General features: G+C 61.3%; 53 protein-coding genes, 4 tRNA genes and 2 pseudogenes (2 of these 59 cut by a window edge). 42 read left to right on the forward strand and 17 right to left on the reverse strand.

Annotation, left to right across the window (positions count from 1 at the left end; translation table 11 throughout):
* The 3 genes and pseudogenes from BLU85_RS17735 to BLU85_RS31755 form a co-directional block, all read left to right on the forward strand.
* Window positions 1–1,183, forward strand: the 3' portion of a protein-coding gene (locus BLU85_RS17735) for an aminotransferase-like domain-containing protein (RefSeq protein WP_092201841.1). Its footprint begins 206 nt before the window's first position; 1,183 of the gene's 1,389 nt are visible here — the last part of the coding sequence; the start codon falls outside the window, past its left edge; it ends in the stop codon at window positions 1,181–1,183.
* Between the two features lie 992 nt (window positions 1,184–2,175).
* Window positions 2,176–2,352 (forward strand): annotated as a pseudogene (locus tag BLU85_RS31750) (HAMP domain-containing protein); the annotation flags it as partial.
* A gap of 204 nt (window positions 2,353–2,556) precedes the next feature.
* Window positions 2,557–3,261, forward strand: coding sequence for a methyl-accepting chemotaxis protein (locus BLU85_RS31755; protein WP_371914243.1), 705 nt, complete (start codon window positions 2,557–2,559; stop codon window positions 3,259–3,261).
* 226 nt (window positions 3,262–3,487) lie between these two features.
* Here the strand turns inward: BLU85_RS31755 and BLU85_RS17745 are convergent, their stop codons facing one another.
* Entirely contained in the window at window positions 3,488–4,246 is a 759-nt protein-coding gene (locus BLU85_RS17745; RefSeq protein WP_072406400.1) for a hypothetical protein, read from the reverse strand.
* 371 nt (window positions 4,247–4,617) lie between these two features.
* On the opposite strand from BLU85_RS17745, the gene BLU85_RS17750 reads away from it, so the two are divergent.
* The 5 genes from BLU85_RS17750 (at window position 4,618) to BLU85_RS17770 (ending at window position 5,915) form a co-directional block, all read left to right on the forward strand.
* A tRNA-Glu gene (locus BLU85_RS17750) sits at window positions 4,618–4,693 on the forward strand.
* Window positions 4,694–4,695: 2 nt separating this feature from the next.
* Window positions 4,696–4,771 (forward strand) — tRNA-Gly (locus tag BLU85_RS17755).
* A gap of 105 nt (window positions 4,772–4,876) precedes the next feature.
* Window positions 4,877–4,952: transfer RNA gene (locus tag BLU85_RS17760), tRNA-Glu, on the forward strand.
* A 3-nt stretch (window positions 4,953–4,955) separates the two neighbouring features.
* Window positions 4,956–5,031 (forward strand) — tRNA-Gly (locus tag BLU85_RS17765).
* A gap of 251 nt (window positions 5,032–5,282) precedes the next feature.
* Window positions 5,283–5,915 (forward strand): LysE family translocator, encoded by a 633-nt coding sequence (locus BLU85_RS17770; RefSeq protein WP_092201845.1) that lies wholly within the window; start codon window positions 5,283–5,285, stop codon window positions 5,913–5,915.
* A gap of 26 nt (window positions 5,916–5,941) precedes the next feature.
* Here BLU85_RS17770 and BLU85_RS17775 read toward each other — a convergent pair whose 3' ends face one another.
* The 4 genes from BLU85_RS17775 to BLU85_RS17790 all read right to left on the reverse strand — a co-directional run bounded on the left by BLU85_RS17775 (window position 5,942) and on the right by BLU85_RS17790 (window position 10,702).
* Entirely contained in the window at window positions 5,942–7,198 is a 1,257-nt protein-coding gene (locus tag BLU85_RS17775; protein ID WP_092201847.1) for an aminotransferase-like domain-containing protein, read from the reverse strand.
* Between the two features lie 60 nt (window positions 7,199–7,258).
* Window positions 7,259–8,404: a trans-sulfuration enzyme family protein gene (locus BLU85_RS17780; protein ID WP_092201849.1), complete on the reverse strand. Its 1,146-nt coding sequence runs from the start codon at window positions 8,402–8,404 to the stop codon at window positions 7,259–7,261.
* Complete coding sequence (amrS, locus tag BLU85_RS17785) at window positions 8,401–9,885, reverse strand: AmmeMemoRadiSam system radical SAM enzyme (RefSeq protein WP_092168422.1); 1,485 nt, start codon at window positions 9,883–9,885, stop codon at window positions 8,401–8,403. The genes BLU85_RS17780 and amrS overlap by 4 nt, the downstream gene beginning before the upstream one ends.
* A gap of 103 nt (window positions 9,886–9,988) precedes the next feature.
* On the reverse strand, window positions 9,989–10,702 hold the full coding sequence (locus BLU85_RS17790) for a YczE/YyaS/YitT family protein (RefSeq protein WP_060741194.1): 714 nt from the start codon (window positions 10,700–10,702) through the stop codon (window positions 9,989–9,991).
* A 193-nt stretch (window positions 10,703–10,895) separates the two neighbouring features.
* Between BLU85_RS17790 and BLU85_RS17795 the strand changes: the two genes are divergently transcribed.
* Window positions 10,896–11,327 (forward strand): Lrp/AsnC family transcriptional regulator, encoded by a 432-nt coding sequence (locus BLU85_RS17795; RefSeq protein ID WP_060741195.1) that lies wholly within the window; start codon window positions 10,896–10,898, stop codon window positions 11,325–11,327.
* Window positions 11,328–11,456: 129 nt separating this feature from the next.
* On the opposite strand, the gene BLU85_RS17800 is transcribed toward BLU85_RS17795, so the two are convergent.
* On the reverse strand, window positions 11,457–12,326 hold the full coding sequence (locus BLU85_RS17800; protein ID WP_092201851.1) for a response regulator transcription factor: 870 nt from the start codon (window positions 12,324–12,326) through the stop codon (window positions 11,457–11,459).
* 298 nt (window positions 12,327–12,624) lie between these two features.
* On the opposite strand from BLU85_RS17800, the gene BLU85_RS17805 reads away from it, so the two are divergent.
* From BLU85_RS17805 to BLU85_RS17860, 12 genes are all read left to right on the forward strand, one after another.
* Window positions 12,625–12,819 carry a Flp family type IVb pilin gene (locus BLU85_RS17805; protein ID WP_008070254.1) on the forward strand — a complete coding sequence of 65 codons (195 nt, stop codon included), beginning with the start codon at window positions 12,625–12,627 and terminating at the stop codon, window positions 12,817–12,819.
* A gap of 156 nt (window positions 12,820–12,975) precedes the next feature.
* Window positions 12,976–13,170, forward strand: a complete 195-nt coding sequence (locus BLU85_RS17810) for a Flp family type IVb pilin (RefSeq protein WP_092201853.1) — start codon at window positions 12,976–12,978, stop codon at window positions 13,168–13,170.
* A 26-nt stretch (window positions 13,171–13,196) separates the two neighbouring features.
* Window positions 13,197–13,727: an A24 family peptidase gene (locus BLU85_RS17815; RefSeq protein ID WP_092201855.1), complete on the forward strand. Its 531-nt coding sequence runs from the start codon at window positions 13,197–13,199 to the stop codon at window positions 13,725–13,727.
* Between the two features lie 2 nt (window positions 13,728–13,729).
* Window positions 13,730–15,058, forward strand: a complete 1,329-nt coding sequence (locus BLU85_RS17820) for a P-loop NTPase family protein (RefSeq protein WP_092201857.1) — start codon at window positions 13,730–13,732, stop codon at window positions 15,056–15,058.
* 15 nt (window positions 15,059–15,073) lie between these two features.
* On the forward strand, window positions 15,074–15,886 hold the full coding sequence (gene cpaB / locus BLU85_RS17825; protein WP_092201859.1) for a Flp pilus assembly protein CpaB: 813 nt from the start codon (window positions 15,074–15,076) through the stop codon (window positions 15,884–15,886).
* Window positions 15,887–15,957: 71 nt separating this feature from the next.
* Window positions 15,958–17,274, forward strand: coding sequence for a TadE/TadG family type IV pilus assembly protein (locus BLU85_RS17830; protein WP_092201860.1), 1,317 nt, complete (start codon window positions 15,958–15,960; stop codon window positions 17,272–17,274).
* 8 nt (window positions 17,275–17,282) lie between these two features.
* Complete coding sequence (locus tag BLU85_RS17835; protein WP_092201862.1) at window positions 17,283–17,762, forward strand: TadE/TadG family type IV pilus assembly protein; 480 nt, start codon at window positions 17,283–17,285, stop codon at window positions 17,760–17,762.
* Complete coding sequence (locus BLU85_RS17840) at window positions 17,762–18,256, forward strand: TadE family protein (RefSeq protein WP_092201864.1); 495 nt, start codon at window positions 17,762–17,764, stop codon at window positions 18,254–18,256. Before BLU85_RS17835 ends, BLU85_RS17840 begins: the two co-directional genes overlap by 1 nt.
* Window positions 18,250–19,470, forward strand: coding sequence for an AAA family ATPase (locus tag BLU85_RS17845; RefSeq protein WP_092201866.1), 1,221 nt, complete (start codon window positions 18,250–18,252; stop codon window positions 19,468–19,470). Before BLU85_RS17840 ends, BLU85_RS17845 begins: the two co-directional genes overlap by 7 nt.
* A gap of 3 nt (window positions 19,471–19,473) precedes the next feature.
* Entirely contained in the window at window positions 19,474–20,916 is a 1,443-nt protein-coding gene (locus BLU85_RS17850) for a TadA family conjugal transfer-associated ATPase (protein WP_092201868.1), read from the forward strand.
* Window positions 20,913–21,899 (forward strand): type II secretion system F family protein, encoded by a 987-nt coding sequence (locus tag BLU85_RS17855; protein WP_092201870.1) that lies wholly within the window; start codon window positions 20,913–20,915, stop codon window positions 21,897–21,899. Before BLU85_RS17850 ends, BLU85_RS17855 begins: the two co-directional genes overlap by 4 nt.
* A gap of 27 nt (window positions 21,900–21,926) precedes the next feature.
* Complete coding sequence (locus BLU85_RS17860) at window positions 21,927–22,892, forward strand: type II secretion system F family protein (RefSeq protein ID WP_092201872.1); 966 nt, start codon at window positions 21,927–21,929, stop codon at window positions 22,890–22,892.
* Between the two features lie 404 nt (window positions 22,893–23,296).
* Here BLU85_RS17860 and BLU85_RS17865 read toward each other — a convergent pair whose 3' ends face one another.
* From BLU85_RS17865 to BLU85_RS17890, 6 genes and pseudogenes are all read right to left on the reverse strand, one after another.
* Window positions 23,297–23,566 carry a DUF3613 domain-containing protein gene (locus BLU85_RS17865; RefSeq protein WP_060741209.1) on the reverse strand — a complete coding sequence of 90 codons (270 nt, stop codon included), beginning with the start codon at window positions 23,564–23,566 and terminating at the stop codon, window positions 23,297–23,299.
* Between the two features lie 22 nt (window positions 23,567–23,588).
* Entirely contained in the window at window positions 23,589–24,302 is a 714-nt protein-coding gene (locus BLU85_RS17870; RefSeq protein WP_092201957.1) for a tetratricopeptide repeat protein, read from the reverse strand.
* A gap of 56 nt (window positions 24,303–24,358) precedes the next feature.
* Entirely contained in the window at window positions 24,359–25,582 is a 1,224-nt protein-coding gene (locus tag BLU85_RS17875) for a type II and III secretion system protein family protein (RefSeq protein ID WP_092201874.1), read from the reverse strand.
* Between the two features lie 409 nt (window positions 25,583–25,991).
* Window positions 25,992–26,630 carry a LysE family translocator gene (locus tag BLU85_RS17880; protein WP_092201876.1) on the reverse strand — a complete coding sequence of 213 codons (639 nt, stop codon included), beginning with the start codon at window positions 26,628–26,630 and terminating at the stop codon, window positions 25,992–25,994.
* 1 nt (window position 26,631) lies between these two features.
* Window positions 26,632–27,402, reverse strand: a complete 771-nt coding sequence (locus BLU85_RS17885) for a 2OG-Fe(II) oxygenase (RefSeq protein ID WP_092201878.1) — start codon at window positions 27,400–27,402, stop codon at window positions 26,632–26,634.
* 66 nt (window positions 27,403–27,468) lie between these two features.
* Window positions 27,469–28,094 (reverse strand): annotated as a pseudogene (locus tag BLU85_RS17890) (alanyl-tRNA editing protein).
* A gap of 90 nt (window positions 28,095–28,184) precedes the next feature.
* Between BLU85_RS17890 and BLU85_RS17895 the strand changes: the two are divergent.
* Window positions 28,185–29,183, forward strand: a complete 999-nt coding sequence (locus BLU85_RS17895) for a LysR family transcriptional regulator (protein WP_092201880.1) — start codon at window positions 28,185–28,187, stop codon at window positions 29,181–29,183.
* 168 nt (window positions 29,184–29,351) lie between these two features.
* Here BLU85_RS17895 and BLU85_RS17900 read toward each other — a convergent pair whose 3' ends face one another.
* Window positions 29,352–29,759, reverse strand: a complete 408-nt coding sequence (locus BLU85_RS17900; protein WP_003204309.1) for a PA2817 family protein — start codon at window positions 29,757–29,759, stop codon at window positions 29,352–29,354.
* A 116-nt stretch (window positions 29,760–29,875) separates the two neighbouring features.
* Window positions 29,876–32,323, reverse strand: coding sequence for an acyl-CoA dehydrogenase (locus tag BLU85_RS17905; protein ID WP_092201882.1), 2,448 nt, complete (start codon window positions 32,321–32,323; stop codon window positions 29,876–29,878).
* Between the two features lie 386 nt (window positions 32,324–32,709).
* On the opposite strand from BLU85_RS17905, the gene BLU85_RS17910 reads away from it, so the two are divergent.
* The 4 genes from BLU85_RS17910 to BLU85_RS17925 all read left to right on the forward strand — a co-directional run bounded on the left by BLU85_RS17910 (window position 32,710) and on the right by BLU85_RS17925 (window position 35,887).
* Complete coding sequence (locus BLU85_RS17910) at window positions 32,710–33,369, forward strand: transglutaminase-like domain-containing protein (protein ID WP_092201884.1); 660 nt, start codon at window positions 32,710–32,712, stop codon at window positions 33,367–33,369.
* A gap of 44 nt (window positions 33,370–33,413) precedes the next feature.
* Entirely contained in the window at window positions 33,414–34,037 is a 624-nt protein-coding gene (locus BLU85_RS17915; protein WP_092201959.1) for a glutathione S-transferase family protein, read from the forward strand.
* A 135-nt stretch (window positions 34,038–34,172) separates the two neighbouring features.
* Window positions 34,173–35,105 (forward strand): ABC transporter ATP-binding protein, encoded by a 933-nt coding sequence (locus tag BLU85_RS17920; RefSeq protein WP_092201886.1) that lies wholly within the window; start codon window positions 34,173–34,175, stop codon window positions 35,103–35,105.
* 2 nt (window positions 35,106–35,107) lie between these two features.
* Window positions 35,108–35,887 carry an ABC transporter permease gene (locus BLU85_RS17925; RefSeq protein ID WP_170847601.1) on the forward strand — a complete coding sequence of 260 codons (780 nt, stop codon included), beginning with the start codon at window positions 35,108–35,110 and terminating at the stop codon, window positions 35,885–35,887.
* 194 nt (window positions 35,888–36,081) lie between these two features.
* On the opposite strand, the gene BLU85_RS17930 is transcribed toward BLU85_RS17925, so the two are convergent.
* Window positions 36,082–36,597, reverse strand: a complete 516-nt coding sequence (locus BLU85_RS17930) for a DUF2062 domain-containing protein (RefSeq protein ID WP_046063671.1) — start codon at window positions 36,595–36,597, stop codon at window positions 36,082–36,084.
* Window positions 36,598–36,742: 145 nt separating this feature from the next.
* Between BLU85_RS17930 and BLU85_RS17935 the strand changes: the two genes are divergently transcribed.
* From BLU85_RS17935 to BLU85_RS17990, 12 genes are all read left to right on the forward strand, one after another.
* Entirely contained in the window at window positions 36,743–38,989 is a 2,247-nt protein-coding gene (locus tag BLU85_RS17935) for a DNA internalization-related competence protein ComEC/Rec2 (protein ID WP_092201890.1), read from the forward strand.
* 95 nt (window positions 38,990–39,084) lie between these two features.
* Window positions 39,085–39,720 (forward strand): MotA/TolQ/ExbB proton channel family protein, encoded by a 636-nt coding sequence (locus BLU85_RS17940; protein ID WP_162491247.1) that lies wholly within the window; start codon window positions 39,085–39,087, stop codon window positions 39,718–39,720.
* Complete coding sequence (locus tag BLU85_RS17945) at window positions 39,717–40,145, forward strand: ExbD/TolR family protein (RefSeq protein ID WP_053123850.1); 429 nt, start codon at window positions 39,717–39,719, stop codon at window positions 40,143–40,145. The genes BLU85_RS17940 and BLU85_RS17945 overlap by 4 nt, the downstream gene beginning before the upstream one ends.
* Window positions 40,145–41,155 carry a tetraacyldisaccharide 4'-kinase gene (gene lpxK, locus BLU85_RS17950; RefSeq protein ID WP_092201892.1) on the forward strand — a complete coding sequence of 337 codons (1,011 nt, stop codon included), beginning with the start codon at window positions 40,145–40,147 and terminating at the stop codon, window positions 41,153–41,155. Before BLU85_RS17945 ends, lpxK begins: the two co-directional genes overlap by 1 nt.
* 23 nt (window positions 41,156–41,178) lie before the next feature.
* Complete coding sequence (locus BLU85_RS17955) at window positions 41,179–41,364, forward strand: Trm112 family protein (protein ID WP_003179363.1); 186 nt, start codon at window positions 41,179–41,181, stop codon at window positions 41,362–41,364.
* Window positions 41,361–42,125: a 3-deoxy-manno-octulosonate cytidylyltransferase gene (kdsB, locus tag BLU85_RS17960; RefSeq protein ID WP_092201894.1), complete on the forward strand. Its 765-nt coding sequence runs from the start codon at window positions 41,361–41,363 to the stop codon at window positions 42,123–42,125. The genes BLU85_RS17955 and kdsB overlap by 4 nt, the downstream gene beginning before the upstream one ends.
* Entirely contained in the window at window positions 42,125–42,589 is a 465-nt protein-coding gene (locus BLU85_RS17965) for a low molecular weight protein-tyrosine-phosphatase (RefSeq protein ID WP_060741219.1), read from the forward strand. Before kdsB ends, BLU85_RS17965 begins: the two co-directional genes overlap by 1 nt.
* Window positions 42,586–43,605, forward strand: coding sequence for a UDP-N-acetylmuramate dehydrogenase (gene murB, locus BLU85_RS17970; protein ID WP_092201896.1), 1,020 nt, complete (start codon window positions 42,586–42,588; stop codon window positions 43,603–43,605). The genes BLU85_RS17965 and murB overlap by 4 nt, the downstream gene beginning before the upstream one ends.
* 266 nt (window positions 43,606–43,871) lie before the next feature.
* The gene (locus BLU85_RS17975; protein ID WP_060741221.1) at window positions 43,872–44,342 is read left to right on the forward strand and encodes a (2Fe-2S)-binding protein; all 471 of its coding nucleotides are present in this window, start codon (window positions 43,872–43,874) and stop codon (window positions 44,340–44,342) included.
* Window positions 44,339–46,654, forward strand: coding sequence for a xanthine dehydrogenase family protein molybdopterin-binding subunit (locus tag BLU85_RS17980; RefSeq protein WP_092201898.1), 2,316 nt, complete (start codon window positions 44,339–44,341; stop codon window positions 46,652–46,654). The genes BLU85_RS17975 and BLU85_RS17980 overlap by 4 nt, the downstream gene beginning before the upstream one ends.
* Window positions 46,654–47,625, forward strand: coding sequence for an XdhC family protein (locus BLU85_RS17985; RefSeq protein ID WP_092201900.1), 972 nt, complete (start codon window positions 46,654–46,656; stop codon window positions 47,623–47,625). The genes BLU85_RS17980 and BLU85_RS17985 overlap by 1 nt, the downstream gene beginning before the upstream one ends.
* 20 nt (window positions 47,626–47,645) lie before the next feature.
* The gene (locus tag BLU85_RS17990; protein ID WP_092201902.1) at window positions 47,646–48,236 is read left to right on the forward strand and encodes a nucleotidyltransferase family protein; all 591 of its coding nucleotides are present in this window, start codon (window positions 47,646–47,648) and stop codon (window positions 48,234–48,236) included.
* A gap of 225 nt (window positions 48,237–48,461) precedes the next feature.
* Here BLU85_RS17990 and rne read toward each other — a convergent pair whose 3' ends face one another.
* Window positions 48,462–51,650 carry a ribonuclease E gene (gene rne / locus BLU85_RS17995; protein ID WP_371914242.1) on the reverse strand — a complete coding sequence of 1,063 codons (3,189 nt, stop codon included), beginning with the start codon at window positions 51,648–51,650 and terminating at the stop codon, window positions 48,462–48,464.
* Window positions 51,651–52,349: 699 nt separating this feature from the next.
* Between rne and rluC the strand changes: the two genes are divergently transcribed.
* Genes rluC through BLU85_RS18010 form a run of 3 tightly spaced genes read left to right on the forward strand, consistent with a single transcriptional unit; the run spans window position 52,350 to window position 54,968 of the window.
* Window positions 52,350–53,306 (forward strand): 23S rRNA pseudouridine(955/2504/2580) synthase RluC, encoded by a 957-nt coding sequence (gene rluC, locus BLU85_RS18000; RefSeq protein WP_060743156.1) that lies wholly within the window; start codon window positions 52,350–52,352, stop codon window positions 53,304–53,306.
* Entirely contained in the window at window positions 53,296–53,958 is a 663-nt protein-coding gene (locus BLU85_RS18005) for an HAD-IA family hydrolase (protein ID WP_092201906.1), read from the forward strand. Before rluC ends, BLU85_RS18005 begins: the two co-directional genes overlap by 11 nt.
* 20 nt (window positions 53,959–53,978) lie before the next feature.
* A complete protein-coding gene (locus BLU85_RS18010; RefSeq protein ID WP_092201908.1) occupies window positions 53,979–54,968 on the forward strand; it encodes a S49 family peptidase in 990 nt (329 codons plus the stop codon).
* Between the two features lie 88 nt (window positions 54,969–55,056).
* Here BLU85_RS18010 and BLU85_RS18015 read toward each other — a convergent pair whose 3' ends face one another.
* Window positions 55,057–55,635 (reverse strand): Maf family protein, encoded by a 579-nt coding sequence (locus BLU85_RS18015; protein WP_092201910.1) that lies wholly within the window; start codon window positions 55,633–55,635, stop codon window positions 55,057–55,059.
* Between the two features lie 105 nt (window positions 55,636–55,740).
* Here BLU85_RS18015 and BLU85_RS18020 point away from each other — a divergent pair, with 105 nt between their 5' ends.
* Window positions 55,741–55,883, forward strand: the beginning of a protein-coding gene (locus tag BLU85_RS18020) for a YceD family protein (protein ID WP_003204262.1). 385 nt of this gene lie beyond the right edge of the window; the window shows 143 of its 528 coding nt (coding positions 1–143); the start codon lies at window positions 55,741–55,743; the stop codon falls past the right edge of the window.

Below are 55,883 nucleotides of genomic sequence, written 5' to 3' on the forward strand. Positions count from 1 at the left end.
GCATGGCTCCAGCTTTTTTGTCGCGCCAGCCGCCACATCCGGGCACGCGTGCATCGACCCGGATCGGCGGCAGGATAGGCCCGCCGAGGGCGGTGATTCCCCGTCCGGGGCGTTGAAGCTGGGGTGTGGCGGGTTGCCCGAGAGCTGGCGTGAAAGCGATGACCTGGGTTATGCGATCCGGCAGGTCACTCGCACCGACATGGCGGGGTTGTTCAACTACAGCACGTCGCTGGGGCTGCCCGCCCTGCGTGAGCAACTGTCCAGGCGCCTGAAGCAATTCAATATCGAGGCCGATAAAGACCTGATCCTGACCACCACCGGGGCGACCCATGGGCTGGACCTGATCGTGCGGACACTGTTGCAGCCAGGCGCCTGCGTGGTGGTGGAGAGCCCTGGCTATTCAAGCCTGTTCGACCTGCTCAGGTTGCACAAGATCGATATGATCGAGCTGCCCAGGACCCCGCGCGGTCCGGACGTCGATGTGTTGCAAGACTTGTTGGCGACCCACCGGCCCAGTGCGCTGTTCGTCAACAGTGCCTGTCACAACCCGACCGGCAGCAACCTGGCCCCGGCCGTGGCCCAACGGTTGTTGCAACTGACGAAGCAACACGCCGTGCTGGTGATCGAAGACGACGCCTATGGCGACTTCCAGAACTCGGCACGGACCCGGTTGGCAGCGCTGGATGCCGACGTGGTCTACGTGGGCAGTTTCTCGAAGACCCTGAGCAGTTCGTTGCGCGTCGGTTTCGTGGTGGCCGGGCCGTCCATCATCGCGCGCCTGAGCGAGGTCAAGGGCATCACCAGCATGGGTGGGTCGCGGTTCTGTGAGTCGGTGCTGGCCAATCTCCTGGCCAATGGGGCCTATCGCAAACTGGTCCAGCGCCAGCGCCAGCGTTTGGGCGTCGATACGGCGGCGTTGTTGCAGGTATTGGAGGATGCCGACTGGGAGGTCTTTGGCAAACCGGCCGGCGGGCTTTTCATTTGGGCAAGACCGCCAATCAGTGACTACGCTGGATTACAGCGTCTGGCCAAGCGGTTCGGCGTATTGTTGTCTTCGCCCACGGCCTTCAGCCCTTCGGGCGCCGACAGCGACTGGCTACGGATCAACGTAGCCTATGCCCGTGATCCCCGGGCGCTGGGTTTTTTCCGGGCCGCGGCTCTGGATCGACCTCAAGTGTCCTGAAAACGACGCGGCTGTAGCTTTTTGCCATTATTCCGACGCCAGCATCTTGTGTTGCAGGGCGTCTCGTTGCGAATCTGCAATCAACACACACTGGCAGAGGACTGAGCGCAATGATTTCGGCCGTGCAAGGACGTTTTGCCAACCTGGGTATGGCAAAAAAACTGGGTATCGGATTTGTCCTGGTGCTGCTGTTGACCGCTGTGGTCGCGGCCATCGGCGTCTGGTCCCTGCAGACCATCAGCTATCGCTTCGATGGCCTGAAGCAGATGTCGTCCCTCAACAGCGGGTTGCTCAAGGTCCGGCTGCTGGAGCAGGAGTACGCCTCGCGCTCCGACCCCAAGACGGCCGATGCCCTGCGCCAGGGTGTCGACGGGCTGCTGGCCCTGGCGAACGAGCTCAAGGCGCAGTCGCCTGCCAACGTGCCGGTGATGAACGACGTTGAACAGGCGCTGGGCGCGTATCGCAAGGCATTCGACGAGTTTGTCGGGTTGAGCCAGAGCAAGGACCTGGCGCTGGAAATGGCCAGTTGGTCGGTGTCCAGCGTGGCCAACAATCTCGACGTATTGCAGGCCGGGCTGGCGGATGACGGTACCTATGCCTTGAAGGACTCCGAAGGCAAGGAAGGGGCCGAGTTCATCGAGCAGGCCAACCAGATCAGCGAAGTGTCGCGGTTGATGTTGCAGGCCATGAACGAAGCGCGGGTCCGTTTGGACCAGAGCCGCAAAGGCAATGTCGAGGGCGCCGGAGAAGGTAGCATCGAACAGGCCGAGCAGGCCATGAAACTGGCTGAAGCGCTCAAGACTACGGTCAAGGACCCCGGTTACCAGACCGTGCTTAATGAAGTGGCCGGGCATATCGCTGGGTTCAATGAGCAACTGGCCGAGTACACCGGCCTGTTGGCGAAGGAAAAAGTCGTCTACCAGCAACTGCACGAGCGTGCCGACCAAGTGGTGGCGCGGGTCGACCAGGCCTTCGGTGCCGAAGACCAGGCCATGCAGACCGAACTGAAGAAGAATTCGCTGCTGATCATTGGTTCGTCGGCCTTGGCGTTGCTGGTGGGATTGATCGCGGCGTGGGTCATCACCCGGCTGATCGTGACGCCGCTGCGCAGTGTCATTCGTGTTGCCCAGCGGATCGCGGCGGGTGACTTGAGCGCCACGGTGGAAGTGACGCGCCGGGACGAGATTGGCCAGTTGATGCAGGCGATGCAACAGATGGGCGCAGGGCTGAGCAGTATCGTCAGCGGCTTGCAGGCCGGGATCGAGCAGTTGGCCAATTCGGCGCAGTCGCTGTCGGCTGTGACCGAGCAGACCAACCTGGAAGTCAGCAGCCAGAAAGAGGAAACCGAGCAGGTCGCCACGGCCATGAACCAGATGACGGCCACCGTGCACGATGTGGCGCGCAATGCCGAAGAAGCGGCACAAGCGGCCCAGACGGCCGACGACAAGGTCGAAAGCGGCCAGCAGGTGGTGCGCCAGAGCATGGTGCGCATCGAACAACTGGCCGATTCGGCCACGTCGGCCAGTTCCAGCATCGAAAGTCTCAGCGCCGAGATCCAGAACATCGGCACGGTGCTGAGTGTGATCAAGAGCGTGGCCGAGCAAACCAACCTGTTGGCCCTCAACGCCGCTATCGAGGCGGCCCGTGCCGGGGAGCAGGGCAGGGGCTTCGCGGTCGTGGCCGATGAGGTGCGGGCCCTGGCCAGGCGCACGCAACAGTCCACCGAGGAAATCGAGCGACTGGTGAGCGCCTTGCGTTCAGCGGCCCAGGCTTCTGTGCAGCAGATCCAGAGCAGTGGCGAGCTGGTGAAGATGGCGGTCAGCGACGCGCTGCAGACCGAGAGCGCGTTGGGCAGCATTGCGGCGGCGGTGTCGTTGATCCAGCAGATGAACCAACAGATCGCCGCGGCAGCCGAGCAGCAGAGCTCGGTGGCCGAAGAGATCAACCGCAGTGTCACCAGCATTCGCGCCAGTGCTGATCAATCGTCCCTGGCGATGCGCGGCAATGCCGCTTCCAGCATCGAGCTGGCGCAGTTGGGGGTTGAGTTGAAAGGAATGGTGGGGCATTTCAAGTTGTGACGCAGTAACGAGAGCTTGTTACGAGAGGGCATCCGTTGGGTGCCGCGCCCTCATGGGGCGGTATGAACTTGTGAGCCGTAGGAACCGTAGGAGCTGTCGAGTGCAACGAGGCTGCGATCTTTCCCCTAACGCTTGAGTCTCAAGCGAAAGATCAAAAGATCGCAGCCTCGTTGCACTCGACAGCTCCTACAAGCTCGTACTTTCGCCACGATGAGGCTGCGTTGCCTCAGTCGTAGACTTTCTTCTTCTTCCACTCGTCGTTTATTTCGTCGTCCTTCAAGCCTTCGGTCAACTGGTTGACCTCGCCCTCGACCGGCTGGGTGCTGGCCAGGACCTGGGCATTGGCGCGGGCCAGGAGTTTCTCCAGGTAGGCCAGTTGTTCGGCGTAGACCTGTGGTTCCTGTTGCTTGCGCAGGTACTGCACGCCGCGCTCGAAGGCCAGGCGAGCCTGACCGGGTTGTTCTTGCTGCAAAGCCTGCTGGCCGAGGTTGTTGAAGAACTCGATGTGCAGCAGCACCAGGATGTGCCGCACTTCACGGATCCAGCGCTTGGCTTCGTTGGGCGGCAGGAAACCGTCCTGGGCGGCGCGGGTGATCTGGCCATGCAAGGCCTCGAGCAGAAAGCGAACGTCCTTGGCCTTGGCTTCGGTCTGGATCGGTGCCGGTGGATTGCTCACCGGGATCGACTCCCCCTGGGCAGCCAGTGCGCTCAGTTCATCCAGGCGTGCCTTGACCGCGGAATTGGTTTTTTCCAGGTTCAGCAGGCGCTGGCAGACATTCATCTCGAGGCGCGTCATCAACAACTTCAGGGCAGGGGTCATCAACTGCCCGGGGAATGTTTCGGTGAGCTCGCCACAGCGACGCATGCGGTCGTTGAGTTCTACCTTGGTGCGGGCCTTTTCCAGCTTGTTGTTTTCCACCACGTGGTTCATGTAGCCAATGGCGATCAACAGGGCGATCCCGGCTACGACGAGCAGGGTGATCATGAGTGGTGTCACCGGTAAGACCTCTTTATTAGGGTACGCATGTCATGAGTGTAGTGGCTTGGCTTTTAAGCGCATAGGCCCGAGCGACGTGATTAGACGGGCGTCGTGCTGTTTATAGGATGCATGATCGGGTAAGAGCACATTGCCATCATTTGTCGGGCGCGACTATAGCGTCTCGGCGGGCGACAGAATATAGGCGTCAGAGACCGGACGAGCAAAATGCGCGGATCGCCCCCAAACCGGGCGAAGTCATTGATTTAAATAAATTTATATCTGGGGGTTGACGACCCTTCAATCCATCCATAGAATGCGCGCCACTTACAGCGTAAAGCACTCAGCCAAACGCTCTAGGCAGTGAATGTTGTACGTGTGTCCCCTTCGTCTAGTGGCCTAGGACACCGCCCTTTCACGGCGGTAACAGGGGTTCGAGTCCCCTAGGGGACGCCAATGCGGGAATAGCTCAGTTGGTAGAGCACGACCTTGCCAAGGTCGGGGTCGCGAGTTCGAGTCTCGTTTCCCGCTCCAATTTTAAACAGTGTTGCTTTCGGGCAGTGCTGAGTGAAGCCAGAGCCGACATCTTCGGATGCGGATTTGGGCACTGAAATACACACCATGTGTTTCAGTTAGCGTGTCCCCTTCGTCTAGTGGCCTAGGACACCGCCCTTTCACGGCGGTAACAGGGGTTCGAGTCCCCTAGGGGACGCCATTTGCGGGAATAGCTCAGTTGGTAGAGCACGACCTTGCCAAGGTCGGGGTCGCGAGTTCGAGTCTCGTTTCCCGCTCCAAATTCAAAAAAACGCCGCTCATACGAGCGGCGTTTTTTTTATGCGCGTGAAAAGACCATTCAAGATGCATGGATCTTTAACCAGCGATTTTCGTTGTCTGAGGGGGCTTGCTGCGCTTTACCTTAATAATGAAGGTGAAGCGAAAGTACTTCATGCAAAACTTAAGGTAAAACGCTCAGGAAGATTAATAGTTCATTCCTAAAAAAAAGCACTTCTCCTAACCTTCCAGTACCCATTCTGGAGGTGCGCTTATGTTGATTTTTGTTAAATCGATGGTCATTGGGCTATGCATTGCAGCCCCTGTGGGGCCTATTGGGCTGTTGTGCATACAGCGAAGCCTCATGCTGGGTTGGAGAGCCGGTTTCGCAACGGGATTGGGGGCCGCCACTGCCGATTCGATCTACGGATTCATCGGGGCCCTCGGGGTCACGGCCATCATCGCGACGCTGATCAGCTTCAAACCTTGGTTGTGTATTTTTGGTGGACTGTTCCTCGCCTACATTGGCTATCAGACAATACGATCGAAGGGGGGCGCGACCGCTATGGCAGGTGAGCGTGCCAACATGTTCAAAGCCTACTCGACCACGCTGTTCCTGACCCTGTCGAACCCCATGACCATCTTGTCGTTTATCGCGATATTTGCCGCGTTGAGCGATGGTATGGCCAGCGACCAAGGCGGCCAGCACGCCTTGCTGCCGATGGTGACCGGTATATTCCTGGGCTCGGCTGCCTGGTGGCTGGGCTTGAGCGGGTTCTCCTCCCTTTTCAAGGCGCGGATTGCCGAATCGAAGCTAAGGCTGATCAACTATTTTTCGGGGGCGACCATCACCATTCTGGGGGCCTACCAGGTCGCCGCTGGGGTCATGCTGGCCACGGCAACCTGATGGAGAGCAATGCATGAAAAGAGCTCCTACTGCAGCCTGGACTCGACATACGCCCTGAAGCGGCTTATTGCTTGGGTGACGTCTGGGGCGGTGGCATTGCTGAATGAAAGCCTGACCTGATTAGCCGCCTCATTCGTCAGCGAAAATAAAGTGGTGGGGAATACGATCACCTTGAACTGTTGGGCGCACTCGCGCATTTCACAATACCCAAAGGCGAAAGGCAGTTGCAGATTGATGAAGAAGCCGCCTGCCGGCCGATTCCAGCTGACCGTTCTTTGGGCGCCGGCCTTGAGTGGGAATTCACGCTCGAGGCATTCAAGCATGTGGTCTCTTTTCTGCGTATAGGACAACACCCTGGGTTGGTTCAGCTCTTTCAGCGAGTAGTTGTTCTCGATCAGCAAGCCGGCGGCGACCGCTTGGCACAGGGCAGGGGTGTTGACGGTAATCAGGCTTTTGGCCTTGCACAATCGGGCGCTGAATGACATGACGCCGGCGCCCTCCGGCGCGACCACATAACCCATGCGCAAGCCCGGAAAAATCGATTTGGCAAAGGAACCCAGCAAGAACACTCGACTGCTGTCGATGGACTTCATGGACGCAATGGCATCGCCTTCGTACCTGAAGTAACGGTAGGCCGTGTCTTCAAGGACGAAAAAATTCTTTTCACTGGCCAAGGAAAGCATGGCTGTCCTGGCGTGATAGGAGAGGCTGTCGGCGGTCGGGTTGCTAAAGTCCGGAACGGCATACAGTGCTTTGATTTTTTCCCCCCTGGATTCAAGTTCTTCAATGATTCTGCGCAGGGCGATCGGGTTGAGAAAAGCCGCCATGGGGACGGGGACTATTTTTATGCCCAGCAGTTTTGCGATGCCCGTGATCCCGGAAAACACCGGGTCGGGCACTAATAAAATCCCGCCGCCTTCAAAAATGGACAGGAGCGTCAAGGTACAGGCTTCCTGAAACCCCAGGCACACCACGATGCTTTCAGGGTTGGAGACGGTTATCCCTTCATCCACCTGCAGATAGGTGGCGATTGTTTCATTGATGATTCCCGAGGTTTTTCCATATTGGCAAAGCAGCGTCGCCAGTGACTGCCCAGTACCGGCAACGTGACGTTTGTATTGGGCCAGGCCCCTGTCGATGAGCGACGGGTCGCACTGCTGGTCATCGGGTCGACCGGAGGCCAGTGAAATGGCCTCCGGGTTTTCCTGGGCGATGGAGTTCAGAAGGTGGATGACGTTCAGGAGGGGGTCTTCGAATATCGTGTTCTCGAATGCGCTGGACACTTTCGCTTCTCCATAAAAAAAGCAACGAGCCACTGAAGGCTCGTTGCTTGTGATGACACGCTAGGCAGGATCGAGTGAGCTTTGCTGATCGATCCTGCTTTCCATGGTTTCGAATGCCTGGAGCAGGTCCTCCTTGAGGTCTTCCAGATCCTCCAGGCCAAAGCACAATCGAACCAGGCCTTTCTCGATGCCCATGTCCGCTTTTTCCTGGTCCGTCATCGAGGCGTGGCTGCCACTGAAGGGCTGGGCGACCATCGAGGTCACGCAGGCCATTCCGGTGCCCGTGCCAAACCATTTGAGCGCGCGGGTGAACGTTTTGTAAAAGGGCACCAGATCGGGCCGAATATCAACGAACACAATGCCGCCATAACCGGTCAATTGCCGGCCATCGATGCGTGGGTAATAGACATGCTCGATAAACGGCAGCTCGCGCAGATAGTTGAGCATGCTTGCTGTCGTCTGGCTGTGTTTTTCCATGCGCAGGTTGAACGTCTGCATGCTTCTGCGCAGTAACCAGGCGCTATTGGGAGTCAGTATCGTGCCTGAATAAAAGCGGCCCTCGAGGAGACGGTTGTAAATCGTCTCATTGTCGACCAGCACCAGGCCGCCCATGACATCACTGTGTCCAGAGAAGTATTTGGTGGCGCTGTACAGGGAAATGTCGGCGCCAAAATTCAACGGCTTCTGGAATATCGGCGTGGCCCAGGTATTGTCAACGACCACCAGCGCCTGCGGGTTGTGTTGCTTGACGGCCCTGCTGACCGCATGGATATCAATGTCTTTCAGGAAGGGATTGGTCGGTGTTTCGAAAATGACCATGTCGACGTTCGCCGGCAAGGCCTTCAGGCCCTCTGCCGTGGTGAGATCCAGAATCGTCAGGTGTGCGCCGATACGTGCCGCATAGCGCTGGAACAATTTATAGGAGCAGCCATAGATGTATTTGTTGATGACCAGCGAAGCACCCGGTTTCAACAGTTCCAACACCATATAGATCGCGCTCATCCCGGTGCTGTAGGCCAGGGCATACTCACTGCCCTCCAGGGACGCGACGACCTGTTCCAATTCCGTCACGTTGGGATTGGCTTTCCTCGAGTAGAAGAAGGCCGAGTCGGCGTTGAAAGCGCTGCACTGATAAATAGGCGTTACCGAAGGATGGGCGTCCCGGTCATCCACCTTGATATGAAGTATTTCAGTAGACACTTTCATGCTTGGCTGACCAGTTTGATGACCTGTTCATACATGTTTTGCTTGCCCTCGTAACCCACGGTCGGGGTGATGTCATTTTGCGAAATACCAATTTCTTCAATCGACTCTGTCGGGAAGTGGGCCCTGTCGAACACTTCATGAAGGTTCGAATTCACGCCGTTGGGGAGCCAGACCTCCGGGCCTGTTTCATCGATGCGAGCCTTGGCAACGATGAATCGATAGCTTTCATGGGGGCGCAAGGTCAGTGATTTCCAATCGCTGTTGTGCCCGTCCGTATAGTTGCGTCGCAGGTAGACGGTCTGTTCGAAGTCTTCGGTATTCAGCACTTGGGCGTGCAGCGACACAATGTCTCCGTGCCACTCGAACTTTCGCTTCTCGTAGGCGCTCAACGCGTCCTCGCGCAACTCGACAGGGGCATTCGCCTGGTGTTCGCCCAGCAATTTGAAATGCGCATCATGTCCGCACTGAGAGCAGCATCCTTTGCTGTCCAACCCGATGATTTCGGCGTTCAAGCCATAACGGGTGACGAGCAGGGCGTTACAGTGGTTGCAACTGGTATTGGTCCCTTCGACGTCATTCACGTTACCCAGGTAGACGTGCTCAACGCCCATGCTCCGAGCAACGTCCCGAGCCTTCAGGAGCCTGTCCACAGGCGTACGGATGCTGTTGCTCATCTTGTAGTCGGGGTGAAACCGGACGAAGTGCAGCGGTACGTTCGGGCCCAGTTCATCCAGGACCCACTGGCTGATTTTCCTGGCCGTTTCCTCGTCGTCGCTGATGTCGGTCACCATCAAGGTGCTGACCTCGACATATTTGCCGGCGTCATAGACTTTCTTGATACCCGCCAGGACGGGCTCCACCCAGCCGGTGGTGACCTTGCGGTAGTATTCCGGGGAGATGGATTTCAGCGAAATCGAGAAAATATCGATGACCGGCAATAACTCATCAATGGCCTCTTCGCTGATGAAGAATGCCGATTTATAAAGGTTGATCAGGCCCGCTTCCTTGGCCAGCTTCGCTGTGTCGAGGATGAATTCGTGCCAGACAACGGGATCGTTATACGTCCAGGAAATGACGCGTATGCCGTGTTTGAGTGCGGTTTCCACCACCTGCTCGGGGGTGTAGTAGTAAACGTCCTTGTCGGTGACGTACTTGGCCTGCGATGTCTTCCAGTTATGACAGTAACCGCAGTTGAGCATGCAGCCGATATTACCCAGGGACAAGATTCTCTCCCCGGGGGCAAAGTGGAAAACGGCTTCGGTTTCAATTGTCTCCTCAGTGCTGTGGACGCCTTTACCGTAGTTCAATGTAACGAGCCTGCCCCCACGGTTTCCGCGCACTTTGCAAAAACCTAGCTTGCCTTCCTGGATCACACAGTTGCGCGGGGAAAGATGACACTTCACAGCGCCCCCGGGGAGTATTTCTTCCAGTTTTGCCGGGCTGCTTTCCAAGGTCCAGTTTTTATTTTTTGTAGTGTCCATCTTTCACTCCTCATCACGGAAGTTATCATCATTGGCATCGGTTTAAAAAAATCGAGGCGAAACGATCCTGCCGCCCTGCAGGGCAGTCATAGTTGTAGATTTATTAGTAAGCGGATGAAGCGCTCATCAATCCATAGTTTTTAAGTGCAAAGCGCTTGGCATTCATGTTCATGAACGGTTGAATAAGTGGGCCGATCACCAGCAGAAATGCAATCGTGCCGATACCGAAGGGCCCGCCTAAAAGCCAACCGCTGGAAAAGATGCCGATTTCAATAATCATTTTGGCTTTGGTGAACGACCAGTTCCATTTGGATACCATGGTCAATACCACCAGGTCCATGATCCTGATGCCGATACCGCTCATGATGATCAAGGCGGAGGAGTAGGCACACAGCATCAGCCCCGAGGCCAATAGCGCGTACTCATTCATTCTGACGATCAAGTACTCTCCGAGCCCCAGCCACGACCAGAGATCGATCAGCAGCCCAGTCAACGTCGTTGTAATGAAGGGACTTATCGGTGGGTATTTTTTGTTCCAGAGCACCCACCATGTCAGGAAAAACAGCGATACGATCGCCGAGCAAACGCCCATGCCCAGCATGAGTATTTTATCGATCGAGATGATCAGGACATCTAAAGGGTCAGTACCCAGTTGACTAATGATGAAGCACTTGGCGCCCAACGAAAAGAAACCGACACCCATCAGGTACATCAGTAACTGATCTTTCTTGAAATGCCGGAGACTTAGGACTTGCGTGCCAATGTGTTGAACGAGCGGGTGAGGTTTTTTTTCACACTTTTTCTTTTCATCTTCCATGCGAACACCATCCCTGGAGAGAATATTATGAGTGCGTCACGCTAAAGAACAGGGCCGTTGATTGCCCGGATTCTTTTCAGGCTTTTCAGGCTGGAAATAGACTAGCGCCATGCTTTATTTTGGTGCATGCTTTTTTTAATGAAAAACGCGGGCTTTTCATTAAAATTTATACTTTTAACCGGGGAAAACGCACATGGATCGTATAGACGTCAAAATCCTGGGTAAGGTACAGGACTGTGGTCGGATTTCCATCACAGAGCTTTCCAAGCACGCGGGGCTTTCTATTCCTGCCACCAATGACAGGTTGCGCAAACTGGAAGACTCCGGGGTCATCAAAGGCTATTGCGCTCAGTTAGATCCAACCAAGCTGGGATATGGCATATCGGCGGTCGTTGGCATCACCACCCTCAAGCCGGCGAAAGCCAAATTGATAGCGACACTCACCGACATACCCGAAGTCGTCGAGTGCCTGCACATCACGGGGAATGACTCCTATCTGATCCGCATTTACGCCAGGTCCATGGCTGAGATCGAGGACATTATTGCGAAAATCAACGCGTACGGTGAGACGCGGACCAGCATTGTCCTGTCCATTCCTATCGAGAGAAGAAAACTCGCCCCGTGAGTCAGGGCGCCTGTCGGGCAGGGGCGGGGAGTCGATCGACGAGGTCGCTCCCCGGCCATGGGCGTCCGGTCTAGCCCTGGCACGGGTGGGAATGCTTATGGAAAGATGGCGATAACGGTACAAAACCTTTTACCCCTCGAGGCTGTGCACCAGGTTTTCAATCGCTTCCAGGGCGGCTTCATCCGGTGGCTCCGGTGCCGGATGTGCGTTGCGCATCTGGTACGCGAGACGGTATTCACTGGGCGTGCAACTGGCGTATTGCTTGAAGGCGCGAGCGAAGTAGGAAGGGTCCTTGAAGCCGGCCTCGTAGCCGATGCTGGTGATGGGCATCTGGCTGTTATCGAGCAGCTCCTTGGCGAAGCTCATGCGTTTGTTCAGCACGTAGTCGGTGAAACCGAGGCCATTGGCTTCCTTGAACACCCGGCTGAAACGAAACGTCGTCATGCCGCAACGCTTGGCCAGGTCGCGCTGATCGATGCTGTCGCGAAAATGCTGGTCGATGTACAGCATGATGTGGCTGAGGGCCTGGTGCTTCTGGTGCCCGGAGGTCAGGCGAATGCTGTCCGGCAGGGTCGGGGAGTGGTCGATCTGCGAGGTCTTTGCTCGGCCATTGGCATTGCGGCGCAGCTCGCACAGTTGCACCACGGCCGTGAGGTAGCGCTTTCTCTCGGCGGCGGACAAGGGCAGCACCATGTATTCCCAGACGCTGGAGCGCATGGCCCACACCGCCAGCTCTTCGGAGTGCTGCACGGTGAACATAGTGATGGGCGTGCCAGGAGCGGTTCGCTTGATCTCCAACAGGCGTCGCAGGCCCGGCGTGTCCGGGCGATCGAAATGGATGCAGATCATGTCGACCTGTTCCGCGCTGGGCAGCATGGCGTTTTTTGCCAGTGTGCAGTCGCACGTGTCCTGGAACAGGGAGACGAGTTCCGGGGTGGACCGATCATGGGTCAGATCGACCCATAACAGCGTTGGCTTTGCAGTCGGATTGGACGCCATAGGACGACTACCCACAGGTGCTTGCTGCCCTTTAGCTAGCAGTATTGCCACTGTGCCATCATTTCGCCGAATAAATTTTTATAAAAGTCCGATCGTTTAGCGCCATCCGTCGTCATGGGACGCCCGTTCGCGTTGCCCAGGCTGGATTTCCCGCCCCGGCGCCTTTCCTGTCCGGCGCAAAAAAATCCTAGCGATGTGCAAAATCCTCCTAACGGCGATGACCACCTGCTGACTAGGGTTGCATCAGGCAGTTCGCAATGTACTGCCCTTGATAAAACAACCCGATGAGGTGTGCGAAATGACTCTTCAAACAATCAAGGCTTCGGTGCTGAAGTTCGCCAAAGATGAAGATGGCCTGACCATTGTGGAATACGCCGTGGCCGGTGGGTTGATCACCGTGTTGGTGGCCGCCGCGTTCGTGCTTCTGGGCGGTGCCGTGAACACCAAGATCCGTGCGCTGTGCCAGGCGGTCAACGGCAACGTTGCCTGCTGACAGCGGCAACTTGCAGTGAAGGGGGCACGGTCACTTTCAAGGAAAACCGCTTGCGACTCTTTTGCAGTGAGTACAACGAATCAATCAAATGGACTTCGCGCTGTCCCCTCCCATCAAGTTGGTAACAGTACTTCTGACCCGCGTGAGGTTCATGAAATGACTCTCCAGACAATAAGCACTTCGATCAGCAAGTTCGCCCGAGATGAAGACGGCCTGACCATCGTTGAATACGCGGTGGCGGGTGGCTTGATCACGGTGTTGGTAGCGGCGGCCTTCGTCCTTCTGGGCGGCGCCGTGGACACCAAGATCCGGGCGCTGTGCCAGGTCGTCAATAGCAACGTCGCCTGCTAACGAAAATCACCCCAGGGAGACACATCATGTCCATGGAACTGCTGGTGTCGACGGTCCTGCTGCTGGGACTGCTGGGTGTGGCGGTGGTGAGCGATCTGCTTCGCCACCGCATCCCCAACACATTGGTCCTGTTGGGCCTTGCCCTGGGATTGGCCGGCCAGGTGTATACCGGCGGGATCGGTGGCCTGGGCGACAGCCTGTCGGGCATGCTGATCTGTTTCGCGCTGTTCCTGCCCATGTACGCCGTCGGGGGCATGGCCGCCGGCGACGTCAAGCTGATGACCATGGTCGGCAGCTTCCTGCCTTTTCATTACGCACTGTGGGCGGCGCTGTTCAGCCTGATCGCCGGCGGTGTGTGCGGTTTCCTGATCGTCCTGGCCCGCGGCCAACTGCTCCAGACCCTGGGACGCTACTGGTTGATTGTACGAGCCCAGGCCTATCTGGCGCCGACTGCGGATGAAGCGGCGGGCAAACCCTTTCCCTATTCGATCGCGATCCTGATCGGCACTTTGAACAGCGTTTACTGGCAATTGGTTGCCGGCGGCTGGGGAGTCTAGTCATGCACGTCATCAACGATAGCGATGCCTACCCCAGCGAACGGGAAGCGGTGCAACGCCTGGCACCCCAGCCATGCACCATTCGCGACACAGGCCTGACCGACAGTTTCCTGGGGGAGCTGGTGTGCAAGCATCTGCACGACGCCGGTGTGCTGGACATGTCGCGGCTGGTCGAGCGCCTGGCCCTGACCGGCGCGGTGTTGGAGGAAGTCCTGGCGTTCCTGCGCAAGGACGGTCGTGTCGAAGTGCTGGGCCAATTGGGGCAAACCAGTGGACAGACGCTGCGTTATGGCCTCACCGAGCGCGGCCGCAGTTCGGCCCGTGATGCCCTGGCCCGCAGTGGCTACATCGGCGCGGCACCGTTCCCGGTGAGCACGTATCGCTCGCTGATCAAGATCCAGACCATCCACCACGGCCGCATCACCGCCAAGGACATGGGCCAGGCCTTGGCCGGCCTGGTGCTGAGCCAAGGCATGCTCGACCAGTTGGGCGTCGCCCTGAATTCCGGGCGGGCGATCATGATCTACGGGCCGGCGGGCACGGGTAAGACCTATGTCAGCAGCCGATTGATCCGGCTGTTCGCCGAGGCCATCTGGGTGCCCCATGCCATCGTCATCAACGAGTCGGTGATCGAGATCTACGACCCGCAGGTGCACCAGCGCCTGGACGACAATGGCCAAGCGAATAACTTGATGCTCAATGAAGGCATCGACCGCCGGCTGCTGTGCTGCAAACGCCCGATCGTCATCACCGGCGGCGAGTTGAGCATGGAGCAGTTGGACGTGCGCTACGACCCGTTCACCCGGCAATACCAGGCGGCGCTGCAGCTCAAGGCCAGCAACGGCCTGTTCATCATCGATGACATGGGACGCCAGCGCATGGCCCCTGCGGAGTTGCTCAATCGCTGGATCGTGCCCATGGAGGAGAAGCGCGATTTCATCAATCTGGGCGGCGGTCGGCATTGCGAGCTGCCGTTCGACCTGGTGCTGGTGTTTTCCACCAACCTCAATCCCCTCGAACTGGCCGACGAGGCCTTCCTGCGGCGCATTGGCTACAAAGTGCAGTTCGGCTACCTCAAGCCCGAGGATTACGAACGCATCTGGCGCCAGGAGTGCGAGCGCCTGGGCATCCCGTATGACCCGCTGTTGGTGCGCCATGTCCTGCAGCGGTTGTATGCAAGCGAAGGCATGCCGCTGGTGCCTTGCCATCCCCGTGACCTGTTGAACATGGCGCTCGATCGCCAGCGTTACCTGGGCGGCTCCGGCCCCCTGTTGCCGCAAGAGCTGGAATGGGCCTGGCACAACTACTTCGTTCAGCTCGACTTCCTTTGATCTGGAGATACCGACATGAGCTCTCGTACGCTTCCGCTGATAGGCGTTTCCCTGGTAATGGGCCTTGGTGCCGCATGGATGGCTGACGCCTGGCTGAGCGCACGACTCAACGCGTCCCCCGATGATCATCTGCGAAGCGTGGTGGTCGCCACGGTGGAAATCCCCTTCGGGCAAATGGTCGAGGCCCAGCAAGTCACCACGGTGCGCATGCCCATGGACACGATCCCGGACGACGCTTTCGATGCCAGCGAACAGGCCGTGGGCAAGATCGCCACCTTCGACATCCTGCGTGGCGACATCGTGCGAGGCGCGCGTCTGAGTGAGCACTTGGGCGGCAGCACCCTGGCTTCGCTGATCGCGCCGGACAAACGCGCCATTTCGGTCCGTGTGGATGATGTGGTCGGCGTAGGTGGCTTTCTCTTGCCGGGCAACCGGGTCGATGTATTGGCGACCAAGACCACCAGCGCCGGCAGCAACAGCGCCACGTCCCGGACCATCCTGGAAAACCTGCGGGTGCTGGCGGTGGACCAGACGGCGGGCACCGACAAGACCCAGCCGGTGGTGGTGCGGGCCGTGACCCTGGAAATGTCGGCCACTGAAGCCGAAGCGCTGGTCACAGCGCAAACCGAAGGCAAGCTGCAATTGGCCTTGCGTAACCCATTGAACCTGGAGAAGAAGGCCGTGGCCGTTGCGCCGCCAGTCCCTGCACCGGTCATGGCGATGGCCGCCCCGGTGCCAAAACCTGTGGTACAGCGCAGTGCCAAGCCGCAAGGCGGGGCGATCACGCTGATCCGCGGCGTTGAAAGCAGCGTGATCAATGTCCGCTGAATGACGCCTCCATGCCAGGCCCGTCCGGGCCGTGGCGATGCCGATCCCCAGACGTTGTAGATGAGGGCTCGATGATGAATGCCAATATCCGGCGCCAGGGAGGGGCGGTGAGTGTACTGATGGTGATCGCGCTGGTAGCGATTTCCATGATGGCGGCCTTGGCCCTGGATGGCGGGCACATGCTGCTGAACAAGACGCGCCTGCAAAATGCGGTGGATGCCGCGGCCTTGGGCGGGGCCAAGACCCTGAGCCAGGTGAGTGGCGGCATCAACATGGCCAGCAGCACCCGCGCGGCGGCCCTGGACACGCTGAACAGAAATGCCAACGCCTCAGGCAACACCGAGCTGGCCACCGCGGTCGCCGGCAACCCGGGCGCGTTTGCCGTGGTGGAACTGTCCAGCAGCGTCTACGGCCCGTTCTCCTATCCCGGGCCTGCCGATGCCAAATACGTGCGGGTGTCGGTGTCCAGTTATCAATTGAACGGGTTTTTCTGGAGTTTCGTGCAAACGATGGGCAGCGCCGGCTTGGGCAACAAGCGCGTGGCGGCGATTGCGACGGCAGGTCCCAGCCCCACCTCGCCTTGTGACCTGGCGCCGTTGATGGTGTGTGGCGATCCCACTCAATACAACCCTGGCGCCGGAAACTTCTGGGGGTATCGATTTGGCGACCTGGAGGTCTTGAAAACGGCGGCGGGAAACACATCGCCCATTGGGCCGGGCAATTTCCAATTGCTGGATTTCGGCTCGGGCGGCAGTGCGGTCCGGGAGGACCTGGCCGGCGGTGGCTCGGTTTGCCGCAGTGTCGGGAGCAACGTCCAGACGGCGCCGGGCAATAAAGCCGGCCCTACTTCCCAAGGCTTGAACACGCGCTTCGGTATCTACAACGGTCCGGTCAGTTCTTCGGACTACCCACCGGACCTGGTCACGGCGTCGAGCACCCCGGCGATGACCTACAACGATGCGCTCTCCCAGGCGCAATACAAAGGCAAAGCCGTCACTTCGAGCAACGGCGATCTGTCGGCGGGCGGCGAGGCGATACAGGACTACAACGACTGGCGGGCCAAGGTCGCCGCCTGTGTGGCGGGGGGCGCCAGCGGCTGCCAAAGCAACGGGGTTTTCGAGCGCCGGATGCTGAAGATCGTGATTGGCAATTGCACCGGCAAGCAGGGCGGTTCCACCTCGATTCCGGTCCTGGGGTTCGGCTGCTATTTCGTTGTGCAGCCGGTGGATGGCGGGGGCTCGGACTCGCTGGTCTTCGGCCAGTTCGTCAAGGAGTGCGAGGGCGATAACGTACCCGGCCCCACGCCGTCCAGCGATGCCGGCCCGCAGATCATCCAACTCTACAAAACCTATCTCAACGGCAGCGGCACTCCGAGCACCGACTCGTAGGAGGCGTCATGGGACTTTCTCAGTTCAAACCCGCGCAAGCCCAACAAGGCGTGGCGCTGGTGGAGTTCACCCTGGTGCTGCCGTTGTTGCTGTTGTTGCTGCTGGCCTTCGGCGAGTTCGGCCGCATGCTCTACCAGTACAACGTGCTGTTGCAGGCCAGCCGCGATGCCGACCGCTTCGTCGCCAGCCAGGCCTGGAACTCCACCCTTGGCACCGTTGCCTTGGGCAGCACGCTCCTGACCCAGACGAAAAACGTCGCGGTGTATGGCGTGCCCAGCGCGACGGGAACCGCCGCGGTGTCAGGCTTGACCACGGCGAATGTGCAGGTCGCCGCCGACGGCAGCGATCATGTGCGCGTCACCATTACCTACACCTTCTGCCCGGTGATTGGCGCGGGCAACTGCACGGGTTCGATCCCCGGTTTTTTCGGCAATGCCATTCCACTGGGCATCCAGTTGGTGGCGACCACTGTCATGAGGGCGCTGTGATGAATCACAAGCACATGCGCGGCACTTACATCGTGGAGTTTTCCTTCGTGGGCTTGCTGGTGTTCATCCTGCTGTTCGGCGTGGTGGAAATGGGCCGGCTGTACTTCACGGTCAATGCGCTGGATGAAGCGGCGCGCCGTGGCGCGCGGCTGGCGGCGGTGTGCAATGTCAGCGATCCGGTGGTCTTGCGCCGGGCCATCTTCAACGCCGCGACGGACGCCGGCACCAGCCAACTGATCGGCAACCTGGCGACCTCGAACCTGGCGCTGACCTACCTGGATGTCAACGGTGCCGTGGTAGCGAACCCTACCGACACGTCCGGTGCCACCGGCTTTCGAGCCATTCGCTATGTCCGGCTGAGCGTGCAGAACTTTGTTTTCAACCTGTTCATTCCCGGCTTGGGCGTGCCCATTACCTTGCCCACGTTCAGGGCAACCTTGCCACGCGAAAGCCTTGGGCGTCATTCCGATTCCGGGGAGATCACACCATGCTGAACACCAGGGAAAATCCGCTTTCGACCACCGCTGGCAGAGCCGGGCTGCGGATACTGATCAGCAGTCGCGATGCTACGTCCCTGCGCGACCTGCAATGCGTCTGCCAGCGCATGCCTGGCCTTGAGGTGAGCACGCGCCTGGTCAGCAACGGCCATGTCGATCCGCTCTACGGCCTGGACCGCATGCCCGACCTGCTGCTGTTGCGCGTCAGCCATCTGTGGCGCGAAGAACTGTCGGCGTTGCTGCAACGGCCCGCCCATGAACGTCCGCCGATGCTGGTGTGCGGTCCCTTGGGCGAGCAGGAGGGCATGCGCCTGGCGATGCAGGCCGGTGCCCGGGATGTGCTGCCCGAACCCGTCGCCGATACGGAGTTGGTGGCGGCGCTGAATCGCCTGGTGGCGGAAGTCCGTCTCGGCAACGGCAACGAAGGGAAGCTGGTCGCGGTGATCAGTGCCAAGGGCGGCTCGGGCGGAACCCTGGTGGCGTGCAACCTGGCCCAGCAGCTCAGCGCCCGGGCAGGCAATACGCTGTTGCTGGACATGGACCTGCAATTTGGCAGCGTGACCCATTACCTGGACGTGGCCCAGTCCCACAGCCATCTGGAAGTGCTGCAGCAGATCGATGAGATGGACAGTGTCGCGCTGCGGGGTTTTTGCAGCCACTTCAGCCCGACCCTGCACGTCCTGGGAGGCCGGGCCGGTGAGTTGTGCCTGCCCCAGGATGCCCAACCCGAACAGCTCGACGCCCTGCTGCAACTGGCCCGCGCCAGTTATGACTGGGTGGTGGTGGACCTGCCGCGGCAGATCGATCACCTCACCGGTTCGGTACTGGAACAGGTGGACCGGGTGTACGTGGTGGTGCAACAGAGCGTCAGCCACCTGCGCGATGCCAGCGCCCTGGTGCGGATCCTTCGCGAAGACCTGGGCGTGCGCGGGGAGCAGTTGCAGATCGTGATCAACCGCTATGACAAAAACGCCGCCGTCAGCCTCAAGGACATCGGCGAGGCCCTGCGCTGCGTGAACCTGTCGAAATTGCCCAATGACTTCAACCTGGTCAGCCAGAGTCAGAACACTGGCGTGCCGTTGGGGCTGCATGCGCCGAAGGCGGCCATCACCGTTGCCTTGCGCGATTTGACCGAAGACCTGGTCGGTCACCAGATGGCCACGGACAAGGGCCTGCTTAAACGTGCCTTCAACCGTTTTTTCGGGGGATGACCCATGATCAGCGACTTTCGTAACCGCTTGCGCAAACAGCCCGCCAAACCTGGCGCCACCGCAGGCGCCCAGCCCGGCGACGGCTTGCCGGACCCGACGGATGCCTTGATGGCCTGGGAGCAGGCCATCCCCGACGTGCTGTATGAAACCCGCAGCCAGGTCACCCCGGTGGAGGCCGAATGGCGGGAAAAGATCTACCAGCAACTGCTCAAGGTCATGGACCTGTCGTTGCTCGATGCCCTCGAACAAGTCGAGGCCACGCGGCAGATCCGCGATATCTGCCAGCGCCTGCTCGAGGAACATTCGGCGCCAGTGAGTACCGTCAGCCGGCAATTGATCATCAAGCAGATCACCGACGAAGTGCTCGGTCTCGGGCCGCTGGAACCGCTGTTGGCCGACCATAGCGTGTCCGACATCCTGGTCAACGGGTTTGCCTCGGTCTATGTCGAGCGCTTCGGCAAGCTGCAACGCACCGACGTGCGGTTTCGCGACGACCAGCATTTGCTGAACATCATCGACCGCATCGTGTCCAGCCTGGGACGCCGTATCGACGAGTCTTCGCCGTTGGTGGACGCCCGGCTCAAGGACGGTTCGCGGGTCAACGCGATCATCCCACCCCTGGCCATCGACGGTCCGAGCATGTCGATCCGGCGCTTCGCCGTGGACCTGCTCAACACCGACAGCCTGATCCAGGTCGGCACCATGACCCCGGCCATTGCCTTGCTGCTCAAGGCTATTGTGCGCGGGCGCCTGAACGTGCTGATCTCCGGCGGGACCGGCAGCGGCAAGACCACCATGCTCAACGTGCTTTCCAGTTTCATCCCCCACAACGAGCGCATCGTCACCATCGAGGATTCGGCCGAGCTGCAACTGCAACAGCCCCACGTGGTACGCCTGGAAACCCGGCCGTCGAACATCGAGGGGCGTGGCGAGGTGAGCCAGCGGGAATTGGTGCGAAACAGCCTGCGCATGCGCCCGGACCGGATTGTCATCGGTGAGGTGCGTGGTGCCGAGGCGATGGACATGCTCACGGCGATGAACACCGGCCACGACGGTTCGCTGACCACCATTCACGCCAACACCGCACGGGATGCGCTGGGGCGAATCGAGAACATGGTGTCGATGACCGGGGCGACATTTCCGATCAAGGCCATGCGTCAACAAATTGCCTCGGCCATCGATGTGGTGATCCAACTGGAGCGTCAAGAAGACGGCAAGCGACGCGTGGTGAGCATGCAGGAGATCAACGGGATGGAAGGGGAGGTCATTACCATGACCGAAATTTTCTCCTTCGTGCGCCAGGGCATCGGCGAGCACGGCGAGGTGCTGGGGGAATATCGGCCCAGCGGCATGATCCCGGCCTTCCGCGATGTGCTGGCCAAGCGCGGCATCGAGTTGCCGCTGACCTTGTTTCGCCCTGAGTGGATGGAGGGCCGCACGTCATGAACAAGATCCCCAGCGAGTTCATCCTGATTTTCCTTGGCATGGTGTTCATCGCCGTGTTCCTGCTGTCCCAGGGCGTGGTGGTGCCGGTGTTCGGCGAAGCCGGCAAGATGCGCAAGCGTATTCGCGGGCGCCTGCATGTGCTGGAGAAGGCCAACCACTTGCCCAACATGCAAACCGTGTTGCGGCAAAAATACCTGACGCGCCTGTCACCCCTGGAAGCCCGCCTGGAACAACTGCCGTTCATGGCCAACCTGACGCAACTGATCGAGCAGGCCGGCCATGAATACCGGGCTTATCGGGTCATGCTGCTCGGTCTGGTCCTGGGGGCGGCGGCCGGAGCCTTGGTGCTGATGGTCTCGCCGGTCTGGTGGATGGCGCTGCTGGCGGCGTTTGCACTGACCTGGGCGCCGGTGTTGAAAATCCTGCGTGACCGCAACAAGCGCTTCGCCGCGTTCGAGGAAGGTTTGCCGGATGCGCTGGACGCCATGTGCCGGGCCTTGCGCGCCGGGCACCCATTCAATGAAACCCTGCGTCTGGTCGCCGAGGAGCACAAGGGGCCGGTCGCCCAGGAATTCGGCATGACGTTTTCCGACATCAACTATGGCAACGACGTGCGCCGGGCCATGCTCGGGCTGCTGGAGCGGATGCCGAGCATGACGGTGATGATGCTGGTGACCTCGATCCTCATCCACCGCGAGACCGGCGGCAACCTGACCGAAGTGCTGGAGCGCCTGAGTCGGCTGATTCGCGGGCGTTTCCGGTTCCAGCGCAAGATCAAGACGTTGTCGGCGGAGGGGCGCATGTCGGCGTGGGTGCTGGTGGCGATCCCGTTCGTGCTGGCGATCGCCATCGTGCTCACCAGCCCCAGCTACATGCCCGTGCTGATCAATGACCCCATAGGGCACAAGCTGATCATCGGCGCGTTCTGCGCCATGTTGATCGGGATTTTCTGGATAAGAAAGATCATCCGGATCCAGGTTTAAGCGCTGTTGCGCCGAGAGGTTTCAGTCATGGACTTTTTGCTCGGATTGTTGAGTCGGTTGACCGGTAACGAAGAACTGGCACGGCTGTTGTTCATCGCTGCGGTTGGTCTCAGCACGGTGCTGGCGGTCGTCGCGCTCCTGCTATTGATGCTGGGCCTGCAGGATCCGGTGCAGCGGCGTCTGGCGCTGATCAAGCGCGGTTACGCTGGCAGCACGGTGGGGCAGGAGGCGCCCAGTAACCTGCAACTGCTGTTGGAGCGGGTAGGCCAGCGTTTTGCTTCCACCGACCAGGCCCACACGTCCGCCACCCAGACCTTGCTGACCCACGCCGGTTATCGGTCTGCCTCGGCGGTGCAGATGTATTGGGCCGTGCGCTTGATGTTGCCGTTGTCGATGGTCGGCGTAGCGTTGTTGCTGCTGCCGATGATCAAGGTTTCAGTGGCCATCGGCCTGCTGGCGGTGACCCTGGTGGCGGGCATCGGCTGGTTGCTGCCGGCGATCTACGTCGGCAAACGCAAGCAGGCGCGTCAAGGCCGGTTGCGCGCGGCGTTCCCGGATGCACTGGACCTGATGGTGGTCTGTGTCGAGTCGGGCCTGGCCCTGCCCACGACGATTGAACGGGTGGCTGAAGAGATGTCGGTCAGCCAGGTTGAGCTGGCCGAGGAACTGGCGTTGGTCAATGCGCAGATCCGGGCGGGCATCACCAGTACCGAGGCGCTCAAGCAACTGGCCGTGCGCACCGGCCTGGAGGATATCCAGGGCCTGGTCAGCCTGCTGGCGCAAAGTATCCGTTTCGGCACCAGCGTGGCCGATACCCTGCGGATCTACGCCGATGAGTTTCGCGACCGGCGTACCCAGGCGGCGGAAGAAATGGGCGCCAAGATCGGCACCAAGCTGATCTTCCCACTGATCTTCTGCCTGTGGCCGAGCTTCTTCCTGGTCGCCATCGGCCCGGCCATGATCGGCGTATTCAGGGCCTTCGGGAATATGTAGGCCACCCATGCCCTGCCGCAAGTCCAATGTGGGAGCGAGCCTGCTCGCGATAGTGGTTTGACAGTCAACGACGGTGTTGAATGTCGGTCCGCCATCGCGAGCAAGCTCGCTCCCACAAATGATCCTGGGGGGCATGAGTCTTGTGTTCAGCACAGTCCACAAGTGGGTGTCCATGAGTCTTGTGTTCACCACCGGTCCATTGTGGGAGCGAGCTTGCTCGCGATAGCGGTGGGTCAGTCAATGAAGGTGTTGGCTGTCAGCCTGCCATCGCGAGCAAGCTCCCACAGGTTTACTCCTGTGTTCTGTCGACCGCTCAAACCAAGAGACCACAGTCTCCGGGAGTGCCTGCATTCGATCCGATGCAGGCACTCCCGGAGACTGTGGTCTTTCGTTTGCCGCGTGTTTCATTTGCTGCTGGTGATCTCCCCACCCGAGTCCTGGTCAAAGAACTCCGGGATCGGATAGTTGAAGCTGTTGAGCCAACGCTGCATGGCCATCTCGCGTTCGGCGGCCGAGGCGGTTTGCAGGTTGGTGGAGGCCACCACGCCGCGAATCTGCAGTTGCATCCAGCTCTCGGTGCCTTGCTGTGCGGCCGAGGAGGGGCCTGGCTCAATGGCCCAGGCGGCGGTGGACAGGCTCACCATGCACACGATCATCAATTGTTTGGTCATCATTTCTTGAACTCCTCGTAACGCTCTACTTGACCGCGCCGGTTGAAGCATCGACGACCTCGGTCAGGCGGTTGGCGGGTGACGTCGCTGCCTGAGTGGCCGAACCCCTGATTTTTTCCGCACGGGCTTGGGCATCTGCCACTTGCTGGGGGCTGAGCTTGGCCATGTTCGCGAGCTCGGCGGCCTGCTTCCAGTTGTCCTGGTAAATCAGCAGGGTCACCATGTTGAACGCGGCCAGGGTGTCGGACTGCTGGAGCTCCATGGCGGTCATGAACTCGAAGCGGGCTTCTGAAATGCGCCGTTGATTGAGGTAGACAACCCCCAGGTCATTGCGGATCTTGCCTTCGGTCGGGGCCATTTTCGCGGCGTGTTCGAGGTACTGCGTCGCGGCCGCATTGTCATTCTTGGCCGCCGCCAACTGACCCAGGCCATGTTCACCGTCAGCGGCCAGGCATGTCCCCAGCAGGCTTTTGTACAGCGGTTCGGCCTCGTTGCGGCCCATCAGGCGCAGGACCCGAGCCTTGCGCAGGCGGACCTGGACCAAGTCTTCGGGCAAGCGTTCGAGGTTCGCCAGGCTGGCGTATAAACGGCCCTCGTTGGCCATGTCTTCGGCCATGTTCAAGGCCAGTTCCTGGTCGGCTCCGGGCCTGGCGCAATCGGCCGTGCGTGAAGCCACCACGCCGCTGCTGGCACAACCGGCAAGCATCAAGGTCGCCGCTAATGCGATCACTGTTTTCATGGGATACCCCTTGGCGAACCGTTGGCCGTCACATGCGTTGCACACCAGGCGCCGGTTCATTGGGAAAGCCCGCTGCGGTTGTCGAACTCGCCATGTTCGAAGAAGTACATGTGGGAGAAATTCGGGTCGTAATTGCGCAGTTGCTCACCCGGCAAGGTCGGCAGTTGCGCGTCGGCCGCCAACGGTTGGACCAGGTGCGGCGTGACGATCATCAGCAGCTCGCGCTCTTCGCGGTTGATGGAGTTGTCACGAAAGAACGCGCCGAGAATCGGCACGTCGCCCAGCCCTGGAAACTTGTTCACCTGGGAGCTGTTACGGGTGCTGATCAGGCCACTGATGACGAAACTTTCGCCATCGGCCAGGGCGATGCTGGTATCGGTACGGCGCACGGTGAGGGCTGGCACCAATGTCCCTGCGATGTTCACCGCGTTGGTGAAATCCAGCTCACTGACTTCCGGTGCCACTTTCAAGGCGATGCGATTCTTGCCGATGACGGTGGGGGTCAGGGTCAGGCGAATACCGAATTCCTTGTACTCGATGGACACATTGTCGCTGCCGGCACTGGGTACTGGGATCGGCACTTCGCCGCCAGCCAGGAAACTCGCGCTCTGCCCGCTGAGGGCCACCAGGCTCGGCCGCGCCAGGGTATAGGCAAAGCCGCTGCCTTCCAGGGCGTTGATCATCAACAGGGTCTTACCGGTGGCGAAAGACAGGTTGAACATGTCGTTATTGACCGGTAATGAAGGCCGGACAACACCGCCGATGGTGGGCAAGGTCCTCGGCGAGCCGAACAGGAAATTGCCACGGCTGCCGAAAATCGACGTCGAGGCTTCCTTGAGCTTGGTCCGGCTGACTTCAACGAAACGGATGTCGGTCTGTACCTGAGCGAGCAGCATCGGGTCTTCGGAAGGTATGCTCGCGGCGCTCGTCAGCGCCTCAGTGGCGCGGCCTTTGACAAAGACCATGCTCTGGCGCGGTATTTTCGAACAGTCGGTCCAGACCATCAGGCTGGTGGCGCCGGGCGCCAGGCCCGTGAGGATGAAGGCATCGCTGCCACTGGGTTGCACATCGGCAATTTTCGGGTCGCCGACAGCCAATTTCGTCACGGGTGCGAGGATACGCAGTTCGCTCTGGAGCCCTTGGCCGACCTCGAAGGTCGCTGGCAAATTGTCCAGTTGCGAACAATTTGCCGCTGCGGCCTGAGCCGCGTCCAGGCCAAGGCCCATCCAGAACAGACCATGGATGAAATGTTTTAAAACGGGGGCGGTGCGCTGGGTCATGAAGTGATCCTCAATAAGAGGCCATCCCTAGGCTTACCATTGCCTCGGATCACTTAAGAGGCCCGGGCTACCCCTTTCCAACTCGCCAGACCTTTCATGAATGCCGGCTTCAGGCCTCGTCGCTACCAGCAAACGGGCGCATTACACCGGCCCGACTGAACGACAGGCAGCTTGCGAACAACTCTTCTGAGTCCCGGAACATCCGGGAATTGTCGAGGCAGTGACAGTATCGATCAGGTCGCTTGAGGCACTTTTTACCGGCCCCGTCCTCGCTTCTGTTTCACGTTAGTTCAAGCATGGCAAAGCGCCACGCTCCAGGACAAAAAAATGACTAAAAGCTGACGGAAGGAAAAACCAATCAAACGCGCGTCAATAATATGTCTTTTTGTGCGGTTTTCGGTTGACGAGTTCACATGGAAAGGATCAGCCGTCCGGCAAAAAGAATCAGCACCACCCCCATGGTCCGCTCGAACCAGTGGCCCATGCGCATGAAGACTTCCCGCACCTTGGCGCTGGAAAAAAACAGCGCCACGACCACAAACCACAACGCATTCACCATGCACATCCAGAGCCCATACAACGCCTGGATCTGCAGCGGTGTCGTCGCACTGATCAAGGTGGTGAAGATCGCCAGGAAAAACAGCGTGGCCTTGGGGTTGGTGGCGTTGGTCAGGAAACCGGTGACAAAGGCCTTGAAGGGCGTTTGCCCGGTAGCGGCCTGTTCGTTGTTCTGTTCTTTTTCAAGGGAGGACTTGGGTTGGCTGCGCAGCAGGCTGATGCCCAAGTAGAGAATGTAGGCGCCGCCCACGACCTTGGCGGCGGTCAGTAACCACGCAGTGGTGTGCATCAGCGCGCCGACGCCGAGCAAGGTGTAGAGGACATGCACCGAGATGCCGGCACCGATGCCCAGTGCAGTGCAGATACCGACCCATCGGCCGAAGCGAACGCTCTGGCGAATCGTCACGGCGAAATCGGGACCGGGCGCGACCACCGCCAGAAAGTGCAGGGTGGCCAGGGTCAGGAATTCACCAAGGTAGTTGGATAGCATTTCAGCTCCAAAAGGTCAGGGGCGAGGAGTCGCCGCGATAACCGACAAAAAAAGAAAGGCTCAGGCGTGGGGCGGCCACACCGGGGCTGACCGAATGCATGCATTGCGAATTGAACATGATGAAGTCGCCGGGTTGCGGTCGTACTTCCAGGGTCGGGCGGCCGAGTAAGGCGGGGTCGATGCCGTAGCTGTCGCCGCGCATTTCATCGAACAGGTCTGGCGAGACATGCTTATCCCACATTTGCAGCGCGCCACCTTCAGAGGGCATGTTGAGGTAGACGTTGCAGGCGAGCTGGGCTTGCAGGCTGTGGGCCTGAAAACTGTCGGGTGCATCCTTGGCGAAAATATCGTGATGGGCCAGGAAGCACACGCCGGGTTTCACCACGCGAGACAGGCCTACGTACATCTTCCGGCCATAAAGGCTTTCCAGGTGTGCTCCCGCCGGCCAGGTTTCGTCGAGCATGCAGCGCAACGTGTCGACCGGCGAGGAGTAGGGGGCACAGCGGTTGCGCAGCTCGACGATATTGCGACCGGCCTGGCTGAAGTAGTCCTCGATCAGTGGCGGCTGATTCTCGGCTTCGTAGAAGGCCATGCCGATGCGCCCGATGCTGGGGGCGTTGATATAACCTTCGAAACCGGGGGCAAGGATCTTGTTGCCAATTTCAATGGCCAACGATTGCGACAGGAAGTTTTTCAAGCGCACGGCGAGCACTTCGCCATCTATCAGTTTCTTGATGCACCACTGATCGAGGTGCTCGACATCAAGCATCATGAGACAGGTCCGTCTGAATAGGGGGTGGGGCCTGCGAGCGGTTCCTGGTCGCAAGGGTGGCGGGTATCAGGCCACGTGGTAATGCACCGACAACGTGCCTTTCTTTTGCGAAAGCGAGGCGATGGTGACGGCTCCCAGTTCCTGCAGCCGTCGCACATGGGTGCCGCCGCAGCCGTAAGCCGTCAGCTCACCGAAACCGACTTCCCGGGTGCCTTGGCGAAGTGCGATCAGGCGAGGCAAGTCCTCGGCGATCCATGCATCGATGCCCTGCTGGATGATCGATGTGTCCAGCTCCTCGGGATGTTCCCCAGGCTGGAACTGCACGCGGCTTTCGCCGGGCCAGTGGTGGGCCTTGATCGGCTTCCAGCCACGGCTTTCGGCGAAATGGCCGATCAGGTGCCCGGCCGAATGCAGGCGTGAATTCAGCCGCCGCCGCTGCTCATCCACGCGGATCGCGGCCATGCCCGGGGTCACTGGGCGGTCGACGTAATGAATGATCTGTTGTCCGTCCTGAACGACGCGCAGTACTTGGCTGTCGCCGATCCATCCGGTGTCGCAGGGCTGGCCGCCGCCCTGGGGGTGGAACAGGGTGGCGCGCAGCACCACGGTGAATTCGTTTTCCTGGGGCTGCAGTCCAGGACTTCCACATTGGCCTTGAGGTCATCGCTATGGAAAAAAAGGCGAAGCGTCATGGTCCATACCCACATCAGAAATTGTGACGGGATTATAGGTAGCGTGTAAAAGGGTGATAATCCGTTCAAATTTCAAAGGACTGTTGCACCATGAGCACAAATCTACCGTTGCCGTTGCTCGCCGAAATGGCGGTCTTCGTCAAGGTTGTGGAGAGCGGCAGCTTTTCCGAAGCGGCCCGCCAGTCAGGCTCGTCGCCTTCGGCCATCAGCCGCAGCATTTCTCGCCTGGAGAAAGCCCTGGCGACCCGACTGCTGCAGCGCACCACCCGCAAGTTGCGTTTGAGCGATGGCGGAGAAGAGGTGTTCAAGCGCTGCCAGGAGATGGTCGCCGCCGCTCGGTCGGTGATGGAGATCAGCGGCCAGTTCACCCAGGAAGCGGAAGGGCGCATCCGCGTCAGCGTGCCCAAGGCCGTGGGGCGTTTCGTGATTCATCCACACATGCCTGAATTCTTGCGCCGTTATCCGAAGGTCGATGTGGAGTTGTTCCTGGAGGATCGGCAGGTCGACCTGATCGATGATCACGTCGACCTGGCCATCCGGATTACCGATCAACCATCGGCCGGGCTGGTGGGGCGCCAGTTGCTGACCATTGACCACCTGCTCTGCGCCACGCCGCAATACCTGGCGGAGCACGGTGTTCCCACGCATCCCCACGATTTGCTGGAGCACAGTTGCATTTACTTGGGCGAAACGCCCAATGACGCGCGTTGGAAATTCAAGAAAGGCAGCAAGTCGGTCACCGTAGGCGTGCGCGGACGCTACGCGGCTAATCATACGGGGGTGCGGTTGGGGGCGGTCTTGCAGCACATCGGCATCGGTAGCCTGCCGTATTTCACCGCCCGTCACGCCTTGGAGCAGGGATTGATCGTGCAAGTGTTGGCCGACTGGACGTTCCTCGCTTCGTACCATGGTGGCTTGTGGTTGCTGCATTCGCCGACCCGCTACCTGCCGCCGAAGCTGCGGGTGTTCATTGATTATCTGGTGGAGTGCCTGGCGAAGGAGCCGACCTTGAACAAGGTGGGGGGAGGGGGGCGTTCCAGCAGGGTCGCGGCGCACTACGAGTTGCCGGAAAGTGATGGGTTGTTCTGACGGGCCTCATCGCGAGCAAGCTCGCTCCCACACTGACTGCGGTTGATCATGACCTTCTGTGGGAGCGAGCTTGCTCGCGATGAGGCCCGTCCAGGCAACACACTTGGGCAAGGCTAAAAAAAGGCCCGCCGGTTTAACCGTGCGGGCCTTTTGCATGACGGATCGCAATCAGTGCTTGCTGTCCTGGTCCGACATCGCCAGCAGTTGCTTTTCCTGGTTCCAGTCGAAAGGCTCGTCGTTTTGCTCGGCTTCGAAACGACGTTCTTCCAGGGCCTGGTACAGGGCGATTTCTTCGTCAGGCATGTAGTGCAGGCAGTCACCGGCGAAGTACCAGAGCAGGTCGCGAGGCACCAGGTGGGCGATCTGTGGGTAACGGACGATCACTTGGCACAGGAGGTCCTGGCCCAGGTACTGGCTTTCGATCGGGTCGACGGGCAATTGCGCGCGCAACTCGTCGAAGCGTTCCAGGAACAAGGCGTGGCTTTCTTCGGGCACCTGTTCGGCCTCACCCACGGCGACCAGGATGCTGCGCAAGTGGTCAAGCAAGACAAGGTGATCGGCAACGACATTGGACACGAGATAAGTCCTCAAGAGCAAAACGGGCGCAGGAGTATAAAGCCCTTGCGCCTGCTTTTGTAGGTGAAGAGCTATAGGTGAAGAGCTCTAGGTGTCGGCGTACCTGGCCATCAGGATCAACGGACCTTGTCTGGCGCCAGCGTCAGTTCGGCCTTGTCGAAATCATCCACGTCGATGACGTTGCGCCGCGCCGCCTCGGCCGCGCGCAAGGTCTGCGCTTCACCGGCTTGCAGCACGCCGGCCTCCAGGGCCGCATCGATGAGGGGTTCGCCAGGGGCCGGATTGAGCTGACCCTGCTTGAGCGCACCGTGCAGTTTCTTGTGCAGCGGATGGGCGGCCGCCAGCAGGTCGGCGGCGTGTTGCAAGGCGCCCACCGGATCGTCGGTCGATTGCGGGCGATAGCAACCCTGCAGCAACTCTTCCAGAGTCGGGTCACCCTTGGGCCGGCCGATGACCGCGGCCACCTCGGCGTCGAGCTTGTCGCTCGGGCCCTTGTGACGCCGACCGAAGGGGAACACCACCAGGCGCAACAGGTAGCCCAGTATCCGGTTCGGGAAGTTGCTCAGCAGTTCATCCAGCGCACGTTCCGACTGGCCGAGGCTTTCTTCCATGGCCCAGGTGAACAGCGGCGTCATGTGGTCCGGCGAATCCAGGTCGTGATAACGCTTGAGCGCGGCGGACGCCAGGTACAGGTTGCTCAAGACGTCGCCCAGGCGGGCCGACAAGCGTTCGCGGCGTTTGAGCTCTCCGCCCAGCAGCATCATGCTCAAGTCCGCCAGCAGCGCGAAGGCCGCGGCCTGCCGGTTGAGGGCGCGAAAATAACCCTGGCTCAAGGCATTGCCGGGGACTCTCTCGAAATGCCCCAGGCCCAGGTTGAGCACCAGGGTGCTGGCGGCGTTGCTGACGGCGAAACCGATGTGCTTGAGCAACAAGGCATCGAACTCGACCAGCGCCTGGTCCTTGTCTTCACGGGTTGCCAGGGCCATTTCCTTGAGGACGAACGGATGGCAGCGAATGGCGCCCTGGCCGAAGATCATCAGGTTGCGCGACAGAATGTTCGCGCCTTCGACCGTGATGAAGATTGGCGCACCTTGCCAACTGCGCCCCAGGTAATTGTTCGGGCCCATGATGATGCCCTTGCCGCCATGTACGTCCATGGCGTGGCTGATGCACTCGCGACCACGCTCGGTCAGGTGGTACTTGAGAATGGCCGACAGCACCGAAGGTTTTTCCCCCAGGTCCACGGCGTTGGCGGTCAGCATGCGTGCCGCATCCATCAACCAGGCGTTGCCGCCGATGCGCGCCATGGCCTCCTGGATACCTTCGAACGCCGACAACGGTACGTTGAATTGTTCGCGCACCTGGGCGTACTGGCCCGTCACCAGGCTGGTGAACTTCGCAGCGCCGGTGCCCACCGCCGGCAGGGAAATCGAGCGCCCGACCGACAGGCAGTTCATCAGCATCATCCAGCCCTTGCCGAGCATGGCCTGGCCGCCGATGAGGAAGTCCAGCGGGATGAACACGTCCTTGCCCCAGTTCGGTCCGTTCATGAACGCGGCGCCCAGGGGCAGGTGACGGCGGCCGATATGCACGCCTGGGGTGTCGGTGGGAATCAAGGCGAGGCTGATGCCCAGGTCTTCCTCGTCACCCAGCAGGTGGTCGGGGTCATACGCCTTGAAGGCCAGGCCCAGGAGCGTGGCCACCGGGCCGAGGGTGATGTAGCGTTTTTCCCAGTTCAGGCGCAGGCCGAGGGTTTGCTGGCCCTCCCATTCACCCTTGCAGATGATGCCGGTGTCGGGCATCGCCCCGGCGTCGGAGCCGGCCAGCGGCCCGGTCAGGGCGAAGCAGGGGATATCGTCGCCGCGGGCCAGTCGCGGCAGGTAATGGTCGCGTTGTTCGTCGGTGCCGTAGTGCAGCAGCAGTTCCGCCGGGCCGAGGGAGTTGGGGACCATCACGGTGGAGGCCAGGTCGCCGCTGCGGGTGGCCAGTTTCATCGCGACCTGGGAGTGGGCATAGGCGGAGAAGCCCTTGCCACCATATTCCTTGGGAATGATCAGCGCGAAGAACCCGTGCTCCTTGATGTGGGCCCAGGCTTCAGGGGGAAGGTCCATGGCCTGGCCGATCTGCCAGTCGCTGACCATCGCGCAGAGGGCTTCGGTAGGGCCGTCGAGGAACGCCTGCTCTTCCTCGGTCAGTTGCACCTTGGGGTAGGCCAGCAGTACGTCCCAGTCCGGGCGACCGCTGAACAGTTCGCCATCCCACCACACCGTGCCGGCATCGATGGCGTCGCGCTCGGTCTCGGACATGGGCGGCAGGGTTTTCTGGAACCAGTCGAACATCGGCGCGCTGAAATATTTGCGGCGCAGGTCCGGTAGCAGCAGCGGGGCCGCGACAGCCGCGAGCACTACCCAGAGGATCAGCATCAGCCAGCCGGGCGCGTGGCTGAAAATGCCCATGGCCAACAGGTAGACCGCGACGATACCCAGCGCGGGCAGCGGGGCGGTGCGCCGATGCGCCAGCCAGGCGATCCCGACAACCAGGACCAGTATCCACAACAACAGCATATGTAATCCTCCGTGAACCAAGGCAAAACCGACCTTCAGAGCTTAGACGGCATCTGCAAAACCGGCAGTCGGCGCGATGTGATTGATTTCGTGGGAAACCCTGGTTGCATTGCGCCAGTCTGGTTGGCAACAGCCGCGGGAAATCGTTCGTTAACAAGGTGAGAAAACGCCATTGTTTGGCCGGAATGCCGTTATCGCTGGGCAGGGGCTGTGGATAAACTCGTGGAAAGCGCTCCGTAGGAGCTGCCGAAGGCTGCGATCTTTTGATCTTGATCTTGATCTTGATCTTGATCTTTCGCTTGCGATTCAACTGTCTGGGACAAGATCGCAGCCTCGTTGCACTCGACAGCTCCTACGGGCGGTGATGTTTTTCCAGAGGCCTTTTTATGCAGCAATACCTGAATCCCGGCCGCTTCATCGACAGCGATCATCCCGCGGTCATCGACTTCGCCGAAACCCACCGCGGCGCCGAGCGCGACCCGCGGGCCCAGGCGGTCAGCCTGTATTACGCCGTGCGCGAGGCGGTGCGCTACAACCCCTATACCTTCAGTCGCGACCCGGCGACCCTGTGCGGCAGTTACGCGCTGGCTGCGAGTGAAAGCTATTGCGTGCCCAAGGCCACCTTGCTGGCCGGCTGCGCCCGGCATTGCGGCATCCCGGCGCGCATCGGCCTGGCGGATGTCCGCAATCACCTGTCCACCCCGCGTCTGCTGGAACTGCTCAGGAGCGACGTGTTCGCCATGCACGGTTATACCGAGCTGTACCTGAACGACCGCTGGGTCAAGGCCACACCGGCTTTCAACCAGGGCTTGTGCGCGTTGTTCGACGTGGCCCCGCTCGAGTTCGACGGTCGCCACGACAGCGTCTTCCACCCGTTCAATCGGCAAGGGGCGAAGCTGATGGAGTACATCACCGACCATGGCCAGTTCGCCGACGTGCCCGAGGCATTCTTCTTCGAACACCTGGAGAAGTGCTACCCGCATCTGTTCGGCGAACAGGTGCCGCGCTTGCTCGGCGACATGCAGGACGATTTGAGTCGCGCCTGATCAGGCGTATGCTGCTGCGGCATTTATCCATCGAGGACGCCGTGATGCTGAAGATATGGGGCCGGAAAAATTCATCGAATGTGCGCAAGGCATTATGGTGCGCGGAGGAGTTGGGGCTGGCCTACGAGGCCATCGATGCGGGCGGGGCGTTCGGTGTGGTGGACACGCCCGAGTACCGCGCGAAAAACCCCAACGGCCGCGTGCCGACGATCGAGGACGACGGCTTCGTGCTGTGGGAATCCAACACCATCGTGCGTTACCTGGCGGCCCGTCATGCGTCGGGATCGGCCTGGTATCCTGCTGACGTACAGGCCCGGGCCCAGGCTGAAAAATGGATGGACTGGACCACGTCCAGCTTTGCCGCACCGTTTCGCACGGTGTTCTGGGGCGTCTTGCGCACCCCGGCCGAACAACAGGATTGGACGGCCATCAACGCGGCGATCAAGGAGTGCGACGATCTGCTGGCCATGGTCGAGCGGACCTTGAGTGCACAGCTTTACCTGTCGGGTGATGAAATCGGCGTGGGCGACATTCCCCTGGGCAGTTTCATTTATGCCTGGTTCGAGATGCCCATCCAGCGCGCCGAGCGGCCTGCCGTACAGGCCTGGTACGCACGGTTGCAGCAGCGCCCGGCCTACCGCAAAGCCGTCATGACCGCGTTGACTTAATACCTACTATCAACACGCTTGACTGTACTTGTGCGGCGACGCCAAGCACCATTGCCTCGGTGCGCCGTGTTGCATTGCTCGCCGCCCGCCCTTATCTATTCTTTTCTTCCCTCCCTTCTTGGTGCGTAATCCGATATGAGTTCCGCTCTGTCCATCCGGCAGCTAACCAAAACCTACGGCAACGGTTTCCAGGCCTTGAGTGGTATCGATCTGGACGTCGCCGAAGGTGATTTCTTCGCCTTGCTCGGCCCTAACGGTGCCGGCAAATCCACCACCATCGGCATTCTTTCCACCCTGGTGAACAAGACCAGCGGCACGGTGAACGTCTTTGGTCATGACCTGGACCGCGAGCCCGCAGCCCTCAAGCGCTGCATTGGCGTGGTGCCCCAGGAATTCAACTTCAACCAGTTCGAAAAGACCTTCGACATCGTCGTGACCCAGGCCGGTTACTACGGCATCCCGCCAAAGATCGCCAACGAGCGCGCCGAGCAGTACCTGACCCAATTGGGCCTGTGGGACAAGCGTGACGTGCCGTCCCGTTCACTGTCCGGCGGCATGAAGCGTCGCCTGATGATCGCCCGCGCGCTGGTGCATGAGCCGCGCCTGCTGATCCTCGACGAACCGACCGCCGGCGTGGACATCGAGCTGCGTCGCTCGATGTGGAGTTTTTTGACCGAGCTGAACCAGAAAGGCATCACCATCATCCTCACCACCCATTACCTGGAAGAGGCCGAGCAGTTGTGCCGCAACATCGGCATTATCGACCACGGCACCATTGTCGAGAACACCAGCATGCGCCAGTTGCTCAGCCAGCTGCATGTGGAAACCTTCCTGCTGGACCTGAAACACGACCTGAAGACCGCGCCCCAGCTCGTCGGCTATCCGGCCCGCCTGGTGGACAGTCGTACCCTGGAAGTGCAGGTGGACAAAGCCGTGGGCATCACCGGGCTGTTCACCCAACTGGCCCTGCAAAACATTGAAGTGCTGAGCCTGCGCAACAAAACCAATCGCCTCGAGGAGTTGTTCGTGTCCCTGGTGGAGAAGAATCTGGCGAAGGTGGCGGTATGAGCATGAGTTCCGAACTGCGCCCCAACCTCATCGCCCTCAATACCATCGTTTACCGTGAAGTCCGGCGTTTCACGCGGATCTGGCCGCAGACGCTGCTGCCGCCGGCCATCACCATGGTCTTGTACTTCGTGATCTTCGGTAACCTGATCGGCCGGCAGATCGGCGACATGGGTGGCTTCACGTACATGGACTACATCGTGCCGGGGCTGATCATGATGTCGGTGATCACCAACTCCTATGGCAACGTGGTGTCGAGTTTCTTCGGCAGCAAGTTCCAGCGTTCGATCGAAGAGCTGATGGTCTCGCCGGTGTCGCCCCATACGATTCTCATCGGCTACACCTTGGGCGGTGTCCTGCGCGGCCTGGCGGTGGGCCTGATCGTGACCCTGCTGTCGTTGTTCTTCACCGATCTGCAGGTGCATCACCTGGGAGTGACGATATTGGTGGTGGTGCTCACGGCCACGATCTTTTCGCTGCTGGGGTTCATCAATGCCGTGTTTGCGCGCAACTTCGATGATATTTCGATTATCCCGACGTTCGTGCTCACGCCGCTGACTTACCTGGGCGGGGTGTTCTACTCGATCTCTCTGTTGCCACCGTTCTGGCAGACCGTGTCCCTGGCCAACCCGGTGTTGCACATGGTCAATGCGTTCCGCTACGGCATCCTCGGTGTATCGGACATCAAGATCAGCATCGCCATCACCTTCATGCTGGTGGCAACCGTGGTGCTCTACATCGGCTGCGCGCGGTTGCTGGTCAGCGGGCGGGGCATGCGCACCTGACCCCAGCCCCTGTGGGAGCGAGCTTGCTCGCGATGGTGTCGGGTCATCCAGTCATTTTTCTGGCTGACACACCGCTATCGCGAGCAAGCTCGCTCCCACATTGAAATGCATTCCCTTGCGGGAGCTTGCTCGCGACGGCGTCAGTCGAAACACCACAAGAAAGGCCTCCATTCCCAGGAGGCCTTTTTTGCATCTCACATCCGGCTTTTCTTGCGCCGCCGCCACTGGCGGGCGACCCACCAGCGCCAGTAACTCATGGTGACGAAGTAGGCCAGGGCGCCGAGCACCAGGCCGGTCACCACCGAGCCCAGCAGGAATGGCTGCCACAAGGTGGAGAGCTGGCCGCTGATCCATTCCCAGGTCAGTTCTTCGGGCAATGTCCGGGCAGGCACGTCCATCAGCCAGGCGCCGGTCTGGTAGGTGCAGAAAAACACCGCAGGCATGGTGATCGGATTGGTCAGCCACACCAGGCTCACCGCGATCGGCATATTGCCGCGCACCGTGACGGCCAACGCGGCGGCCAGCAACATCTGCAACGGGATTGGCAAGAATGCGGCAAACAGGCCAACGGCCATCGCCCGGGCCACGGAGTGCCGATTGAGGTGCCAAAGGTTGGGATCGTGCAGCAGGGTGCCGAGAAAACGTAAGGACTTATGTTCCCGAATGCTCTCTGGGTCTGGCATGTAACGTTTGAATAGGCGCCGGGGCATAAGGCTTCTCGGTCGGTTCAACGCAGTAAGGCCGCAAGTATGTCTGGATTCTACGGCTGGCAGATTCAGACTTTGTGACAATTGATAACGCCAGGGGTGCCGCTGAGCGTCTATGCCTGAAGAGGGGCATTCTCAAGGACGGGTTATGCGCACAGGATTAGTCGCGCTTGCATTGGGGTTGTTGGCCCCGATTGGTTTACCGGCACTGCCGCCGTTGTGGCTGGTGGCAGCCATGCCGGTGCTGGCGCTGATGGTGTTGCCGTTTCGAACCTACCCGTTGGGTTTTTTCCTGTTCGGGCTGGCTTGGGCCTGCCTGTCGGCGCAGTGGGCGCTGGACAATCGATTGCCCGTCGCCCTGGACGGAGAAACCCGCTGGGTCGAAGGGCGCGTCGTCGGTTTGCCGCAACAGGGCGATGGCGTGGTGCGCTTCGAACTGGCCGATGCCCATTCGCGTCGTACCCGATTACCGGCAACGATGCGCCTGGCCTGGTTCGGGGGGCCGCCCATCAACAGTGGCGAACGATGGCGATTGGCAGTGAAGCTCAAGCGGCCCGCCGGGTTGTTGAATCCGCACGGTTTCGACTATGCCGCCTGGTTGTTGAGCCGCGGCGTCGGCGCGACCGGTGCCGTCAAGGACGGGCGGCTCCTGCAGGCGGCCCGGGGCGCCTGGCGTGACGAGGTGCGCCAGGCGCTGGCACAGGTCGACGCCCACGGCCGCTCCGGCGCGCTGGCGGCATTGGTCCTGGGCGACAGCGGTGGGCTGAGTCGCGAGGACTGGCAGGTTTTGCAAGACACCGGCACCGTCCATTTGCTGGTGATCTCCGGGCAGCACATCGGTCTGCTGGCCGGCCTGGTGTATCTGTTGGTGGCTGGCGCGGCGCGTTATGGCCTGTGGCCGGCAGGGCTGGCGTGGTTGCCCTGGGCCTGTGCGCTGGCCTTTTGCGCCGCCCTGGGCTACGGCTTGCTCGCCGGCTTCGAGGTGCCGGTGCGACGGGCCTGCGCAATGATTGGCCTGGTGTTGCTGTGGCGCTTGCGTTTCAAACAGCCGGATCCGTGGTGGGCATGGCTGTTGGCTTTCACCGGGGTGCTGGTGTTCGACCCGCTCGCCAGCCTGCGGCCAGGGTTCTGGTTGTCGTTTGCGGCCGTCGCCATCTTGATGTTCACCTTTGGCGCTCGCCTGGGACCCTGGCGCTGGTGGCAAACCTGGACCCGTTCCCAGTGGCTGGTTGCGGTCGGCCTGTGTCCGTTGCTGTTGATCGTGGGGTTGCCGGTCAGCCTCAGCGGGCCGCTGGTGAACTTGCTCGCGGTGCCCTGGATCAGCCTGCTGGTCTTGCCGCCCGCGCTGCTCGGCACGGCGTTGTTGCCGGTGCCGCTCATCGGTGAAGGCCTGCTGTGGATCGCCGGCGGGTTGCTCGATCTGTTGTTCAAGGGGCTGGGGCTGATTGCCGGACGAATACCCGCCTGGGTCCCCGTTGCGGTCCCGCCGTGGGCCTTGGGCATCGCCGCTTCAGGGGCATTTCTGCTGCTACTGCCCAAAGGCGTGCCGCTGCGTGTGTTGGGGTGGCCTATGGTGTTGCTGATGGTGTTTCCCCCACGAGAACACCTGCCGCAAGGGCACGCCGAGGTCTGGCAACTGGACGTGGGCCAAGGGCTGGCGGTGCTGGTACGCACCCGGCATCACAGCCTGCTCTACGACGCCGGGCCGCGCTTTGGCGAGGCCGATGCGGGCGAACGCGTCGTACTGCCGACCTTGCGCAAGCTCGGTGTGCACGGCTTGGACCTGATGCTCCTCAGCCATGCCGACGCCGATCATGCCGGCGGTGCCCAAGCGGTGCGCAATGGGCTGCCGACGATGGAAGTCATCAGTGGTGATCCCGATGCGCTGCCCGATGAACTGCAAGCCGGGCCTTGCGACAGCGGCAGGCGCTGGGAATGGGATGGCGTCGGGTTCAAGCTGTGGCGCTGGGCATCTGCTGTCGAAAGCAACCAGAAGTCCTGCGTCCTGCTGGTGGAGGCCAGCGGCGAACGCCTGCTGTTGACCGGCGATATCGACATCCCTGCCGAGCGCGCCTTGCTCGACGAGGCCCTGGCGCTACCGATCCAGTGGCTGGCCGCGCCTCATCACGGCAGCCGCAGTTCGTCGTCGATGGCGTTGTTGTCGCGCCTCAAGCCGCATTCGGTGTTGATCTCCCGAGGGCAGGGCAACGCGTTCGGTCATCCCCATCCCCAAGTGATGGCCCGCTACCGTCGCTCGGGCCTGGCGATCTACGACAGCGCCGAGCAGGGCGCCATTCGTCTGCAACTGGGCGCGTTCGAGTTACCGCGCACCGAGGCCGGGCACCGACGTTACTGGCGCGATCCGCCCGCCGTCGGGCCGCCGGGGCAACATTGATCCAGGGCAATCGGCTGATGCGCTTATCGGCGGGGCGGGTCTGCAAGGCGAGTGTGTGTGATAAAGTGGCGCACTTTTTCGAGGGGGCAGTCACTGTGTGGGAATTGGTCAAATCCGGCGGCTGGATGATGTTGCCGATCATTCTGAGTTCCATCGCGGCACTGGGTATCGTTGCCGAACGCCTGTGGACCCTGCGGGCCAGCCGCGTGACCCCGGAGCATCTGCTCGGGCAGGTCTGGGTCTGGATCAAGGACAAGCAGCTGAACAAGGACAAGCTCAAGGAGCTGCGGGCCAGTTCGCCGCTGGGGGAAATCCTCGCCGCGGGCCTGGCGAACTCCAAGCATGGTCGCGAGATCATGAAGGAGTGCATCGAGGAAGCCGCCGCCCGGGTCATCCATGAACTGGAGCGCTATATCAACGCCCTGGGCACCATCGCCGCCATGTCCCCGTTGCTGGGGCTGCTGGGAACGGTGCTGGGCATGATCGACATCTTCAGCGCGTTTACCGGTTCCGGCATGACCACTAACGCCGCGGTACTGGCCGGGGGGATTTCCAAGGCCCTGATCACCACCGCCGCCGGCCTGATGGTGGGGATTCCGGCGGTATTCTTCCATCGGTTCCTGCAACGCCGCGTCGACGAGTTGGTCGTTGGCATGGAGCAGGAAGCCATCAAGCTGGTCGAGGTGGTGCAGGGTGACCGTGACGTGGACCTGGCTGGGGGCAAGCAGTGAAATTCCGCCGCAAGCCACGGGAAAACATCGAGATCAACCTCGCGTCGCTGATCGACGTGGTGTTCATCCTGCTGCTGTTTTTCGTCGTGACCACCACGTTCACCCGGGAAACCCAGCTCAAGGTTGAATTGCCGCAAGCCGTCAGCGGCTCGCCGGCCGAAGACCAGCAATTGAAGAACCTGGAAGTCACCATCAGCGCCGAAGGGGCGTTCTCGGTGAATAACCAGTTGCTGCCCAAGAGCGACCTGGCGAGCCTGATCGAGGCCCTGCAGAAAGAATCCGGCGGCGACACCAACCTGCCGCTGTCCATCAGTGCCGACGGCAAGACCCCTCATCAATCGGTGATCACCGCCATGGACGCGGCCGGCAAGCTCGGCTTCAGCCATCTGCGCATGACCACGGTCGAGGCGGCTCCCGCACCCTGATGGCCATGTCCGATCGATTGCTTGCCGCGTGGTACGAAGGCCATCCGGCCCTGGCCCTGCTACGGCCGCTGGAGTGGTTGTACCGGCGGGTGGTGGTGGGCAAGCGCGAGCGTTTCCTGGCGGGTGAAGGCCCGATCTACCAGCCCCCCGTGCCGTTGGTGGTGGTGGGCAATATCACCGTGGGTGGCACTGGCAAGACGCCGTTGATCCTGTGGCTGATCCAGCATTGCCAGCGTAGCGGCTTGCGGGTCGGGGTGGTCAGCCGGGGCTATGGCGCCAAGCCGCCGCAACTGCCGTGGCGGGTCGCGGTCGGGCAGGGCGCCGACGTCGCGGGCGACGAGCCGCTGTTGATCGTCCAGCGCACCGGTGTGCCGTTGATGATCGACCCCGACCGCAGCCGCGCGGTCCAGGCGCTGCTGGAGGCCGAGCCGCTGGACCTGATCCTGTCCGACGACGGCATGCAGCATTATCGGCTGGCCCGGGACCTTGAGCTGGTGCTGATCGACAGCGCCCGAGGCCTGGGCAACCGGCGTTGCCTGCCCGCCGGGCCGTTGCGCGAACCGGTCGAGCGCCTGCAATCGGTCGACGCCGTGCTGTACAACGGCGCCAGTACCGACCGCGAAGACGGCTTCGCCTTCCAATTGCGCCCCACCGAGCTGGTGAACCTGGCCAGTGGCGAACGCCGCCCCCTCGACCATTTTCCACCCGGCCAGGCCCTGCACGCCGTGGCCGGTATCGGCAACCCCCAGCGTTTCTTCACGACCCTCGAAACGCTACACTGGCGGCCAATACCGCACGGGTTTGCCGACCATGCCGAATACAGCGCCCAGGCCTTGAACTTCACGCCATCCCTGCCGGTGGTCATGACGGAAAAAGACGCGGTCAAATGCCGTGCCTTCGCCGCGCCCGACTGGTGGTACCTGGCGGTGGACGCCGCGCCGTCGCCGGCCTTCGCGGCCTGGTTCGATACGCAGCTGATGCGCCTGTTGCCGGACCGACTCTTGCCTTAACACCTTTTACCCAGGGGAACTCCATGGACACCAAACTGCTCGATATTCTGGCCTGCCCGGTCTGCAAAGGTCCGCTCAAGCTCAGCGCCGACAAGACCGAACTGATCAGCAAGGGTGCCGGCCTGGCCTACCCGATTCGCGACGGCATTCCGGTGATGCTCGAAAGCGAAGCCCGCACCCTGACCACCGACGAGCGTCTGGATAAATGACCACCGCCTTTACCGTTGTCATTCCGTCGCGCTTCGCCTCGACGCGCCTGCCCGGCAAGCCGTTGTTGTCGATCGCCGGCAAGCCGATGATCCAGCACGTCTGGGAGCAAGCCAGTAAAAGCAGCGCCCAGCGCGTGGTGGTGGCGACTGACGATGCGCGTATCGTCGAGGCCTGCAAAGGCTTTGGCGCCGAGGTCGTGCTGACGCGCGAAGACCATAATTCCGGTACCGATCGCCTGGCGGAGGTCGCGGCGAAGCTCGGTCTTGCCGCCGACGCGATCGTGGTCAATGTACAAGGTGACGAGCCGTTGATCCCGCCGAGCGTGATCGATCAGGTCGCCGCCAACCTCGCGGCCCACACCGAAGCGCGCATGGCCACCCTGGCCGAGCCGATCGAGGATGTGCAGACCCTGTTCAACCCCAACGTGGTCAAGGTGGTCAGCGACCTCGATGGCCTGGCGTTGACCTTCAGCCGTGCGACGTTGCCCTGGGCGCGGGATGCCTTCGCCCAAGGTCGCGACGTGATGCCGCAAGGCGTGCCGTACCGTCGTCACATCGGCATCTACGCCTACCGCGCCGGCTTCCTCCAGGATTTCGTCGCCTGGGGCCCGTGCTGGCTGGAAAACACTGAAGCCCTGGAACAGCTGCGAGCGCTATGGCATGGCGTGCGGATCCATGTCGCCGATGCGTTGGTGGCCCCGCCGGCCGGTGTCGACACCGCCGAAGACCTCGAGCGCGTTCGTCGCCTGCTGGAGGCTTGATGCGGGTCCTGTTCGTCTGCCTCGGCAATATTTGCCGCTCGCCCACCGCCGAAGGCATCTTGCGCCACAAGTTGCGAGAGGCCGGGCTGGCCGGGCAGGTGGAAGTCGCTTCCGCCGGCACCGGTGACTGGCACGTCGGCAAGGCCCCGGACAAGCGTAGCCAGGCGGCGGCCTTGAAGCGTGGCTACGACCTGTCGGCCCAGCGCGCGCAACAGGTGACGCGCGCCGATTTCGCCGCCTATGACCTGATCCTGGCGATGGACAGCAGCAACCTGCGCAATCTCCAGGCCCTGCAACCGGCCAATGGCAAGGCCGAGTTGGATCTGTTCCTGCGGCGCTACGAAGCCGAGCTCGATGACGTGCCGGACCCGTACTACGACGGCGAGCAGGGCTTCGAGCAGGTGTTGGACTTGATCGAGCGGGCCACCGATCGCCTGGTGATCGAATTGAAGGGGCGGTTATGACCTTGCAGGTACGGGCGGGCGTCAGCCTCAAGCCCTTCAACAGTTTTGGCGTAGACGTCAGCGCCCGATTGTTCGCCGAAGCCCGCGACGATGAGGAGGTTCGCCAGGCGCTGGCCTATGCCCGCGAGCATGCCGTGCCGCTGCTGGTGATCGGCGGCGGCAGCAACCTGCTGCTGACCGGCGACATCGACGCCTTGGTGCTGCGCATGGCCAGCCGGGGGATCCGCCTGCTCAGCGAGGATGGCGAACGGGTGGTGATCGAGGCCGAAGCCGGGGAACCCTGGCATCCTTTCGTCCAACATACGTTGGCGCAAGGTTGGTCGGGCCTGGAAAACCTCAGCCTGATTCCCGGTACCGTAGGCGCGGCACCGATGCAGAACATCGGCGCCTACGGTGTGGAGATCAAGGATGTCTTCGCCGGCCTCACTGCGCTGGATCGCCAGACCGGCGAGCTGAGGGACTTCACCCTTGAGGACTGTCGGTTTGCTTATCGCGACAGCCTGTTCAAGCAGCAAGCGGGCCGCTGGTTGATCCTGCGAGTGCGCTTTGCCCTCAGCCGCGGTGCACACTTGCACCTGGAGTACGGCCCGGTCCGCCAGCGATTGAGCGAACAGGGCATCGCTCTGCCGACGCCCACGGATGTGAGTCGGGCCATTTGCAGCATCCGCAGCGAAAAACTCCCCGACCCGGCCATGCTGGGCAATGCCGGCAGCTTCTTCAAGAACCCGCTGGTGCCGGCCACCCACGTGGCGTATCTCAGGCAGCAATACCCCGATCTTGTGGCTTATCCACAGCCAGCAGGGCAGATGAAGATCGCCGCCGGCTGGCTGATCGAACGGGCCGGCTGGAAGGGCTTTCGCGAGGGGGATGCCGGGGTGCATAAGTTGCAGGCGTTGGTGCTGGTCAACTACGGCAATGCCACCGGCCCACAACTGTTGGACCTGGCCCTGCGGATCCAGAAAGACATTGCCGAACGTTTCCAGGTCGAGCTGGAAATGGAGCCCAATCGGTACTGAGCCGCCTCACCCAGCACCTGAAAAAACGCCCTGCACACTCTTGCACATGAACATTTGTGCAGGATTGTGCAGGGCGTTTTGCTTGATCCTGGGTTAATTTAGTTCGCTAACGATGCGACCATCGCATCCTAAAGGCCCGATGCAGACGCCTGTGTGCGCCTGCATAAGAGAGCCCGATCAGCCTGAGCCAGTCTGCAACAACCGACCCGTTACCCAAGCGGCAGATTGCTCGACCCCATCACTCGAATTATTGTGCGGGCGTGCCCATGATTACCCTGAAACTCAATGGAAAAGACCATCAACTGGATGTGACCGAGGACATGCCGCTGCTGTGGGCTATCCGGGATGTGGCCGGTTACAACGGCACCAAGTTCGGCTGTGGCCTGGGCCTGTGTGGCGCCTGCACCATCCACATCGACGGCGCCCCGGCGCGCAGTTGCATCACGCCAATCGGCTCGGTGAAAGGGCAGGACGTCAGCACCATCGACGGGCTTCATGCCGACCCGGTCGGGCAAATTGTCCAGAAGGCCTGGCTCGACACGGCGGTGGCCCAGTGCGGTTACTGCCAGGGCGGGCAGATCATGTCCGCCACCGCGTTGCTCAAGACCAACCCCAACCCGAGCGATGAGCAGATCGAAGAAGCCATGGTCGGCAACATCTGCCGTTGCGGCACGTATAACCGGATCAAGACCGCGATCCGCCAGGCTTCCACTCACCTGAAGGAGGCCAAGGCATGAGCCGCTTGCCCGATGATTTCGTGCTGAGCAACCTCAGCCGCCGTGGTTTCCTCAAGGGTGCGAGCGCCACCGGCGTGCTGGTGCTGGCGGCCACCTGGGGCCTGCCGGATGCCTTTGCCGAGGAAAAGAAATTCGGCGCCGAGGGCATGCCCCATGGCGCGGTCGACGACCCGAAGGTGTACGTCAGCATTGCCACCGATGGCAGCGTGACCGTGATCTGCAACCGTTCGGAAATGGGCCAGGGCGTGCGCACCAGCCTGAGCATGGTGGTCGCCGACGAACTGGACGCTGACTGGGCGCTCGTCAAGGTCAAGCAGGCGCCGGCCGATGAGGCGCGTTTCGGCAACCAGGACACCGACGGTTCGCGCAGCATGCGTCACTGGTACGAGCCGATGCGCCGTTGCGGGGCTGCCGCCCGGACCATGCTGGAACTGGCCGCTGCCGCCCAGTGGAAGGTCCCGGTGGGTGAATGCCATGCCCAACTGCACAAAGTGCTGCACCAGCCTTCGGGACGTGAACTGGGCTATGGCGAATTGGCTGCCGCCGCCAGTGCCTTGCCCGTGCCGGCCCGTGACAGCTTGCGTCTCAAGCAGCCATCGGAGTTCCGCTACATCGGCAAGGAAGCGAGCCGGGCCATCGATGGCGCGGACATCGTCAACGGTCGTGCGGTGTTTGGTGCCGATGTGCATTTCGACGGCATGCTCTATGCGGTCATCGCGCGTCCGCCGGTCTATGGCGGCAAGGTCAAGAGCGTGGACAGCAGTGCGGCGCTGAAGGTGCCGGGCGTGGTCAAGGTGGTCCAGATAGAGGGACGTCCGCTGCCCTCGGAATTCCAGCCGTTGGGCGGCGTAGCGGTGGTGGCGAAGAACACCTGGGCGGCGATCAAGGGCCGCGAGGCGCTGAAAATCCAGTGGGACGATGGCCCGAATGCCGGTTATGACTCCATTGCCTATCGCAAGGAACTGGAAGCGGCCGCCCTCAAGCCCGGAAAAGTCGTGCGCAGCAGCGGTGACCTCGACGATGCGCTGGCCAAGGCTGATTCGACGTTGGAGGCGTCGTATTACTTGCCGCACCTGTCCCAATCCCCCATGGAACCGATGGTTGCCGTCGCCCGGTTCAAGGACGGCCAATGCGAGGCTTGGGCGCCGAGCCAGGCGCCACAGGTGACCCGTGAACGTGTCGCCGAACGCCTGGGTATTCCTTTCGAGAAGGTCACGGTGAACATCACGTTGCTGGGCGGCGGTTTCGGACGCAAGTCGAAACCAGACTTTGTCGTCGAGGCGGCGGTCCTCGCCAAGGAGTTTCCCGGCCAGGCAGTACGGGTGCAATGGACCCGCGAGGACGACATTCATCACTCGTACTTCCACACCGTATCGGCCGAATACCTCAAGGCCGGCCTGAACCAGGACGGCATGCCGTCCGGTTGGCTGCACCGCACCGTAGCCCCGAGCATCACCGCACTGTTCGCACCGGGTATGACTCACGAGGCGCCGTTCGAAATAGGCATGGGCGTGACCAACATGGCCTACGCCATTCCCAACCTGCGCCTGGAAAACCCCGAAGCGGTGGCCCATACCCGGGTGGGCTGGTATCGCTCGGTGTCGAACATTCCTCACGGCTTCGCAATCCAGAGCTTCATTGACGAACTGGCTCACAAAGCCGGCCAGGATCCGCTGAAGTACCAGGTCAAATTGCTCGGGCCGGACCGTAAGATCGATCCGCGTACCTTGAGCGAAGAATGGAACTACGGCGAATCCCCCGAGCGTTACCCGATTGATACGGCGCGGATCCGCACGGTGCTGGAAACCGCCGCGAAGGCCGCCGGTTGGGGCCGGGAACTGCCCAAGGGCCGTGGCCTGGGGCTGGCAGTGCACTACAGCTTCGTCACCTACGTGGCGGCGGTGCTCGAGGTGGAGGTCAAGGACGATGGCACGGTGATCGTGCACAAGGCGGACATCGCCGTGGACTGCGGCCCGCAGATCAACCCCGAGCGCATCCGCTCCCAATTCGAAGGCGCCTGCGTCATGGGCCTGGGCAATGCCATGGTGGGCGAAATCAGTTTCAAGGATGGCAAGGTGCAGCAGGACAATTTCCATATGTACGAAGTGGCGCGCATGTCCCTGGCGCCCAAGGAAGTGGCCGTGCACCTGGTCACGCCACCGGGTGAGGTGCCGTTGGGGGGTGTCGGCGAGCCGGGCGTGCCGCCGATTGCGCCGGCCCTGTGCAATGCGATTTTCGCCGCCACCGGCCAGCGTATCCGTAACCTGCCTGTGCGCTATCAGCTGCAAGGCTGGCAACAGGCCAAGGCCTGATGGACAGCGTCGATCTGAATGTCCTGCGCAGCGTGCTCGAGTGGCGCCGCGCCGGGCAGCGGGTGGTGTTGTTCACCGTGGTCCAGACCTGGGGCACTGCGCCAAGGCCGCCGGGGGCGATGCTGGCCCTGCGCGAAGATGGCGTGGTGATCGGTTCGGTGTCGGGCGGTTGTGTCGAGGATGACCTGATCGCCCGGCTGCATGACGGCCGTATTCCGGCGGACGGTCCGCCGGTGCAACTGATCACCTATGGCGTCACCCGCGAAGAGGCGGCGCGCTTCGGCCTGCCGTGCGGCGGGACCCTGCGCCTGACCGAGGAGCGGGTGGGCGATCCGCAGTGGGTCGCAGCGTTGCTGGAGCGCTGCGAGGCCCATGAAATCGTCGCCCGTGAGCTGACGCTGACCAGTGGCAACGTGGTCCTGACCCCGGCCAGCAAGACCGACGCCCTGGTGTTCGATGGGCAGGTGCTGCGGGCCATTTACGGCCCGCGTTGGCGGTTGCTGCTGATCGGTGCCGGGCAATTGTCGCGCTACGTGGCGGAAATGGCCCGGCTGCTGGACTTCGAAGTGCTGATCTGCGATCCGCGCAAGGAGTTCGTCTATGGTTGGGAAGAGCAGCATGGGCGCTTCGTCTCGGGGATGCCCGACGAAGCCGTGTTGGGCATCCAGACCGACGAGCGCACGGCCATTGTGGCGCTGACCCATGATCCACGCCTGGACGACATGGCGCTGCTCACGGCCCTGGACTCCAAGGCTTTTTATGTCGGCGCCCTGGGGTCGCGGGTCAACAGCCAGAAACGCCGGGACAACCTGGCTCAGCTAGGCTTGTCTGCGGAGGCGATTGACCGCTTGCATGGACCGATCGGCTTGCACATCGGCAGCCATACCCCGGCGGAAATCGCCTTGTCGCTGCTGGCCGAAATCGTGGCCATCAAGAATGGCGTGGAACTGCGGCAGAAAAAACCGCTGTAAGCCGTGGGTAAGGAGGGCGTATGAGCGAGTCGATTGGCGTGATCATCCTGGCGGCCGGAACGGGCAGCCGTTTTCGCCGGATTGCAGGCCCCGGCAAGGATAAATTGCTCGCCGATTGCACCGGGCGTGACGGTGCCGTGCGCTCGGTAATCGAGCAGGTGCTGGTGAATCTGCCAGCCTCCCTGGAAAAGCGCGTGCTGGTGACGAGCAAGGATCGACCGCAAGCCATTCGCATGGCCCAGGCCTATGGCTGCGATGTCGTGGAGCTGGACTCCCCTGGCTTGGGCGACAGCATTGCCGCCGGTGTCCAGGCCTGCCCTGAGCTTGATGGCTGGCTGATGGTGCTGGGTGACATGCCCTTCATCCTGCCGTCGAGCATCGAGCAGGTGGTGGCGGCGATTCGCACGGACGGCATCAGCGTGCCGGTCCTGGCCGGTGAGTACGGGCATCCGGTGGGGTTTGGTCGTGGGTTTGGGCCGAAACTGATGGCATTGACCGGCGATCGCGGCGCCAAGGTATTGTTTGCCGGGGCGCAAGTGGTCGAAGTGCCGGTGGATGACCCTGGCGTGACCTGGGATGTGGATGTGCCAGAGGCGCTGGTCTTCAAATAACAGGCGACGCAGAACCCTGTGGGAGCGAGCTTGCTCGCGAAAGCGGTCTGACTTCAGCATTGATGCAAGCTGACCCGGCGCCATCGCGAGCAAGCTCGCTCCCACATTGGATCTTCAGTGGGCATAAGTCTTGTGCCTGGTCCCAGTCTCCCTGTGGATAACTCTGAAGGCATAAAAAAGCCCCGCCTGGGGTCACCGGGCGGGGCTTTTTACTGGGCGTTGGAATCAGGCGTGAGGTTTAGGCTCGTGCTCTTTTTCCAGGGCTTCAGGGTGACGCGGTGCGATTTCTTCAGCGGTATGCTGAGGTTCGTCGAACGTCGGAGCCGATTCAACCGGGGTTTCGGCGACCGGGGCAGGGGCTGCCTCGGCGACTTCTTCCACGACTGGCGCAGGCTCGGCAGCAGGCGCTTGGGCGGCGGCAGCGGCAGCTTGTTCGGCTTCCTTCTGCAGACGCTCGGCTTCACGCTTGCGACGACGCACTTCACGTGGATCGTTCGGTGCACGGCCATTCGCGGTCAGGGCGCTGGCAGGTGCAGGCTCCACCGGGGCAGGGGCTTCGGCAACCACCGGCGCCTCGACCACTGGAGCAGGCTCGACCACTTCTGGCTCGACCGCTTTCACGGGCTCTGGTGCCGGCTCAGGCTCGACAACAGGTGCCGGTGCGGCTGGCTCGGCGCTCCAGTTGAACGCAGTCTGCTCTTCGCGGACAGGCTCTGGTGCCTTTTCCTCGGCCGGTGCTTCGACGACCGGTTCGGCAGCAACGACTGGAGCCTCGACGACCGGTGCAGGCTCGACGGCGACTTCGGCTTCAGGCTGGGCTTCATGAGCCGGTGCGAGTTCCACTTCTGGCGAGGCGGTGACTTCTACCGGGGTGGTGGCTTCGACCACTGGCGCTTCAACCGGCGCGCTTTCCACCGCAGCGGTGGCACGTTCGGCTTGTTCGTGAGCCTGGGCTTCGGCCGGGGCACTGATCGCGCTGCTGGCAACGGCCGCAGTCACGGCCAGGCCGGCAGCCAGGTCCGCGGCGCTTGGCGCTTCGGCGTTCTCGGTGGATTCGGACTCTTCCGAACCTTCGATCACGTTGCCGTTGGCGTCGCGCTGACGTTCACGACGGTTGCTGCGACGACGCTGGCCACGGGAGCGGCGGCGTGGACGATCGCCTTCGGCGGTGTCCTGGCCATCTTCCTGCAACTGCTCTTCGGCATTCAGCACTTCTTCTTCGCTGGCAGCGGCGGCTGCCTGCTCGGCGCGTGGCTGGCGTTCTTCACGTGGAGGACGCGGTGCGCGTTCTTCACGAGGCTGGCGGGCTGGACGCTCTTCAGCGGTGGCGGCAGCCACAGCCGGGGCGGCATCCAGTGGCTCGCGCAGCTCACGAACACGTTCTTCGCGCTCGCCACGTGGCTTGCGGTCTTCACGCGGTGCGCGTGGCTGGCGTTCTTCACGCGGCGGACGCGGTGCGCGTTCTTCGCGGGCTACGGCTGGCGCTTCCTCACGGGCTTCGCGCGGCTGGCGTTCTTCACGCGGCTCACGTGGCGCACGTTCTTCACGCGGTGCACGTTCTTCGCGAGGCTTGCGCTCTTCATCGCGACGACCGTTGCGGTTGCGGGTCTGCTGACGACCGTTGCGGCGTTCTTCGTTGCGGGCAGGACGCTCGGTAGCGGCAGGCTTGGCGACGACGGCCGGGGTAGCGGGTTCTTCCTTGGTGGCGAACAGGCTGACCAGCGACTTCACCAGGCCTTTGAACAGGCTTGGCTCGGGGGCTGCGGCCGGGGCGGCAACCGGAGCGGCCACTTCGGTCGGAACCGGAGCGTTGGCGCGGGCCGGAGCAGTCTTGACCGCGGCTTCCTGGCGAACCAGGGTGCGAGTGGCGGCGGCCGGCTGGACTTCTTCCACTTCGGCAGCAGCGGCAGCGATTTCGTAGCTGGACTGATTGGTGTGGGCTTCCGGGCTGTCATCGCGCAGGCGCTGCACTTCGAAGTGCGGCGTCTCGAGGTGATCGTTCGGCAGGATGACGATGCGGGCGCGGGTGCGCAGTTCGATCTTGGTGATCGAGTTGCGTTTTTCGTTGAGCAGGAACGCGGCCACCGGGATCGGCACCTGGGCGCGAACTTCGGCGGTGCGGTCTTTCAGGGCTTCTTCTTCGATCAGGCGCAGGATCGCCAGGGACAGCGACTCCACGTCACGGATGATGCCGGTGCCGTTGCAACGCGGGCAAACGATGCCGCTGCTTTCGCCCAGGGACGGACGCAGGCGCTGACGGGACATTTCCAGCAGGCCGAAGCGCGAGATGCGACCGACCTGTACGCGGGCGCGGTCGGCTTCCAGGCATTCACGGACCTTTTCTTCCACGGCGCGCTGGTTCTTGGCCGGGGTCATGTCGATGAAGTCGATGACGATCAGGCCGCCGATGTCGCGCAGGCGCAACTGACGGGCGATTTCCTCGGCGGCTTCAAGGTTGGTCTGCAGGGCGGTTTCTTCGATGTCGCTGCCTTTGGTGGCGCGGGCCGAGTTGATGTCGATGGACACCAGGGCTTCGGTCGGGTCGATGACGATGGAGCCGCCGGACGGCAGTTCGACGACGCGCTGGAAGGCGGTCTCGATCTGGCTTTCGATCTGGAAACGGTTGAACAGCGGAACGCTGTCTTCGTAGAGCTTGATCTTGCTGGCGTACTGCGGCATCACCTGGCGAATGAAGGTCAGGGCTTCGTCCTGGGCTTCGACGCTGTCGATCAGCACTTCGCCGATATCCTGGCGCAGGTAATCGCGGATGGCGCGGATGATCACGTTGCTTTCCTGGTAGATCAGGAACGGCGCGGAACGATCCAGCGAGGCTTCTTTGATGGCAGTCCACAGTTGCAGCAGGTAGTCGAGGTCCCACTGCATTTCTTCGCTGCTGCGGCCCAGGCCGGCAGTGCGCACGATCAGGCCCATGTCGGCTGGCGCGACCAGGCCGTTGAGGGCCTCGCGCAGTTCGTTGCGCTCTTCGCCTTCGATGCGGCGGGAGATGCCGCCGGCACGCGGGTTGTTCGGCATCAGGACCAGGTAACGGCCGGCCAGGCTGATGAAGGTGGTCAGGGCGGCGCCCTTGTTGCCACGTTCTTCTTTTTCGACCTGGACAATGACTTCCTGGCCTTCGCTCAGGACGTCCTTGATGTTGACGCGGCCTTCAGGGGCCTTCTTGAAGTATTCGCGGGAGATTTCTTTGAGGGGCAGGAAGCCATGGCGCTCGGAGCCGAAATCGACAAAGGCAGCCTCAAGGCTTGGTTCGATGCGAGTAATCCGGCCTTTATAGATGTTGGCCTTCTTCTGCTCGCGTGCACCGGATTCGATATCCAGGTCGTAGAGGCGCTGGCCGTCTACCAGTGCAACACGCAACTCTTCGGGTTGAGTTGCGTTAATCAGCATTCTTTTCATGTAGTACCGTCGGTTTCCGGGCTGCCGGAAACGGCGTTCGGCACACACGACTTCTCACGGTCGGTGTCAGGTGCGTCCTGGAGATGGCGAGGCCATTCCAGTGTCCAGCGAGTTCGACCCAATGATGGCGAAGTCGCGACGGACGCGTCCTGCTTGCTGGTACTCAAGCACTCAGTCAGGAGGAGGAATCAACCGGCGCCTGTGGACGAGATGAAGCGTCTAAATATAAGCCTAGTGCTACACAGTCCGACGGTTGTACGTCTCCACCCTACACGTATCCCTGATAATTCGGGTGCTGCCGCGCGCAGAATCCGCAGCGGGTTGGCATTTACCGTGAGCTCCGGAAGGGGAGGTCACGCATCATGGCTAATTTAGGCGTTGTTTCCGAAGCGCTCGCTCGGGGTCGTTCGCAGCTGACTGCACTTTGTGAACTGGCCGTGAATGTGGCGCGCAAGGCGAGTCAAAACTCTGCTTTGCGGCGTATTTCAGGCCTCATGTCACCTGCGCTCGTTACACCTGAAAACTCTACCGTTACGTAGCGAAAGCCCCGTAGGACGGCCTCTCGTCCTCGTGAATTGCGTTGGTCAGGGCCGGTTTTTAACCGCTGGTCCACTGTCCAGCCACTTTTGGCGGCGTTCGCGACTATAGCAGCAATGATTAAGTGCTTCAATTCCATAAAAAATTGTTATGATCGCCGCCATGACAACTACTGCCCCTTCGACCCCTGGCGTTCAACTGCTCGAGGTCTCGCCGGAATATGCCGGCCAACGAATCGACAATTTCCTGCTGGCCCGGCTCAAAGGCGTGCCCAAGACCTTGATCTACCGCATTTTGCGCAAAGGCGAAGTGCGGGTGAATAAAGGTCGGATCAAGCCCGAATACAAGCTCCAGGCCGGTGACATCGTGCGCGTGCCGCCGGTTCGCGTGCCCGAGCGCGATGAGCCGGTGCCCTTGGCACAGGGGTTGTTGCAACGCCTCGAAGCCTCGATCGTCTACGAAGACAAGGCCCTGATCGTGATCAACAAGCCCGCGGGCATTGCGGTTCACGGCGGCAGCGGCCTGAACTTCGGTGTGATCGAAGCCTTTCGTCAGCTGCGTCCGGACGCCAAGGAACTGGAGCTGGTCCATCGCCTCGACCGTGACACCTCCGGCCTGCTGATGATCGCCAAGAAACGCAGCATGTTGCGCCACCTGCACGAGCAATTGCGCGGCGACGGCGTCGACAAGCGCTACATGGCGCTGGTGCGTGGCCGCTGGGAAACTTCCATCAAGCAAGTGCGTGCGCCGCTGCTCAAGAGCAACCTGCGTTCCGGCGAGCGCATGGTCGAAGTCAACGAGGAGGGCAAGGAGGCGCTGACGGTGTTCAAGGTATTGCGCCGTTTCGACGACTTCGCCACCTTGGTCGAGGCCAAGCCAGTGACCGGGCGCACGCACCAGATCCGTGTCCATACCCTGCACGCCGGCCATTGCATCGCCGGTGACAGCAAATACGGCGATGACGATTTCACCAAGGAAATCCGCGACCTGGGCGGCAAGCGCCTGTTTCTCCACGCTTATATGCTCACGGTGCCGCTGCCCGATGGCGGCGAGCTGAAATTGCAGGCCCCGGTGGACGACATGTGGGCCAAGACGGTGGAGCGGTTGAGTGCATCCTGAGTACAAATTGCTGATATTCGATTGGGACGGCACTCTTGCCAATTCCATCGGTCGGATCGTGGAGTCGATGCATGTCGCATCGGATCGCTCGGGTTTTGCCCGGTGCGACGATTTCGCGGTGAAGGGCATCATCGGCTTGGGATTGCCGGAAGCGATTCGCAGTTTGTACCCGGAGATCGACGACGATGAGCTGGTGGTTTTTCGCCAGCACTATGCCGATCACTACATTGCGCTGGAGGCCGAGCCTTCGCCTTTGTTCGAGGGCGTGGTTCATACCCTTGAAACCTTGAAGGGCGAGGGTTACCGCTTGGCGGTCGCGACCGGCAAGGCTCGTCGCGGGCTGGATCGGGTATTGAAGGCCCATGGTTGGGACGATTATTTCGATATCACCCGTGCCGCCGACGAGACGGCCAGCAAGCCGCATCCGCTGATGCTCGAGCAGATACTGGCTCATTGTGGGATGCAGCCTGCACAGGCGTTGATGGTGGGGGATTCTTCGTTCGACTTGCAGATGGCGCGCAATGCCGGCATGGGTTCGGTGGCTGTCAGCTACGGTGCGCAGTCCATCGAGGCACTCAAGGCGTTCGAGCCGCGACTGGCGATTGACCATTTTCCTGAATTGCACGCCTGGCTGAGCCAGCGCGCCGATTAAAGTCTGTTGAGGATGCATGTATGACCGATGAATGGAAGGCACCGGCCAAGGCGAGCGCTGACAACGGTGACGAAAAAAGCTGGAAGCTGCTGGAAAAGACCCTGTTGGCCGGGGTGGAGGAGCAGCGTCGTGCGCGCCGCTGGGGGATCTTCTTCAAGTGCCTGGTCTTCATCTATCTGTTTTTCGGCTTGGCGATGATCTTCCAGGCGGTTGATGGCAAGAAGAGTCCGGGAGGTGGTTCGGCCTATACGGCGGTCATCGACATCGAGGGCGTGATTGCCGACAAGGAAGCGGCCAGTGCGGACAATATCATCGGCAGTCTGCGGGCGGCATTCGAAGATTCGAAGGTCAAGGGTGTGGTACTGCGCATCAACAGTCCGGGTGGCAGCCCGGTGCAGGCCGGCTACGTTTATGACGAAATCGTCCGCTTGCGTGCGGCGCATCCGGATATCAAGGTCTACGCGGTGATTTCCGACCTCGGTGCCTCCGGCGCCTACTACATCGCCAGCGCGGCGGACCAGATCTATGCCGACAAGGCCAGCCTGGTGGGCTCCATTGGCGTGACGGCGGCGGGTTATGGCTTCGTCGAGACGCTGGACAAGCTTGGGGTGGAGCGCCGGGTCTATACCGCGGGCGAGCATAAGTCCTTCCTCGATCCGTTCCAGCCGCAAAAGCCCGAGGAGACGGCGTTCTGGCAGGGCGTGCTCGACACGACCCACAGGCAGTTCATCGCCAGCGTCAAGAAAGGGCGGGGCGAGCGCTTGAAAGACAAGGAACACCCGGAGCTCTTCTCCGGGCTGGTCTGGTCGGGCGAGCAGGCGTTGCCGCTGGGCCTGATCGATGGCTTGGGTAGTGCCAGTTCGGTGGCTCGGGACGTGATTGGCGAGAAGGAACTGGTGGATTTCACCATCGAAGAGTCGCCGCTCGACCGTTTCTCGAAAAAACTGGGCGCCAGCATCGCCGAGCGTCTGGCGATGTGGATGGGGTTCCAGGGGCCGGCGTTGCGCTGATTGCCTTGGGATTTCAATGCGGGGGGAGGCTGGCAGCCCCTCGCCACAAGTTTTGTATTTGGCAGTGGTTACTCTCAATGCCCGGGCTTCAGGGGATTTGCACGCCCTCGGCCAGCAACATGTCCACAAGACGAATCAGCGGCAGTCCGACCAGGCTGGTGGCGTCCGGTCCTTCGGTGCTCTGGAACAGGCTTACGCCCAGTCCTTCGGCCTTGAAGCTGCCGGCGCAATCGTAGGGTTGCTCGGCGCGCAGATAGCGTTCGACGCGCTCTGGATCCAGGGTGCGCATATTGACCGCAAACGCAACGCAATCGACCTGGCAGGCGCCCGTCTGGCTATTGAGCAACGCCAGGCCGGTCAGGAACGTGACCTTGGCGCCGCTGGCGGCCAGCAGTTGTTCGCGGGCGTTCTCGAAGGTGTGAGGCTTGCCCAGGATGCGCTCGCCGAGCACGGCGACCTGGTCTGAGCCGATGATCAGGTGTCCTGGATGGCTTTGAGCCAATGCCAGGGCTTTTTCCCGGGCCAGGCGCTTGACCAGTTCGAGGGCGGGTTCGCCGGGCCGATGGCTTTCGTCGATATCGGGTGAGCGGCAGACGAACGGCAGTCCCAGGCGGGCAAGCAATTCCCGGCGATAGACCGAGCTTGAGGCAAGTAATAAAGGCAGCATGGGCATCTCCAGGAGTCGGGGGCGAATTCTAGCGAGGCACGCAAGTGACGGACAGGGCTGAATTTCCTTTGACATGGCCGGGGGCATCCCTATAATGCTGCGCCTATGTTGAATGACCCGATTCCACCTCACGTTGACCCGCGCAAATTGGCTGACCGTGGCACCACCCTTCAAGGTGAACTGCTGCTGGCCGATTTGAAGAGACTCTGCGACCCGCTTTCCGACGATGTCGGTACGGTCCAGGCCAA

The sequence above is a fragment of the Pseudomonas sp. NFACC14 genome, assembly GCF_900106885.1.
Classification (GTDB): Bacteria; Pseudomonadota; Gammaproteobacteria; order Pseudomonadales; family Pseudomonadaceae; genus Aquipseudomonas; species Aquipseudomonas fluorescens_AA.

Bases quoted from the DNA above. Each gene is read 5' to 3' on its own strand.
- BLU85_RS31755 (WP_371914243.1), top strand. From the start codon at position 2,557: ATGACGGCCACCGTGCACGATGTGGCGCGCAATGCCGAAGAAGCGGCA.
- BLU85_RS17745 (WP_072406400.1), bottom strand. From the start codon at position 4,246: ATGATCACCCTGCTCGTCGTAGCCGGGATCGCCCTGTTGATCGCCATT.
- BLU85_RS17770 (WP_092201845.1), top strand. From the start codon at position 5,283: ATGTTGATTTTTGTTAAATCGATGGTCATTGGGCTATGCATTGCAGCC.
- BLU85_RS17780 (WP_092201849.1), bottom strand. From the start codon at position 8,404: ATGAAAGTGTCTACTGAAATACTTCATATCAAGGTGGATGACCGGGAC.
- amrS (WP_092168422.1), bottom strand. From the start codon at position 9,885: ATGGACACTACAAAAAATAAAAACTGGACCTTGGAAAGCAGCCCGGCA.
- BLU85_RS17790 (WP_060741194.1), bottom strand. From the start codon at position 10,702: ATGGAAGATGAAAAGAAAAAGTGTGAAAAAAAACCTCACCCGCTCGTT.
- BLU85_RS17795 (WP_060741195.1), top strand. From the start codon at position 10,896: ATGGATCGTATAGACGTCAAAATCCTGGGTAAGGTACAGGACTGTGGT.
- BLU85_RS17800 (WP_092201851.1), bottom strand. From the start codon at position 12,326: ATGGCGTCCAATCCGACTGCAAAGCCAACGCTGTTATGGGTCGATCTG.
- BLU85_RS17805 (WP_008070254.1), top strand. From the start codon at position 12,625: ATGACTCTTCAAACAATCAAGGCTTCGGTGCTGAAGTTCGCCAAAGAT.
- BLU85_RS17810 (WP_092201853.1), top strand. From the start codon at position 12,976: ATGACTCTCCAGACAATAAGCACTTCGATCAGCAAGTTCGCCCGAGAT.
- BLU85_RS17815 (WP_092201855.1), top strand. From the start codon at position 13,197: ATGTCCATGGAACTGCTGGTGTCGACGGTCCTGCTGCTGGGACTGCTG.
- BLU85_RS17820 (WP_092201857.1), top strand. From the start codon at position 13,730: ATGCACGTCATCAACGATAGCGATGCCTACCCCAGCGAACGGGAAGCG.
- cpaB (WP_092201859.1), top strand. From the start codon at position 15,074: ATGAGCTCTCGTACGCTTCCGCTGATAGGCGTTTCCCTGGTAATGGGC.
- BLU85_RS17830 (WP_092201860.1), top strand. From the start codon at position 15,958: ATGATGAATGCCAATATCCGGCGCCAGGGAGGGGCGGTGAGTGTACTG.
- BLU85_RS17835 (WP_092201862.1), top strand. From the start codon at position 17,283: ATGGGACTTTCTCAGTTCAAACCCGCGCAAGCCCAACAAGGCGTGGCG.
- BLU85_RS17840 (WP_092201864.1), top strand. From the start codon at position 17,762: ATGAATCACAAGCACATGCGCGGCACTTACATCGTGGAGTTTTCCTTC.
- BLU85_RS17845 (WP_092201866.1), top strand. From the start codon at position 18,250: ATGCTGAACACCAGGGAAAATCCGCTTTCGACCACCGCTGGCAGAGCC.
- BLU85_RS17850 (WP_092201868.1), top strand. From the start codon at position 19,474: ATGATCAGCGACTTTCGTAACCGCTTGCGCAAACAGCCCGCCAAACCT.
- BLU85_RS17855 (WP_092201870.1), top strand. From the start codon at position 20,913: ATGAACAAGATCCCCAGCGAGTTCATCCTGATTTTCCTTGGCATGGTG.
- BLU85_RS17860 (WP_092201872.1), top strand. From the start codon at position 21,927: ATGGACTTTTTGCTCGGATTGTTGAGTCGGTTGACCGGTAACGAAGAA.
- BLU85_RS17865 (WP_060741209.1), bottom strand. From the start codon at position 23,566: ATGATGACCAAACAATTGATGATCGTGTGCATGGTGAGCCTGTCCACC.
- BLU85_RS17870 (WP_092201957.1), bottom strand. From the start codon at position 24,302: ATGAAAACAGTGATCGCATTAGCGGCGACCTTGATGCTTGCCGGTTGT.
- BLU85_RS17875 (WP_092201874.1), bottom strand. From the start codon at position 25,582: ATGACCCAGCGCACCGCCCCCGTTTTAAAACATTTCATCCATGGTCTG.
- BLU85_RS17880 (WP_092201876.1), bottom strand. From the start codon at position 26,630: ATGCTATCCAACTACCTTGGTGAATTCCTGACCCTGGCCACCCTGCAC.
- BLU85_RS17885 (WP_092201878.1), bottom strand. From the start codon at position 27,402: ATGATGCTTGATGTCGAGCACCTCGATCAGTGGTGCATCAAGAAACTG.
- BLU85_RS17895 (WP_092201880.1), top strand. From the start codon at position 28,185: ATGAGCACAAATCTACCGTTGCCGTTGCTCGCCGAAATGGCGGTCTTC.
- BLU85_RS17905 (WP_092201882.1), bottom strand. From the start codon at position 32,323: ATGCTGTTGTTGTGGATACTGGTCCTGGTTGTCGGGATCGCCTGGCTG.
- BLU85_RS17910 (WP_092201884.1), top strand. From the start codon at position 32,710: ATGCAGCAATACCTGAATCCCGGCCGCTTCATCGACAGCGATCATCCC.
- BLU85_RS17915 (WP_092201959.1), top strand. From the start codon at position 33,414: ATGCTGAAGATATGGGGCCGGAAAAATTCATCGAATGTGCGCAAGGCA.
- BLU85_RS17920 (WP_092201886.1), top strand. From the start codon at position 34,173: ATGAGTTCCGCTCTGTCCATCCGGCAGCTAACCAAAACCTACGGCAAC.
- BLU85_RS17925 (WP_170847601.1), top strand. From the start codon at position 35,108: ATGAGTTCCGAACTGCGCCCCAACCTCATCGCCCTCAATACCATCGTT.
- BLU85_RS17930 (WP_046063671.1), bottom strand. From the start codon at position 36,597: ATGCCCCGGCGCCTATTCAAACGTTACATGCCAGACCCAGAGAGCATT.
- BLU85_RS17935 (WP_092201890.1), top strand. From the start codon at position 36,743: ATGCGCACAGGATTAGTCGCGCTTGCATTGGGGTTGTTGGCCCCGATT.
- lpxK (WP_092201892.1), top strand. From the start codon at position 40,145: ATGGCCATGTCCGATCGATTGCTTGCCGCGTGGTACGAAGGCCATCCG.
- BLU85_RS17955 (WP_003179363.1), top strand. From the start codon at position 41,179: ATGGACACCAAACTGCTCGATATTCTGGCCTGCCCGGTCTGCAAAGGT.
- kdsB (WP_092201894.1), top strand. From the start codon at position 41,361: ATGACCACCGCCTTTACCGTTGTCATTCCGTCGCGCTTCGCCTCGACG.
- BLU85_RS17965 (WP_060741219.1), top strand. From the start codon at position 42,125: ATGCGGGTCCTGTTCGTCTGCCTCGGCAATATTTGCCGCTCGCCCACC.
- murB (WP_092201896.1), top strand. From the start codon at position 42,586: ATGACCTTGCAGGTACGGGCGGGCGTCAGCCTCAAGCCCTTCAACAGT.
- BLU85_RS17975 (WP_060741221.1), top strand. From the start codon at position 43,872: ATGATTACCCTGAAACTCAATGGAAAAGACCATCAACTGGATGTGACC.
- BLU85_RS17980 (WP_092201898.1), top strand. From the start codon at position 44,339: ATGAGCCGCTTGCCCGATGATTTCGTGCTGAGCAACCTCAGCCGCCGT.
- BLU85_RS17985 (WP_092201900.1), top strand. From the start codon at position 46,654: ATGGACAGCGTCGATCTGAATGTCCTGCGCAGCGTGCTCGAGTGGCGC.
- BLU85_RS17990 (WP_092201902.1), top strand. From the start codon at position 47,646: ATGAGCGAGTCGATTGGCGTGATCATCCTGGCGGCCGGAACGGGCAGC.
- rne (WP_371914242.1), bottom strand. From the start codon at position 51,650: ATGAAAAGAATGCTGATTAACGCAACTCAACCCGAAGAGTTGCGTGTT.
- rluC (WP_060743156.1), top strand. From the start codon at position 52,350: ATGACAACTACTGCCCCTTCGACCCCTGGCGTTCAACTGCTCGAGGTC.
- BLU85_RS18010 (WP_092201908.1), top strand. From the start codon at position 53,979: ATGACCGATGAATGGAAGGCACCGGCCAAGGCGAGCGCTGACAACGGT.
- BLU85_RS18015 (WP_092201910.1), bottom strand. From the start codon at position 55,635: ATGCTGCCTTTATTACTTGCCTCAAGCTCGGTCTATCGCCGGGAATTG.